The organism is Halarcobacter mediterraneus (assembly GCF_004116625.1).
GTDB classification, from domain to species: Bacteria; Campylobacterota; Campylobacteria; order Campylobacterales; family Arcobacteraceae; genus Halarcobacter; species Halarcobacter mediterraneus.
The window spans coordinates 403,700-450,394 of record NZ_NXIE01000003.1 but is presented as its reverse complement, the minus strand read 5'-3'; the positions used below and the strand labels follow the sequence as shown (position 1 = coordinate 450,394).

Sequence of the window (46,695 nt, the reverse complement as noted above, 5' to 3'; positions counted from 1 at the left end):
CCATCTCTTCACAACTTTATCAATCACTTTTGATGCCGTTCCTCTGAAATTGGATGGGAATTATAATAGATTTTTCTCCCCTTGTCAAGAGTTATTTATTAATCCTGGCTTAAATTTTGAAATTCTTTCTTTTTATCTCTTTTTCTGCTTTTTTAAGTTTATTCTTATTTTTAACATTAATATATAGAACTTTAGTTTATATAATTCCTTTTCTTAATAATAAGCTAAAACTAATATATAATCTTAAAGTAAATATTAAGACTAAGATAATAAAATATCAAAAAACAAGAAAGGATTAAAATGTATAACAGAGATTATCTTTCACAAGAAACCTCTCAATACAAGACACAGGATTCGTCTAAAGCTCAACTAATGAGCTTTTTAAAAGCTACATATCAATTATTTGCTGGTTCTTTATTAGCAGCAACTGCAGGAGCTTACATCGGTCTTGATATGGTGTCAACAATTGCAAGCTGGTATTGGGGATTAGTTATCTTAGAGTTTATTTTATTATTTGCATTATATGCAGTTAAAAATAAGCCAGGTATTAATTTAGCAGTATTATTTGGTTTTACTTTCTTAAGTGGTTTAACAATTACTCCACTATTAAGTACAATTTTAGCAATGCCTGCTGGTGCATCAATTGTTGCACAAGCATTCTTAATGACATCAGTTGCATTTGGTGGTATTTCTATGTTTGCTATGACAACAAAAAGAGATTTTTCTTCAATGGGTAAAATGTTATTCATTGCTTTAATAATTCTTATTGTTGGTTCAATTTCAAATATTTTCTTTCAATCACCTTTATTACAACTAGGTATTGCAGGGGTTGGTGCACTATTGTTTTCTGCTTTTATTCTTTATGATACGCAACAAATCATAAGAGGAGGATTTGAAACTCCAATTGAAGCAGCTATTGCACTTTACTTAGATTTCTTTAACTTATTTGTTTCATTATTACAAATACTTGGTATTTTAAATAGTGATGACTAATAACTAGCCTTCTGGCTAGTTATTTCAATCTTTTAATATAATGATAAACAATAATCAAACACTTAGACTTATAGATGCAAATTTAAATAGATTAAAAGAAGGTATTCGAGTTATTGAAGATATCTTTAGATATAGTTTCAATGATAAAAATACTGCATTAAAGCTTAAATCCCTTAGACATTTATGTAGAGTTGAAAACTATTTAGAAGTATTGGCTTCAAGAGATGTTAAAAATGATGTTCTTAGAGAATCAATAAAAAGTGAACAAAATAGAGATGATTTAAATTCTATTTTAATTGCAAATTTTAAAAGAGCACAAGAAAGTTCTCGAGTTCTTGAAGAACTTACAAAGCTAACATCTATAAAGACAAGTGAGAACTTTAAATATATAAGATATGAACTTTATAATTTAGAAATAGTTTTAACAAATATAACTTCAAACTCTAAATAGTTTAAAGTATATTCTTTATAAAGTTTTTTAGCATTCTGATATGGTAAAGAAGCATTTGGGCTTACTCCTGATTTTTTAATATAAGTAAATAACTCTTTTTTACTATCAAACTCTAATTTATATAAGATAGTCTCAAACTCACATTCAAAATAAGAAGAAAAAGCTTCTTTTATCGTATTTTCATCTAATATTGGGGATTTTGTATTAGTAATTTCATGTATTGTTTTAAAAGTATTTGAGGTAAATAAAACTGCATTAATCTCATTTGTAATAGTGCTTAGGACTTTTATAATTTTTTTTAAGTCTTTTGACCATTGTAATGCAGATGATGATAATACAATATCATACTTATCATTTTTAATTTCATTTATAAATTCTTCTGTATCAAAATCAAAGCATTTAACCTGAATATTATCTGCTTTTGGGTGTAATTTACACATTTCATAAGAAGAATCAATTGCTTTATAAAAATCTATATTCCAATTTATATATTTAAAAACTTGTCCTGAACCACATCCTAATTCAAGTATTCTTTTTGATTTTGTTTCTAACTCTCGTATTAACGATTTTGCTACTATTTGTTGAATAATATTATGATTTTTATATTCTTTTGCATATTTTGAGAATTGATTTTTATTAGTCATAAAGATTATTTTAACTTTTTCTTAATAAGTTTCAGGTAAAATATATACCATTTTTTAAAAAGGGAAATTAATATGACATCTACACTTTTAATAGTTCAGTTTGTATTAGCAATTATTCTAACAATAACTATTTTATTACAAAAAAGTTCAAGTATAGGTCTTGGAGCATACAGTGGAAGTAATGATTCACTTTTTGGAGCAAAAGGACCAGGAAACTTTTTAAGCAAAGCAACAATGTTTTTAGGACTTCTTTTTGTTATAAATACAGTTGCACTAGGATATATTTATAATCAACAAAAGATGAAAAGTGCTGTAGATAGTATAAAAACTGACACTTTAATTCCAACTACACCAAAATCAGATAGTACAGCACCTGCTGCACCAACAAATGCTGTACCAAGTGTTCCTACTATCCCAGAAAGTAAATAATAAATAAAATGAAGTATTTATTACTTCTTATCTTTCCTTTACAAGCTACTAAAGTTTTGTCTTTAGTAGCTAATATTTTAAACCCATTAAATAAAATAATAAAAGTATTTAATGGTATAATCTTTTTCAAAAACCAATGTAATCAAAATAAGGAGAAACAATGTTAAATGAAATATACGAAGAAACTAAAGACCATATGGAAAAATCAATAGAATCATTAAAAAGAGACTACAAAACTTTAAGAACAGGTAAAGTAAGTACTACGATTTTAGATGGTGTAAAAATTGATTATTATGGAACACCAACACCATTATCACAAGTAGGTTCAGTAACTGCTACTGATGCAACAACTATTGTTATTAACCCATGGGAAAAAAATCTTTTAAGTGATATAGAGCAAGCAATTAATGCTGCAAATATTGGAGTTAATCCAAACAATGATGGAGATTTAATTAAATTGTTTTTCCCCCCAATGACAATGGAACAAAGACAAGAAAGTGCAAAACAAGCAAAAGGTATGACTGATAATGCAAAAGTTGCAATTAGAAATGTAAGAAAACATTCAAATGATAAAATCAAAGCTTTACATAAAGAAAAAGAAATAACTGATGATGAAAATAAAAAAGCTTTAGAAGATATTCAAAAAATTACAGATACATATGTTTCAAAAGCAGATGAAACTTTAAAAGCAAAAGAACAAGAAATTTTAACGGTTTAATTATGAATGTAGAACAAATATACAAAGATGCAAATGCCTTACTAGAAGGACATTTTAAATTAAGTTCAGGAAACTATTCTAAATTTTACTTACAGTCAGCAAAAGTTTTAGAGGAACCTAAAACAGCAAAAATTCTTGCTGAAGCACTTGCAAAACAAATTAAAGAATCTGGAATAAAAGTTGATGCTGTATGTTCTCCTGCATTAGGTGGTTTAATTGCTGGATTTGCCTTAGCAACTGCTTTAGATGTAAGATTCATTTTTGCTGAAAGAGTTGAAGGAGAGATGACTATAAGAAGAGGCTTTGAAGTTCAAGAAGGTGAAAATTATATTATTTGTGAAGATATTATAACAACAGGTGGTTCTGCCCTTGAAGCTGCTAAACAAGTTGAAAATGGTGGTGGAAATATTGTTGCTTATGCTGCACTTGCTAATAGAGGATTTTGTTCAAGAGAAGGTAGTGATTTAACAAGACAGGAAAATTGTAAACTTCCTTTAGATAAACCACTTTTTGCACTAGAAGATTTTACCTTTAAAATGTATACTCCAGAAGAATGTAATTTTAAAGATATTGCTTATAAACCAGGTAGTAGAGGTAACTAATTTTTATGGCAAACAGATGGCGAGATATAAAACAGGGAAATATCAAAGAGAATCTTTCTTCAAATAAAGAAGAAATAAATGATAACCCTTTCGCCTCTGCTCCTATTGGACATAGAATCAAAGCATTTATTGTTGATATGTTTATGATTATGATGCCTATTATGTATATAACTACTTATTTAATTATGGATGGGAAAGATGATTTTCAAGGAAGTGATGAAGCAAGATGGATTACAGCCCTAGTTTTTGGATTAATTATTGTCCTTTTTTGGATAGCAAAAGGACAAACTCCTGGACTTAAAGCTTACTCACTAAAATTAATTGATGATAATACGAAAAATAAGATTTCTCTACCTAAAGCAATTATAAGGTATTTAGTTTTTTTAATTTCTGCAACAACAATAATTCTTGCTTTTTTACCTTTCTTTAGAAAAGACAAAAAAACATTTCAAGATCTTTTGACAAAATCAACCGTTATTCAAACTGAAAAATAATGCTTTTTTTTAAACTTTCAGCATTTTATTTTTTCTATTTTGCAGCGGTTGGAGTTTATGTAATATTTTTACCAAAAGTGTTACATGATATTGGTTATAGTGCATTTGAAATTGGTATTGTATTTGCAATTGCTCCACTTATGAAATTTATTACACCTTTTTTATTCCTAAAGCATATCACTTTAAATCAAAATGTTTTTAAAATAGCTCTTCTTTTATCTGTATTTTGTTCATTAATGTTATATGTAACTTTAGAAAATCTATATTTACTTATGATAAATAATGCTGTTCTTGCAGCTTGTTTATCTATGATTTTACCCTACTTAGAAGTTACAGCTGTAAAAGTCTTAGGAAAGTCTAGATATGGAAAATCTAGACTTTATGGTTCTATTGGTTTTATGGTTATTTCTTTACTTCTAGGGCAATTTTTAACAAATCCATATATTGCAATACATTATTATCTTGCTGTTAATATTTTAACAGTGACATTTGCATTATTACTTTTAAAATATGATGATGTAAATCATGATGAATCTAAATCAAATTCTAATTTTTCTTTTTTTAAATACTGGCCATTTTGGGTAAGTCTATTTTTTATGCAACTTAGTTTTGGAAGCTTTTATAATTTCTTTACAATATATGAGACAGAGCATGGCATTAGTCTAGAAATGACATCTTACCTTTGGTCTTTTGGTGTTATTTGTGAAATACTTATTTTATATTTTCAAGGACCTTTACTTAAAAGAAATCTTTTATCTTTGATAAAATTTTCTGTTGCAATTACTGCAATACGATGGTTTATTCTTTTTATGTATCCAGATAACTTAACACTCACTTTTATAAGTCAAGGTATTCATGCCTTTTCTTTTGGATTATTTCATAGTGCAGTTGTTATGTATTTATACTCTTTATACGAAAATAAAAAGCTTGCTCAACAATTTATGTTTGGTGTAGCTTATGGATTAGGTGGTTTTTTAGGGGCTTTAATTGCTGGTTGGTTATATGGAGAATTTTTATTTTTTTACTCTACTATTTTTGCAATTTTTGCATTAGTTTTTTTATATAGTAAAAAACTTCCAAAGGAAGTCTAAACTGTTGCTTTTAATTTAAGAAACTCTACAACTTTTTCATGATTAAGTAAAGAATGAAACTCCTCATCATTTTCTATTTCTTCCACATACTGTTCATTTAAGTTAATTGCTTTTTCTAAATCTAATATTGCATTCTCTTCTTGACCTAATACAGCATAGATTTTTGATCTTTGGTAATAAGCATTTGCATAGGTAGAATCTATTGCTAATGCTTGATTAGTAAGACTCAATGCCCAATTTGCTTCCCCCATATCTAAAACTGCATCAGCTTTATATGTTAAAGCTTCTACTTCATCTGGTCTAATATTTAAGATTTCATCATAAATCTCTACTTTACCAGTTGGTGTTGATTCTTGGCTTGATCTAATCCATAAGGAGTGAATTGTATTAGTAACTTCAATTTCATGTTGATTTTGTTTTACTTGTTTACTTCTTTTCTCTAAGTCTTTTTCAAAACTTAAAAGTCGTTCTTCATATTCTTGAATTATTTTTGAAGTCTTTTCATCAATCATGTTTTTAACTTTTTCATTGGTATCTTTAATTGAAGACCAACCAACTATTACTAATAAAGAAGTTGCAGCAGCAATAATATAAAACATGTTATTTATTGTTGATGTTGCATAATTTACAACATTGTTATTCATTTGAACTTCTTTTTTTGCTAATGTTTCATGAAGTTCTACTTTTAAATTTCTATTTTCATCTCTTAATTGTTTTATTTCATGTAAAATATAATTCTCAACAAAAGGATTATAAAGAGGTTTTTGTAAACTATCAACTTTTTGTTGAATCTTTTCTTCTGTATTTTTTACGGTTTGTGCAAAGCTTAAACTTATACTCAAAAAAAATATAACTACCAACCATCTCATTTCTAATCCTTTTTACTTTATTACTAAATATATACTATATAATAAATTTGATATAAGTTAAACTGCTATCATTTTCTTATATAAAGTTTCTAAAGCAATATCAGAAATATTTTGAGAGACTCCTATATGAAAGGAAATTTTTGAGGGACTCATATCAAACATTTCAAAAGAAATATTCTCTTCTTTTAAAGCAGCAATTGCATCAACTACAGCAAAAGCATTTTCTTTTAAGCCTATTCCAACTAGTGTAATAATAGATAAATTATATGTAACAAAAATATTATCTGTTTTTAACCTTCTTTCTATTGATCTTCTTAGATTATTTATATTTCCTTTCAAATCTTCTTGGTCAACTAAAATTGAAATATCATCTCTATCTGTTGGATAATGGTAAGTATTGATACCAAATTCACTAAAAACTTTTAAAAGTTCTGCTGTAAATCCTATTTCATCAGCAAGCATATCTTTTTGTAAATGAATTGCAGCCATATTATCAAGTTTTGCAATTCCTACTAAGTCTTCCATAGGAACTCTTTCACTTAAGATAATTGTTCCTTCATGCTCAGGATTATTAGTATTTCTAATATTTATTGGAATTTTACTTTTTTTACAATTTAACATTGCATTAAAATGGAAAACATTAAAACCTTTTGAGCTTAAAAGCCTTAACTCTTTAAAAGTAAGTCTTGGAATAACATTTGCGTCTTGGATAATTCTTGGATCAACTTCATAAACTCCATTTGTATCAGTCCAGTTTTCATATACATCTGCATCTAAAGAATAAGCTAACTCTCCCCCTGTTAAATCACTACCTCCTCGACTTAAAACAGCTATCTCATTATCTTGAGTAATTCCATAAAAACCAGGAACTAAATAGCAGTCATATTTATCAAACTTAAAGTGTTCACTTATATTTTTATGTGATTGCTTTAAAACCTTACCATCACAATAGTTTGAACTCAAAATAAAACCAAACTCTTCTGGAAGCATAAGTTTAATATTAAGACCTCTTTTTCTCATATATTCACTTATTATCTTAGCATTATAATGTTCTCCACGAGATAAAAAGAATGCATCTTTTTTTTCTGACTTTAATGTCTTATTATTTAAATCTTTTATTAAACTATCAATAATTGTTTTTTTATCAATTTCTAAATCCTTACAAAGTGATTCAAACTTTTCAACAATTGCATCAAAACTTTGTTTTGCAGAAACTTCTATTTTTTGCTCACTAAAATGATTTCCTTCTGTTGATACATTTAATAAATGATCTGTTATTTTCTCCTGAAATTTTTCATCTCTTCCAGGAGCTGAAACAACTATTACTTTCCGTTTAATATCGCTTTTAACGATACTAAAAACTTTTTTAATTTGGGAGGCATCTTTTACTGAACTTCCTCCAAACTTGCATACTTTTATATCCATTCTAAAATTCCTTGATTTTTTAATTATTCTCTTTGTAATGTAAAAAATTTTATGCTAAAAACTAGCTTTTATTTATATACTTACTTTATAACCCCTATGCCTAACTGTTTCAATAAAATTCTCATCAAACTCTTTTTTCAAACTATTTCTAATTGAATTTATATTTACCTCAATAACATTATCTGAAACCATTTCAGGTTCATCCCAGTTTGTCTGTAATAATTCATCTTTTGATATGGGAGCTCTATACCGATTTTTTATTAAATAGCTAAGAATAGAAAAAGACTTTCCTTTGAAAAAAATTTTTTTATCTTGATTATTCACTAAAGATTTCTCTTCTAAATTTGCTTTATACTGATTTTTATATATTAATTCTTTTTCAAAGTTTTCTCTATGTATTGCTTGCATTTTTGCTAAAATATAATTATTTGAAGTGGGTTTTTTTATAACTGACATTGCACCTTTTTTTAATAGGTTTATTTCTAAATCCTTAGTCCAATCATCAACTAAAAAAATTGTTGCTGTTATTCTATAGTTTATATTTTTTAAGATCTTCTTTGCATCAAAGTAATTACTACAATCTATTACTAACATATTATAATATCTAACTTCACTATGATAAATTGCATCACTAATATCTTCTGCTATATCAGTGATATAAAGTTGTTTTTCTTCAATATAGTCTAATAATTCACTATCTATATTATAAGCTAATAGCCTCATTTAATGTATACACTCCTAACAACTTTATTATCACGCATAACAAAAAGTTTATTCTCTTCTATTGCTAAAGAATCTACGAAAAAAGACTCAATATCTTCATAATCCTTGAAAAATGTATCTATTGACTTTTTTGCAATTTCAAATGAAGAGTTTGAATCTAGTTCCATAATCAAAGAATTGTCATTTAAAACAATTTTTTGATTAATTACTTTAAATTTATCAAAACAATATATATATTTTATAAATTCAAACTTTTTTTCTCTTGAAATATTCAAATAGTTTTTTATATAGATAAATCGCACACTTAATCCTCTAAAGGATAGACTCCATTTTCATCATGATTCTCAGTTCCTTTTATAGGAGGATTAAATACACAAATAAGTCTCATATCTTCACTCCCCCCATAAAGGTTATGATCATCATGATTATTTAAAGCATACATTACTCCATCATAAATATCATGAGTCTCACCAGTAGCTAAATCTTCAATTTTTCCATTTCCTGCAACACAATAAACTGCTTCTAAATGATTTTGATAATGTATATGTGTTTTTGTATTTGCTTTTATAATTGTTTCATGGAAAGAAAATCCCATATCATCATCTTTTAAAAGCATTCTTCTACTTGTCCATTGTCCTTCTTTTGCATGAACTTCTTTTTCAGTTCCAATAATGTCTTTATTTATATCTCTTACTATCATACTATTAAAATTCCTCTGTTAATTTTTCTTTTTTATCTGCAACTAATTTTTCAATTGCATTATCAAGACGATTAAGTCCTTCTTTTAATGTTTCTTCATCAATAATTAAAGGTGGTAAAAATTTTACAACTTGATCTTCACTACCACAAGTTTCTACAATTAGTTTTTCTTCAAATGCATATGAAGAAATTTCACCAGCAACAGAATTATCACCTTTGATTTCAAAACCATAAGCTAATCCTCTACCTCTTACTTCAATATCAAAAGTACCTTTATATTTATCAGCAATTTTTTCTAAAGTCTTTTTTAATAAATCCTCTTTATATTTAACTGCATTTGATAAATCATCATTTTGCCAATATTGTTCAATTGCTACTTTTGCTGCAACAAATGCTAAATTATTTCCTCTAAATGTACCCGTATGCTCACCTGGTTTCCATTGGTCTAAATCTGGTTTTAATAAAACAATTGCCATTGGTAATCCTGCACCAATAGATTTAGAAACAGTTACAATATCAGGATTAATTCCAGCAAACTCAAATGAGAAAAACTCACCAGTTCTACCATTACCAACTTGAATATCATCAATAATTAATAAAATATCATATTCTCTACAAATAGATTCTAACTCTTGTAACCACTCTTTTGAAGCTACATTAATTCCACCTTCACCTTGAATTGTCTCAACAATAACAGCTGCTGGAATATCAAGTCCACTACTACTATCCTCTAAAAATTTCCTAAAAATAGCCATTGTATTCATATCACCAAAATAACCATCAAATGGCATAAATGATACATTTGATCTACTAATATAACTTTCATCTCTGTAATCATCATTTCCTGTAACTGAAGAAGATCCTTGAGTTAAACCATGAAAACCATTTGTAAAAGAAACTACATTACTTCTTCCTTTTACTAATCTTGCAAGTTTAAGTGCTGTTTCAACTGCATTAGTTCCTGTAGGACCTGTAAATTGGATTTTATAATCTAAATTTCTTGGAACTAAAATTGTGTCATTAAATGCATGTAAAAACTCTTTTTTTGCACTAGTTGCCATATCCAAACCGTGAACAACACCATCATTTTGTAAATATTCAATTAAAGCTTTTGTCACATGCTCATTATTGTGTCCATAATTTAATGTTCCTGCTCCTGCAAAAAAATCTATATAGTCTTCACCTTGTTCATTAGTTAATATTGCTCCCTTTGACTTTTCAAAGATTGTTGGGAAACTTCTTATATAACCTCTTACCTCTGACTCTAAATTTTCAAAAATTCTCATTTTAATTTTCCTTTATTTAAATGGTCCTATTTTATATAGAACCTCTTCTTCATGTTGATTGTTGAAATCTTCTTTTGTAAAAAATTCACAACTAGTCATTTGCGTTTCATAATGTTTTGCAACTTTTTCAAAAACTCTAATTGAAGAATTGTTACTAGGAGAAACAGTTGTATGTAAAAACTTAATATTTAATTCCTTCCTTTGAACAATATCTAAAATCAATCTCCTTGCAAGATCATTTCCCCTAAAGTTTTCATCCACTGCAACTTGCCAGATAAAAAGAGTATTATTTTCATTTGGTATCATATATCCAGAAACAAAACCTATTACTTCTTCTTCACAAATTGCAACAGAACATAAATTAGAAAAATGTGTAGCTTGTAATAGATATAAATACTCAGAATTCACATCCAACACCTTAGTACTCTTTACTAATTCATGTATTTTTTTACCATCTTGTTTTCTTGGTTTTCTAATACTTATGTCATCTCTCATTAATTTTTATCCTTTTCACTTTATATATTTTACATATTAAATGTGTTTTTTTTACATAAAGTTTGTAAAAATATAACATATCAAACTTATAAATAACTTAGAGTAGTTTTAAATATTGCCATTTTTCTTGTAATCTTTTTGTAACTATTCTTTCTTTTTTATCTTTTTTTAATTTTATGCATTAAGACACAGTTAAGAAAAAATAAATATTATTATCTTTTGGGCTTTATTAAAGTTCATGAAATTAATCAAAAAGGGGAGAAGATGAAAAAGTTTATTATAGCTTTGTTCTGTTTATGTAGCTTTTCTTATGCTACAGAGTATGATCCAATAAGAGGGGAAATGCTATCTTTATCATGTGCTTCATGTCATGGAACAGATGGAAAATCTAAAACTATTACTCCATATATTGCAGGTATGAGTAAAACAGGAATGTATCAAATCCTATTAGACTATAAATATGGGAAAAGAGAAGGAACAATGATGCAAAAGCATGTAAAAGGTTTCTTAGATGAAGAATTAGAGCAAATTGCTTATTATTTCTCAAAAGTTCAAAGATAAAAGGATAAACAATGATAAATAGAAGACATTTCAATAAAATACTTGTAGGTTCAGTAGCTTTATCTTTTGCTGCTTGTAGTAGTATAACTTCGGTATCTCTTCCAACAGATAAAAAAAGAGTTGTAATTGTAGGTGGTGGCTTTGGTGGAGCAACAGCTGCAAAATATTTAAAAAAATTTAGTCCTGAAACAGAAGTTATCTTAATTGAGCAAAATAAAGAGTATTATACTTGTCCATTTGGAAATACTGTTATTGCAGGGTTAAATGATATAGAATATATAAAACACAATTATAAAACTCTTGAAAGTAAATATAAAATAAAAGTTATCCATGAAAAAGTAAAGAAAGTAGATGGAGAAACAAATACAGTAATTCTTGAAAATGGAGAAAAAATTGCTTACCATAGAGCAATTGTATCCCCAGGGATTGATTTTAAATATGAAAAAGGTTATGTAAAAGGTTCAGAACAGTATTCACCTCATGCATACAAAGCAGGAGCACAAACTTTACTATTAAGAAAACAATTAGAAGAGATGAAAGATGGAGGAACATATGTAATGGTTGCTCCAGCAAATCCTTTTAGATGCCCTCCTGGACCATATGAAAGAATCTCTTTAGTAGCTAATTATTTAAAGAAAAATAAACCAAACTCAAAAATCATTATTCTTGACCAAAAAAATAAATTTTCTAAACAAGGTTTATTTCAAGAAGGTTGGGAAAAACTTTATAAAGATATGATTGAATGGAGAAGTGCCGAATTTGGTGGAGAGGTTTTAGAAGTAGATCCCAAAAATAGAATCATAAAAACAGAAGATGAAGATGTTAAAGCTGATGTTCTAAACTATATACCAAACCAAAAAGCAGGGAAATTAGCTTTTGATTCAGGATTAACAGATGGAGACTGGTGTCCTGTTAATACAAAAACTTTTGAATCAAAACTTATAAAGAATATTCATGTTATAGGAGATGCATCAATTGCATCAAAAATGCCGAAATCAGGTTTTTCTGCAAATTCTCAAGCAAAGATTGCAGCCTTACAAATTGTAAGACTATTAAAAAATAAAGATATTGTAAATCCTCCAAAGCTAGCAAATACTTGTTATAGTTTAATTGCTCCAAACTATGGAATTACAGTAGCTGCTGTTTATGAAGCCCATGAAGATGGAATAATTGCTGTTCCAGGTGCAGGAGGACTAAGTCCTATGAATGCTGATGAATCTTATAGAATACAAGAAGCTGAATACGCTGTTGCTTGGTATGAGAATCAAATGGCAGATATTTTCTCTTAACTATCTCACCTACTGTAAGATAAGCTCATCAAGGGCTTATCTTACAGACTACAAGAAAATCAAAGTATCTTTTAAGTATAATCCCAAGAATTAACATCTACAATTAGGAACTTACTTAATGAATATAGATTTAATAATGCAAAATATTTTAAATCCACCTATTCTCTTTTTCTTTCTAGGAATGCTAGCTATTTTTTTTAAATCAGAATTGTCTATTCCTCAACCTTTACCAAAGTTTTTTTCACTTTTTTTATTAATTTCAATTGGACTTCATGGAGGGTATGAATTATCTAAAAGTGGTTTTGATTTATATGTTTTTAAAGCTCTATTATTAGCAGTATTTATGGCAATTCTTGTACCTATTTATAGTTTTTTTATTCTTAAAATAAAACTTGATAACTATAATGCTATTGCAGTGGCTGCAACTTATGGTTCAATTAGTGCTGTTACTTTTATTACAGGTATTACTTATTTACAAACTATTGGTGTTGAATATGGAGGTTATATGATTGCTGCAATGACTCTTATGGAGTCACCTGCAATTGTTATAGGACTTGTATTTGTAGCCTTATTTACAAAAAAAGATTCTGAAGAAAAAAAGAATACAAGTTGGCTTGAAATTTTTAAAGAAGCTTTTTTAAATCCATCAGTATTTCTTTTAATCGGAGCTTTAATAATAGGTATTGTCACAGGAGAAAAAGGTTGGAACTCAATGGAGCCACTTTTTGGTGCCTTATTCAAAGGAATTCTAGCTTTCTTTCTTCTTGATATGGGACTTGTTGCAGCAAAAAGAATTTATGAACTTAAAAAACTTGGTTTCTTTTTAATAGGTTTTGCAATTATAATGCCAATTATTAATGCATCTCTTGCAATGAGTTTTGCATATTTCTTTGATTTATCTAAAGGCGATGCATTTCTTCTATCACTATTAAGTGGTAGTGCCTCTTACATAGCTGTACCTGCAGCAATGAGATTATCTGTTCCTGAAGCTAGTCCTAGTATCTACCTTCCTTTAAGTTTAGCAGTAACATTTCCATTTAATATATCTTTGGGAATACCACTTTACTACTATTTTATAAATATTTTGTGGGGTTAATAATGGAAAATATGAAAAAAGTTGAAATCATAATTGAATCAGTTTATATAAATAGACTATTAGATTTATTTAAAAACTATGAAATAAATGGATATACAATTATTAGAGATATTGAAGGGTGTGGAGGTCATGGTCTTAGAACTGCAGATGAAGTAACTGATGTTTTTAGTAATAATTATATATTTACAGTATGTACAGATAGTAAATTTGAAGAAATAAAAGAAGAAATTAGGGCTTTTACTAAAAAATATGGTGGTAAGTGTATTGTTTCTGATTCAATGATGCTTTTATAAAAATTAATTTGGAGAAATAAATGGATAAGAACTTTAACTATTCTAGTTTAAAATTAGGAATTATTGGTGGGGGACAATTAGGAAAAATAATGTCTCAAAAAGCAAAAAAAATGGGATTTCATGTAACAATTTTAGACCCAACTTTTAATTGTCCTGCTGCACAAGTTTCAGATAACCATATTATGGGTGGATTTCATGATAAAAAGAAACTTGAACAATTAGTAAAAGAGACTGATGTTACTACTTTCGAACTAGAACATGTTGATACATCAATATTAAAAGAGCTTTTTGATCAAGGCTATAATATTCATCCTTCCCCATATGTAATGGAATTAATCCAAAATAAATATGAACAAAAAAAACTTCTTGATGAAAGAGGTATCCCTGTACCTGCTTATAAAGATGTAAAAACAAAAGAAGATTTAGCAGCATTTGGTTTTCCAGTAATTCAAAAAGCCAAACTTGGTGGTTATGATGGTAAAGGGGTTCAAATGCTAAAAACTCAAGAAGAAGCAAATACAATTGCCCTTGAAACAGAATCTTTTATAGAAGAGTTAGTTGATATTGATAAAGAACTTGCAATTATTGTTGCTAGAAATATTGAAGGTGAAATAAAATGTTATCCTGTAGTTGAAATGCTTTTTGATGAAAGAGTAAATATCTGTGATTCAGTTATGGCTCCAGCAAGAATTTCAAAAGAAATAGAAGAAAAAGCCATTAAGATATCAACTGAATCAATTAAAGCCTTAGATGGTGTTGGTATTTTTGGAGTTGAACTATTTTTAAATAAAAAAGGTGAAGTTTTAGTAAATGAAATTGCACCAAGACCACATAATTCAGGACACTATACAGTAGAAGCCTGTGCTACATCACAGTTTGAGCAAATTATCCGTGCAGTTACAAACTTGCCATTAGGTTCTACAAAACTAATATCTCCAGCAGTTATGGTAAACTTGCTTGGAGAAGAAGGTTATGAAGGAGAACCCTTTATAGAAGGTATTCATGAAGCACTTGAAATTCCTGAATTATCTTTTCATTTTTATGGAAAATCAATTACAAAACCATTTAGAAAAATGGGACATATTACAGTTTTAGACGATAATATAGATATTGCTTTAGAAAAAGCCAATAAAGCAAAAAACATTTTAAAAATAAAAGGGAGTAAGAAAATATGAATAAGCCACTAGTTGGAATTATTATGGGAAGTGATTCAGACCTTCCAGTTATGAAAGCAGCAGCACAAATGTGTGAAGAGTTTGGAATAGAGTATGAAGTATCAATTGTTTCAGCTCACAGAACTCCAGAAAGATTAGTTAAATACTCAAAAGGTGCAGAAAAAAGAGGACTTAAAGTTATTATTGCAGGTGCAGGAGGAGCAGCTCATCTTCCAGGAATGGTTGCCTCATTAACAGCTCTTCCTGTAATTGGAGTTCCTGTTAAAGGCTCTTCTTTAGAAGGAATGGATTCACTATTATCAATTGTTCAAATGCCAGGAGGAGTTCCTGTTGCAACTGTTGCAATTAATGGAGCTAAAAATGCTGGTATTTTAGCTGCTCAAATGATTGGTATAAAATCTAAAGAAATTAGAAAAAAAGTATCTAAATACAAAAATAAAATGCTTGATGAAGTTAATGCTAAAATAGAAAAACTAGAAGATATAAAATATGAAGAATATTTAAAAACAATGGGTAAATAACCCCATTGTTAATCTTCTATATTCATTATTAGAAGTTTTATATTCTTTTTCTCTTGTATTTCTTGAAGTTTTAATCCTGAAATTTGCATATCCATAAACTCACTATGGTTCTTTATATTATTTTTTGCAATTTCTTGTAAAAGTTTCCCCCTATAAAATTTTGCCCAATGAGAAACTACTTTTCCATCTTTTATAAACTTAAAAGTTAAAACATTTGCTTTTTTTACCTTATAAAACTTTTCATAAAATCCAGCTCTTAAATCAATTACTTCTTCTTGTACAAACTCATCTAATGCATCTGTAAAATTATCTAAATAAAATTTTTCTACATTTATATTGGGAAGTTTTGCACCTTGTTTGTATTTATAATCAGGAATCAAATCATTTGCTTTTATTGGTCCAAAAAGATTTGAGAATAATAATACATTTTCATCTATATATTTTTGTGCATTCTTATCCAAAGAATTATAAGCTAATGCATCAAAGGCTACTCCCTCATATCTAGTGATTGCTTTCATTGTAGGCTTTTCTTTTAAACTTTGTTTATACTTTTCTACTTCATCTAGTTTTTTTAAACCAAACCACTTTGATAACTCTTCTATTGTAGAGTTTAAAACAAAGTCTTCATAAATATTAAAAATTTCTTGTCTTTTTTCAAATAACTCTTCTAAAAAGAAGTTTTGTTTACAAAAAGGTTTATTTTCTCCTCCACTATTTTTAGTTTCGGCAGGTGCTAATAATATTTTCATATTCTCTCTTTATTTTTCTATATTTTTATACTATTAATGCTGATTATTCAATAAATTCACCACTACGGTATAACCAATTATCTCCAACTTTTACAAATTTACTTTTTTCAACAAAAGAAATATCAATTGCACCTTGAAAAATAGTTGCTTTAAAAGTAACATAAGCTTCCGTATCTCCATCAATAAACTCTAAGATATCAAGTTTTTTGAATTGGCTATGATCAAAAAAATCATGTATTGAATCTTCCCATGCTTTAATATTTGTAGTATACTCAGGATTTTCGTGATGAGTAGTTTTAATTATATAGTTTGCATCACAAGCTGCAAAAGCACTATATCGTGATTTCATTAATTCTAAAGGGTTAGGTAGTTTTTCTCCAAAATGAAATATTCTACAACATTTTTTAAACTTTTTTTGACTTCCACATGGGCAGAAAGAGTTTCCTGATATTTTCATTTCCTACTCCTTTTTTTATATTTTAGCAAATTTTATAAAGAGAAGGAAATAAAAGTTAGTGAAGTTTCACTAACTTTTATATTAATTACTTTTTGATTTCACTTCTAAATTGTTTTTTATGTTACTTATTAATACTTTTCCAAAACCTTTTAAAGTCATCAATTCCTCAGGCTTATTGATTTTTTGTTTTTTTCTATAATCAATTATCATTTGAGCTTTTTTTTCTCCCACTCCTTTTATGTTCATCAATTCAGCTTTTGTAGCCGTATTTAAATCAATTGCTGCAAATAAAAAAGCACAACTTAACATAAGACCTAATAAAATCTTCTTCATCTTAACTCCTTTTAATTATAATTTATAATGAAATTATATATTAATAATATTAAATTTTATTTAAGCCATTAGTAAACTATAATTTCAAATATACTAAAATCTTCTAAATAAAAAAAAGGGTTAAGACATGGAACAAATTCCACTGGAGTTAATTTCTAATTTTCTTTCATTAATTATTCTTATAATGATTTTTGTAAAATATTATCAATATAAGAAAAAACTTGAGGTGTTAAAAAAGTTAGATGAATTAAAAACATCAAAAAAACTTACAAGTGAAGATAAATCTTTTATAAAATTAAATTTGAAAGATTATCAAATACTTATTGTGAAAGATGAACAAAGATTAAAACTAGTATATCCCGTTTTTATTCTTATTGCAGGTATTTTATTAGCCTTTTTAGACTTTAAAGAAGCCTTGATTCATTTAAATGTAGTTATTGTTGCTTATATTTTACTACAAATCAATAAGATTCATAATAAAAACTTTGTTTCCTTTCTAACAGAGTTAAATAAGGACTTAGATTAAATTTTTTAATCTACTTCCTTTATCATTTAGGACTACTTCAAATTCACACTTATATAAACTATTTGACTTTAAAAACTCTATCAAAAAAGCAATTGTTCTCTCATAATCTTTACAATAAATATAAAATTCAAATAAACCTTCACTTATATTTACAGCAGATAAAAAGAAATAGTGTTCTTCTTCATATTTTAAAATATGATTTTGTTCAAAAGCAGTAAAGAAAGATAAACATGAAGGGTCAGGGAACATAATATCATCTGCAATATGGTAATGATGTTTTACAATCAATAAATCTTTTAATTCTTCATCTAAATAAGCCTTTCGAAATCTTAATAAACTATTTATATTAGAAGTATTTTTTAATTCCCACTCTTCATTATAATTTTCTACCATATTATCTCTTTTTTATTTTCTTTTTTTAGAATTTTATTTACTTCACTAAAATGTTTACATCCAAAAAAGCCTCTATATGCAGACAGAGGGCTTGGATGAGGAGCTGTTAATATATGATGTTTTGATTCATCAATTAATTTTCTTTTACTAATTGCAGGACTTCCCCAAAGTAAAAATATTACTCCTTCACAATTTGAAGAAATATATTTTATTATATTATCCGTGAAAATTTCCCATCCTAAATTATGATGAGATTTAGCTTTTGATTCTTCAACTGTTAGAATTGCATTTAAAAGTAAAACCCCTTGTTTTGCCCAAGGATTTAAATCACCATCTAAACAAATAGAATCTTTTTTTAAATCAGCTTTTATCTCTTTTAAAATATTCTGCATTGAAGGAGGGTTTTTTATATTACTTGGAGTAGAAAAAGCCAATCCTTGCGCCTGTCCTTGTCCATGATAAGGATCTTGTCCCAAAATAACTACTTTTAGATTTTCTATACTTGTTTTAGAAAATGCATTAAAAATCAACTCTTTGGGAGGGAAAACTGTTGTTGTTTCATATTTTAAATCAATTACTTTTTTTAAACTTATAAAATACTCTTTATTTTTCTCTTTTTCAATCACTTCTTTCCAACTATCCATATCTATCCTTCAAATAAAAAAGGTATTATTACAAATAAATATTAAAATATAAGAATTTATCTTTTTTATATATTCTATTGATAAAATTAAAAAATAAAAAGGAATTTAATGAAAAAGCAAGGTGTTATTTTTGATTTAGATGGAACGTTAATAGACTCTTTAATGGATATTGCTCTTTGTACAAACATAGTATTAAAAGAGTTTGACCTTCCTGAGCATCCCCTTGAAGAATATAAGTATTTTGTAGGAGGAGGAGCTGATATTTTAATAAAAAATGCCCTTCCAAAAAATAGTGAAAATGAACTTGCAAAAAAAGTCTTAAATAGATTCAAAAAAGTTTATGACCAAGAAATTCATCATAATACAAAACCTTATGAAGGTATTTATGAACTTTTAGAACTTTTAGATAAAAATAAATACCAAGTAGGTGTATTATCGAACAAACCCCATGAATTTACAATAAAATATGTAAAAGACTTTTTCTCAAAATATTCAAATATTATTGAAGTTCATGGTTCAAAAGAAAATGTTCCTAAGAAACCAAATCCACAAGCAGCAGTAGAAATTGCAGAAGCTTTTAATCTTAAATGCGAAGATATCTTTTTTGTAGGAGATAGTGATGTAGATATGAAAACAGCCAAAAACTCAAAAATGAAAGCTGTTGGTGTATCTTGGGGATTTAGAGGAACAGATGAGTTAATAGAAAATGGAGCTGATTATATTGTAAAAACCCCTTTAGATATTTATAATTTATTAAAGTAAGTTTTAAAACTTACTTTTTTTCTCTAAACCCTAACTTCTCTAAAATACTCATAGGGCTAGTATTATACTTTTCACTTAGTAACTTGAATTTATCATCTTTTTTCGCTTCAATTCCTAAATTTTCTAATTTAGAAATAAACTCTTGAGTAGAAATATTTAAAGATATAGCAACATCTTCAATACTTTTTTTCCCTAATCCTGATAATTGTACAATTTTACCTTCAACTCCAAAATTCTTTTTTAATAAGTTATAAATAAATTGAGGACTAAGTTTATTATTCTGAGCTATTTGCTGTAAACTTTGTGTTTCAATAAAGATAATATTATTAGAAGATAAAATTTCTTTACTTTTCTCTAAATCAAAATTTAATTTTCTACAGAAATCTTTAAATGATGATAGTTCTGCATGGGAATATGGAGCTAATCCATACTCTTTTTCCCAAGAATTTTTTATACTTTCTCCAAAATTTAGAAAACTAGAAAAAGGAGGCAAATAAGATAAAGTACCAAAAATAAATAAGATAATTAAAAAAATGGCTACGAACATCTCTTTTGTGAAAAAAACCATTTGCCTTGTTTTATTTTTCATATAACTTGTAAGAGGTTTCCAATTATAAAAAATATGAAAAAGAGTCATTGCTATAAATAAAACCATAAAAGTAGAATGGATTTGAGCTGAACTCTCTTTTGTTAAACCTAAAAAATACCAATTAGACCAGTTTGCAACTCTTCCTGGAGGTGCAATAAAAAGAACAATTCCAGTATAAGTCATAACAAGCATTATCCATAACATCGTTAATGAAGTGACTTTTTTAAAACTCATTTCCATTCCTTTATATTTAAATAAATTTACTATACATCTAGTTCAAAGAAAGTTTCATTTATCTTTTCATACTCTGCAACAGAGCATGTAATTTTAATTGCATTATCATAGTCTTCAAAGTATTCTTTAAATAACTTTTTTAATTCTGTGATATTTGCTGTTCTAAAAATAAAAAAACCCAAAATATCTTTATTTCTTTTTCCGGCTTTCTCAATTCCAAAACTATCAAACTTCCAATCAACACCTCTTGCATAAAAAAATACTTCTTCAAGTCTTTTTTCTAACTCATCTCTTACAGTGTTATTATACTCTTTTAAGTGAACATAAAAAGCTACATTTACATTATATTTTTCTTGTATTAATTTTTTTTCAAATTTTGTTTGGGCTTCTCTCATTAAATCTGTATTATCCATACTTTTTCCTATTATTATAAACTAACTGTATAATTATAATATATAAGCATAAAGAAAAAGTAAAAGTATCTATAGTTTTCTTGATTTATAACCTAAATTTATAATAATCATAATAGATATTAAGTAAATATTAAGTTGAATATAAATAACTATTAATTATAATCTAGAAGAAATAAAACATAAGGAAAACTAATGAAACTAAAAATGATTCTACTTTCAATTTTTGTTGCAGGTTCAACACTTTTTGCAACAGACTTTATAAGTTATGAAAAACTAAGTTCTCAACTAAAAGATGCAAATAAAAAAGCTGGAACTTATGCTACTACAGAAGATGTAAAAAAAGCTTTAAATTCAAAAGATTGGTTAGTTGCAGATGTTAGAACAATGGAAGAGTGGTCAGCAGCACATATCAAAGGTGCAGTTAGAATTGGTAGACAAGCACCAGAAAAGGGTTTAGCACTTCACGCACTTGATATGGATGATAAATTCATCAAGCCAAACTTAATTATTGTTTGTAACTCAGCAGCAAGAGCTTCAATTGAGGCAGAAACTATTAGAAAAATGGGATTTAAAACAGTAAAAATTTATGATTTATACTCTTGGATTGATGAGTGTAATCCTGTTGTTACTAAATATACTGTTAAACAAGATAAAGGTGGAACAGGACTTAAATTTGGTAACTTCTACGCAGAACATTGTAAAGATAAAAAATAAAAGATTTCTAAAGGTTTAAACCTTTGGAAATTATTCTTCTAAATTTTTTCTTGCTTCTTTCATTTTTATTTTTGCTAATTCTCGTAAATCTACATTACTATCAAGTTCATCTACAATTTCAGCTCCCAATAAAGACTCTAAAGCATCTTCCAAAGTAACTACTCCTTCAGTTTGTTCATAATTATCTGTAACGATAAAAAGATGCTCATTTTTAGTTAAAAACATATCTATTAATTTAGAAATTGCAATATTTTCATTTACTCTTGTCGCAGGTTTAATTAAGTCCTCTTTGTTTTCATATTTATTTTCCAATAATTCATGAAAATACTCTTTTGAAATAAGAACACCTACAATATCATCTATTCCTGAATCATACACAGGTACTCGTGAATACTCTTTAAATTTATTCAAATCACAATATTTTCTATTTTCAAAACTTTTAAAAAAATCTTCTTTTTGGACTGCAAAGACTACACTTCTTGGAGTAAAAATATCTTTAACTTTTATCTCATTTAATTTCAAAAGATTTTCAATCATTGCACTTTCTTTTACTCTAAGAATTCCTTTTCTCTCTGCAATATTTGCTGTAGCTATAATCTCATCTTTTGTTATTGTTTCTTTTCTTTTAGGTGTAATATAGGTTGTGATTTTATTCATTATCAGTAAAATTGGATAAGTTATTATTACTAAAAATCGAATAACTCTAGTGGAAAAACCAGCAAAAGTTTTCCAATAGTAAGCCCCTATAGTTTTAGGAATAATCTCAGAAAAAACTAAAATTAAGATTGTTAGAATAGCTGAAATATAAAACATATACTCTTCACCAAATACCTTTGCAGCTTCTGCTCCAACACCTGCAGCACCTAAGGTATGAGCAAAAGTATTTAAAGTTAAAATTGCAGCTATTGAAAAATCAATATTTTTCTTTTGATTTTCCATCAAAAGACCTAGTTTTCTTTTTTCTTTTTTTACTATTTCAATATGAGATACTGTTATTGATAATAATACAGCCTCTAAAATAGAGCATAAAAATGATACTCCAACAGCAATAAGAAAATAGATTAACATCAACATTATAAATTATCCTAAAATTTTTAATAATTATATATAAATAGAAGTAAATTTAGCATATATTTTATTGAAGAAAATTATATATTCTTCATATTTAAATAAAAACCTTAGAATAGACTCTAAGGTTTTATAAGAAGCTAAACAGCTTTTTTTATCTGTTTTTCATTTTCTAGGTAGTTTCTACAATCTATACAGTACATTGCATGAGGTTTAACTCTAAGTCTTTTCATTGTAATTTCAGAATCACACATTTCACATAAGCCAGTAAATTTCCCACTATATATTTTTCTTAACGCATGGTCTATTAATCTTAACTCTTCAAGTTGTTGTTTTTTGATATGAATATCTGTACTATAATCTCTACTTGCAGCAGCAAAGTCACCTTCATCATTTAAATCCATCTCACTTAAATTTACATGTTCATTTGAAAGATTATTTAAATTACCTTCAATGATTGCTTTATTTTTTAGTAAAAGTTCTTTTATCTCTTCTATTTGTTTTTTATTTAATTCTCTTCCCATTTTTATTTCCTATAAAAAATTTGTGTAATATACTATAGGGCAACTTAGTTGCAAATAAATAGCATTATTATATTTTTTCATTTAAATTTAACAAAATTTTGAAAGTATCATATCAAATAAAGTTATTTTCTTGTTTAGCCAACTGGTTAGAAATTATACATTCTCAATATATTTATCTTCTAAGTATCTTAATGTATAATACTTTTTATAAACAAAATAAAACCTTGGAAATATAATGAAAATATTATTTATTATACTTATGTTTTTTTCTTTTTTTACTCAAGTTCTTGCAAAACCAGTATTTTTGACAGAAGAAGAAAGAATATTTATAAAAAAGAATCCTTTAGTAAAAATTGGATTAATGCCTGATTTTGCACCTTTTTCATATTATACAAAAAATACTCCTGTTGGGTTTGAGCATGAATTATTAAATATTTTATCAGAAAGAACAGGATTAGTTTTTGAAAAAACAATAGCAAAATGGACTACTATATATACTGCCTTCAAAAATAAAGAGCTTGATGTAATTACAAGTATTTCCCATAAAAAGTATAGAGAACCCTTTACAAACTTTACAAGTTCTTACTATGATATTCCTATTATGGTTTTTGTTAGAGATGATTTTGGAGAATACCTAGGAATAGAAAGTTTAAAAGGAAAAAAAGTAGGTGTTTTAAAAGATGTTTTCTATATTGAAGAACTGAAAAAAGTGGGGAATATAGATTTAGTTTATTATGATACATATGAAGCTTTAACAAAAGATTTAGTTTTTGGTAAAATTGATGCCTTAATGCAAAATCTTACAAATATAAACTATTTCATCAAAAAAAACTTATACTCTAATATAAAACTTGCAAGTGAACTAATCTTACCAAATACAAAAAAAGAAGATTTAAGGCTAGGAGTAAACCCTCAAAAACCTCTCTTAAAATCAATATTACAAAAAGCTTTAGACTCTATTACAAAAAAAGAAAAAGAGACATTAGTAACAAAATGGATTGGTTCAATAAAAGAGTATAAAGGGGGACATGTTGAACTTGATAAAAATGAAAAAGCTTATTTAAATACAAAGACCATAAAATATTGTATAAATCCTGATGGTTTACCTTTTGAAGGATTGAATGAGAATAATGAACACTCAGGTATAAGTTCAGACTATTATACTTTATTTGAAAAAATTTTATCTGCTAAATTTCAACTTGTAAAAACAAATAATTGGAATGAATCAATAACTTACATAAAAGAAGGTAAATGTGATATGTTAGCGCTTAGTATGGAAACTTTTGAAAGAAAGAAGTTTCTAAACTTTACAAGTAGCTATTTAAATGTTCCTTTGGTTGTAGCTACAACAGTTGATGTACCATTTATAAACCATATTTTAGATTTAGAGGGAGAAAAAGTAGGAATTATCAAAGGTGATGCCTTTGTTAAAATTTTAAGACAAAAATATCCTTCACTTGATTTAATAGAAGTTGAAGACATAAAAGAAGGTCTAGATAAAGTAAAAAGTGGCGAGCTTTTTGGATTCATTGATACTCTTGCTAGTATAGGATATGAGTTTCAGCAAAAATATTTTGGAGAATTAAAAATAGCAGGTAAAATAAATGAAACTCTAGATTTATCAATGGCTGTAATAAAAAAAGATGAAACTCTCTTTAATATATTACAGAAAGCTATAAATAGTATGACAAACGAAGTTCATAGAGAAATATTCAATAAATGGCTACCCATAAAATATGAAAAAGGTATTAATTATAAATTAGTTTGGAAAGTTGGAATTGTTTCATTGATAATAATTCTTTTAATAGGATATTGGAATAGAAAGATTATAAAAACAAACAAACTTTTAGAAAAAGCTCAAAAAGATATTAAAGAAAAAAATAAAGAGTTAGAAAAACTTGCAACAACAGATAAATTAACAAAACTATACAATAGAAGAAAAATTGAAGAACTTTTAGAATTTGAACTATATAGAAGTGAAAGATTTAATCATTCTTTTGGCTTAGTAATAATTGATATTGATAACTTCAAAGAAGTTAATGATATTTATGGTCATCAAACAGGAGATAAAGTACTAGAAGAAGTTGCAACTATACTAAGCACAAATAGAAGAAAAACAGATTTTATAGGAAGATATGGAGGAGAAGAATTTATAATAATTTGTCCTGAATCAAATTTAGATGGAGTATTAAATCTAATGGAAAACCTCAGAAAAAAAATATCTGAATACTCTTTTTATAAAGTGCAAAATAGAACTGCCAGCTTTGGAGTAACAATATCACAAGAAAAAGACACTATTGAATCTCTTTTAAAAAGAGCGGATATAGCACTTTATAGTGCAAAAAATAGTGGTAGAAATAAAGTTGAGTATAAATAATTTTACTCTTCTTTATACTCTCTTAAAAAACTATGTATTGTATTATCTGTGATTTTATTTTCAAAGTAAATGATTTCTTTACTTTTTACATCAATTGCTGCACAGTTGTTTGTACCACAAGAAATTAATAAAATTTTACCTACTCCCTCTTTTGTTAATAACTCACTCTCTTTAATTTGATTACTCTCAATCTTAGTTAATAACCTATGAGCTTTTTTTTCACCCTTTTTCTCAAAATATATCATTGTGAAAACTACAACTAAAGTAATTACAAATACTTTTAATATAAAAATTATTACCCTATCTAAATAACTTCCAAAGCTAAGAGAGATTCTTCTTTTTTTTAATTTTTTATTAGCTTTATTTTTTTTATATTTCACAAATAACTTTTTAGTTTTATAAAACCTAAATATAATTATTAATGAAACTAAAACTACCCCTGTAAATATAATTAAAAGAGGGAAAAAGAAAACTCCAGAAATCAAAATTGTTTCTGCCAAAATAAAAATAGAATGATACAAGATTTGCTCAGTATTTCTTATAATAAAACTAGGTTCTACACCTAATGTAAGTAAATACTCATTAAAAAAAGCAATACTAACTGTGTACATAAAAGAAGCACAAAGAGTAATTACCATCGCCCAATCTAAAGCTCTATTCATTATTTTACTCCTTTATATATTTTAATTTTTTGCCAATGATTTTCCAGCTAAATATCCACTTGCCCAAGCAAATTGTAAATTATAACCACCCCTATTTCCGACTATGTCTAAAACTTCTCCTGCTAAAAATAGATTCTTACACTTCTTGCTTTCAAAGGTTTTTTCATCAACTTCATCAGTTCTAATTCCACCACCACTAGCCTCAGCATGTTTAAATCCTTGAGTATCAATAATTTTCATTCTTAAGTTTATAAGAGTATTTACTATGGCTCTAATATTTTTTGCATTTATATCTTTTGCCTTCGTTTCTTTATTTACTTTAATTACATCTAATATAACAGAAGCTAATTTATTAGAAACTATTCCACTTAATAAATTTTCTAAATTCTCATTAGGTAAAGATTTTATCAAAGACTCAAGCATTCCTAAAACTTCATTTCGACTCTGTTTAGGAAATAAATTTATTGATATTTGAATATCTTGATATAACTTCATTGGATAAACAGCATATTGAGAAATATCTAAAATTGCAAAACCAGAAACTCCATATTTAGTAAAAAGAACATCACCTTGAATCTCATTTTCTTTTTGTCCATCAACATATAAAGTTACTTGTGATTCTTTTTTTACACCTTGAAGTCTTGTTTTATACTCAAAATCTGTTTGTAGTCCTACTAAAGAGGGGTAAGTCATATTAAAAGTGTGCCCAAAAGTTTCTGCAAGATTAAGACCAATTTCTGTTGAGTTTAACTGTGGAGCTGCTGCAAGCCCTGAACTTATTAATACCTTGTCATAGTTTTCAAACTTTTTATCTTCCGAATTTAGAATAAATTTATCATTTATTTTTTTTATATCTAAAATCTTTGTACTAGCTATAAAATTTATTCCCAAACTTTGTATTTGAGACTGTAATAGTTTAATTACTGATTTAGCCTCATTTGATAAAGGATAAACTTTCCCATCTTCTTTTATATCAAGTAATAATCCAATAGATTTTGAGAATTTCTTAAAATGACTAAAATCAAATTGAGATAAACAAAAAGAAACAAAAGAAGAATTCTCTCCTATATAATTTTCTACCTGTGCATTTATATTCGAAATATTACATCTTCCATTTCCACTTGCAAGTATCTTTTTTCCTATTGCAGTATTTATATCAAAGATATCTAGTTCTACATTTTCATCTACTCTTTTTGCAGTAATTGCTGCTATAAGTCCAGCAGCTCCTGCCCCAATAATAGCTATTTTCAATATTGCCCCTCTTTATAAATCAAAAATAAGTATACTAAAACTCTGCTTTTTATTTGAAAAGTAAAGTTTTAAGATTCTCTATTTATAAGTTCTTATAATTAAATAAGCAATGATAGAAATACTAGTTATACTAATTCCTATTGGCAAAAATGAAGAAGAATGAAACATTAATGCAATTGAAGAAATAATTGCACCAAGTCCAAACTGTAAAACTCCAACTACTCCAGATGCCACACCAGCATTTTTTTGAAAATGTTCCAAAGCTAAAGCCATACAATTACCAAATACAAATGCCATCATACTCATATATCCAGCCATTAAAAGCATAGTTATAATAATATTTTGATCTTCATACGTTATTATCCAAAGTATTCCCATAAGAATTTGAACTAATACACTTGTTTTAATTATTCCTAAAGCACTATGTCTTTTCAAAAACCAAATATTAACCCTAATCATTGAAATTAAAATTACAAAATTAAAACCAAAGAAAAAAGGGAAATAGTCTGTTGTTACTCCATAGTGTTCAATAAAAATAAAAGAAGACTTTGCAATAAAAATGAAAAAACCAGAAAAGCCAAGAGCTAAAGTTAACATAGCTTTCATTGCTGTTTTATGAGTAAGTACTGTTTTATATGATTGATATATACTTTGCTTTACATAAGTATAGCTTTCATCTAAATCCTTATATACAAGAAAGGCTATAAAAAGTGCATAAAAAGTTAGAAAAATAAATACTGCTTCCCATGAAAAGAAATGTATTATGAATGAGCCAATTGCAGGAGCTACAAGTGGGGCTATACTTCTAATAGTTCCTATCAGAGAAAATACTTTTGCAGCTTCTTGTCCATGAAACTTGTCTCTTACTACTGCCATTGCATTTACTACGACAAGTCCACCAAAAAATGCTTCAAAAAATCTAAATATCCACAATTCATAAATATTAGTACTAAATACTATCACAAAACTAAAACATGCAAAACCTAAAAGTCCTATTATTGAGCTTTTTCTTCTTCCTATTCTATCTGACATAGGACCCCCAAAAACCTGCCCCACTGAAAAACCAATTAAAAATATAGATAAAGTTAACTCTATTTTTTCTATAGAAACATGAAAGGCATCTGCTATATCTGGTATTGAAGGTATATAAGTATCTGTTGCAATAGGTGCAACTGAAGATAGTATTGATAAAAGAATTATCAAATATATATGATTTATTGCTTTTTTCATAATAATTCTTGATTTATATTTATTTTATTCAATAATCTAAAGAATTATTTAAGTCTATTTCCATTTAAATTACCTTTTAATTGTATATACAACTATTACACATTCTATCTTATTATTTTATTAATTTTACTTTACTTTTATTGTTATGTAAAAAGCTCAAGAATAAATAAAAGAATTTCTAAAATTCTTTTTTAAAAATATTATTTAGAAACAAATCTCTATGATTTTTTATAAATGTCGATTATACGTATATTTTAAAGATTCTTTAAATACTATACTAATTTAATAGACTTTAAAAAAGAACCCTTATTTATACTATATTTGAGTAATCATAATTAAAACACTTGACATTAATTAAAAAATAGTATACAATTTCATCACATATAAAATATAGATATCAAAAAAAGGAAATAAAATGCAAAAAGAAACAATTGCAGTACATGGAGGTTACAACAACAAAGAAGGTTGGGGTACGATGTCTGTTCCAATTGCTCAAACTACAGCATATGCCTTTAGAGATGCAGAGCATGCAGCAAATTTATTTGCACTAAAAGAGTTAGGTTCTATTTATACAAGACTTACGAATCCAACTACTGATGTATTAGAACAAAGATTTGCACAACTTGAAGGGGGTGCTGCTGCAATTTGTACAGCAAGTGGACAAGCTGCAATTTTTTATTCAATTGCAAATGTTGCCGAAGCAGGAGATAATATTTTAATCTCTGATAAACTTTATGGTGGAGCAGTGACTTTGCTTACACATACAATTAAAAGATTTGGTATAGAAGCAAGAGTTTTTAGAAATTCTGATGCAAGTAATTTAGAAGAACAAATAGATGATAAAACAAAAGCTATTTTCTTTGAGTCTTTATCAAATCCACAAATTGCAATTGCAGATATTGAAAAAATTGTAGAAATAGCAAAAAGAAATGGTGTTTTAACTATTTGTGATAATACAGTTGCAAGTGCAGCATTATTTAATCCAATTTCTTGGGGAATAGATGTTGTTGTTCATTCAACTTCAAAATATACAAATGGTCAAGGAACAGCTGTAGGTGGAATAGTAGTAGAACGAGATGGTTTAAATGAATTCTTTAAAGAAAACTCAAAAAGATATTCACATTTTGTTGAACCAGATGAATCATATCATGGTTTAGTTTATGTGGATGTTCCACTTCCAAATTTTTGTTTAAGAATTAGACTAAACCTTTTAAGAGATATTGGAGCAACTCAGTCTCCACATAACTCATGGTTACTATTACAGGCTATTGAGACTTTAGATATTAGAATGGAAAAACACTCTAATAGTACTCTAGAAATTGCAAAATTCCTAGAAAAACATCCAAAAGTTAAGTCTGTAAATTATCCAGGGTTAGAATCAAATACAGATTATAAAAAAGCTCAAAAATATTTTAAAGATGGTAAAGCATCAGGTCTTATATCTTTTGAAGTAGCTTCATATGAAGAAGCAAAAAAAGTTATTGATGCTGCAAAACTATTCTCTGTAGTTGTAAATATTGGTGACTCAAAATCACTTATTGTTCACCCAGCTTCAACTACTCACTCACAATTAAGTGAAGAAGAGTTATTAAAAGCTGGTATAAATCCTACTACAGTTAGGTTATCAATTGGATTAGAAAATCCAAAAGATTTAATTGAAGATTTAGAACAAGCATTAGCTTAAAGGAAAAAGATGCCTTTAATTTCATCCAAAGGTGTATATGGGTTAACAGCCATGTATGAGTTAAGTAAACATGATGGAGAGTCTCCCATGCAAATCAAGGAGATTTCTTCAAATGCCAATATCCCACAAAACTACCTTGAACAGTTGCTAGGGAAGTTAAGACGTGCTGAACTAGTAAAGAGTATTAGGGGAGCAAAAGGTGGTTATATTTTGGCAAAAAAGGCTGAGGAAATTTTAGTTAAGGATATTTTAGTTGCTTTAGAAGATGATTTAAAAGTCATTGATAATAAAACAGATAATCCTATCTTAAATATTTTCTTTGATGAAGCAAAAAAAAGAACAAAAAAGATGTTTGATATTCCTCTAACAAAACTAGATGAATATGAAGATAAATATAATGGATTTTTACATTATAGTATATAAAAGTTATTAAATTAAAAAGGATATAAAATGAAATTTGCAAACAATGTTACAGAATTAATTGGAAACACGCCACTTGTAAAACTACAAGCTGCAAGTGAAAAGACTCAAGCTACTATCTTAGGAAAATGTGAGTTTATGAACCCTACTCACTCAGTAAAAGATAGAATTGGAACAAATATGATTAAATCTGCTTTAGAGCAAGGCTTAATCAATGAGAAAACTACAGTTATTGAACCAACAAGTGGAAATACTGGAATTGCTCTTGCTTCAGTTTGTGCAGGTTTAGGAATTAAACTAATTCTTACAATGCCTTCATCAATGAGTATAGAAAGAAGAAAACTATTAAAAGCCTTAGGTGCTGAACTTGTTTTAACAGAACCAGAAAAAGGGATGAAAGGTGCAGTTGAGAAAGCAAATGAATTAGCAGAAAAAACACCTGATTCTTTTGTTCCTCAACAATTTGCAAATGGTGCGAACCCTGATATTCATAGAAAAACAACGGCACAAGAAATATTAAATGATACTGATGGAAAAATTGATATTCTAGTAGCAGCTATTGGTACAGGTGGAACAATTACTGGTATTGGAGAAGTTTTAAAGCAACATAACTCTAATATCCAAGTAATTGCCGTAGAACCTGAAGCATCACCTGTATTAAGTGGTGGTAAACCAGGACCACATAGAATTCAAGGTATTGGAGCAGGATTTGTTCCTGATGTATTAAATACTACGGTTTATGATGAAGTTATTCAAGTAAGTAATGAAGATGCAATTGAAACTTCAAGAAAACTTGCAAAAGAAGAAGGGCTTTTAGTTGGTATCTCAGCCGGAGCAAATGCTTATGTAGCAGAACAAATTGCTTCTAAACCTGAAAACAAAGGAAAAACAATTGTTACTGTTCTTTGTGATACAGGAGAGAGATATCTAAGTGTAGGATTATATGACGATGAGTAAAAACTCATCCTCGTATATCCTTTAATATATGAGGTAAAAAATGGCAGAAAAAGCTTATAGATCAGTTGTAAAAACGGTCTCTTGGCGTACAGTTGGAACACTTGATACAATTATAATTTCTTACTTTATAACTGGTAATTTAACAATGGCAGCTTCAATTGGTTCAATTGAACTTGTTACTAAAATGGTTTTATATTATTTTCACGAAAGAGCATGGAATAAAATATCTTTTGGAAAAACTAAAGAACCTGATTATCAAATTTAAAAAAGAAGATATGCATGAGAATTAATAAATTAAATCAAGAACTTCAAAACTTAAGTGCTGAAGACATAATAAAATACTTTTTAAAAGAGTATAAACAAGATGCTGCTTTATCAAGCAGCTTAGGAGCAGAGGATCAAGTCTTAACAGATATGATTCTAAAAGTAGATAAAGATGCAAATATCTTTACACTAGATACAGGAAGATTACATCCTGAAACATATGATGTTATGGATGCAACAAATCTAAAATATGGTGTTAAGTTAAATGTTTTTTTTCCTTTAAATGAAAAAGTAGAAGAGCTTTATCAAAAACAAGGTATTAATGGACATTTTGAAAGTATTGATAATAGAAAAAACTGTTGTAATATCAGAAAAATGGAACCTCTTAAACGTGCGTTAAAACCTTTGAAAGTTTGGATTACAGGTCTTAGAGCAACACAAAGTGTTACTAGAACTTCAATGAGCGTAGTTGAATATGATGAGAACTTTGAAGTTATCAAAGTTAACCCTCTAATCAACTGGAGTGAAGAAGATGTATGGAACTACATTAAGCAAAACAATGTTCCATATAATAAACTTCATGACCAAGGATATCCAAGTATTGGATGTGCACCCTGTACTAGGCCAGTTAAAGCTGGCGAAGATATTAGAGCTGGAAGATGGTGGTGGGAAAATCCCGAGCATAAAGAGTGCGGATTACACGCAAAGTAGTAAATCATAGATGAACTCAAACTTTTAATTTGAAGGAATCTAAAACAAAGAATTAATGGGACGATATAAAATGAGTGAATTAAAGATAAGTAAGGAAAGACTTACACATTTAAAACAATTAGAAGCAGAATCTATGCATATTATGAGAGAAGTAATAGCTGAATTTTCTAATCCAGCAATGCTCTACTCAGTAGGAAAAGACTCTTCTGTAATGCTACATATTTTACAAAAGGCTTTCTACCCTGCACCTCCACCACTACCATTAGTACATGTTGATACTAAATGGAAATTTAAAGAGATGATTGAGTTTAGAGACAGACGAGCAAAAGAAGTGGGAATGGAACTTATTGTTTACTCTAATCCAAAAGGTTTAGAGATGAACATTTCACCTTTTGAACATGGTTCTGCTTTACATACAGATGTTATGAAAACTCAAGGTTTAAAGCAAATGCTAGATATCCAAAAGTTTGATGCAGTATTTGGTGGAGCAAGACGTGATGAAGAAAAATCAAGAGCTAAAGAAAGAATTTACTCATTTAGAGATGAAAACCATAGATGGGACCCAAAAAACCAAAGACCAGAGTTATGGAATATCTATAACGGTAGACATGTCAGAGGTGAGTCTATTAGAGTATTCCCATTATCAAACTGGACTGAGCTTGATATTTGGCAATATATCTATTTAGAAGAGATACCTATTCCTGATTTATACTTCTCAAAAGAAAGAGAAGTAGTAGAGTATATGGGTACAAAAATCATGGTAGATGATGAAAGAATGCCAGAAGAGTTAAGAAAGACTGCAAAAAAAGAGAAAGTGAGATTTAGAACACTTGGATGTTATCCATTAACAGGAGCAGTAAATAGTGAAGCAACAACTCTACCTGAGATTATTCAAGAGATGTTAGTTTGTACAACATCTGAAAGACAAGGTAGATTAATTGATAGTGATGGTGACGCATCAATGGAGAAGAAAAAACAAGAGGGGTATTTTTAATGGCACACCAATCAGATTTAATTGCTGAAAATATTGAACAATATTTAAAAGAGCATGAACACAAAGAGATATTAAGATTTATTACTTGTGGGTCTGTTGATGATGGAAAGTCAACTTTAATTGGAAGACTTCTTTATGATTCAAAAATGATTTTTGAAGATCAATTAGCATCTATTGAAAAAGACTCTAAAAAAAGTGGTACAACAGGGGATAAAATTGACCTTGCACTTTTAGTTGATGGTCTGGCAAGTGAGAGAGAACAAGGTATTACTATTGATGTTGCCTATAGATTCTTCTCAACTGATAAAAGAAAGTTTATTATTGCAGATACTCCAGGTCACGAACAATATACAAGAAACATGGCTACAGGAGCTTCTACAGCAGATTTAGCGATTATTCTTATTGATGCAAGACAAGGTGTTTTAACTCAAACTAAAAGACACTCTTATATAGCTTCTTTATTAGGAATAAAAAACCTAATTGTTGCTATTAATAAAATGGACTTAGTTGACTTTAGCCAAGAGAGATTTAAAGAGATTAAAAAAGATTATGAAGAGATTATTCCAAATCTTCCTCATAATGCAGATATCAACTTTAACTATATTCCAATCTCTGCATTAGATGGAGATAATATTGTTTCAAACTCTCCTAAATCACCTTGGTATGCAGGTAAACCTTTAATGGAATTACTTGATACTGTTGAAATTCACCATGATGAGAATGATGACTTTAGATTACCAGTTCAATATGTTTCTAGACCTCACTTAAACTTTAGAGGTTTCTCTGGAACTATTGCAAGTGGTACTATTAGTGTTGGTGATGAGATTACAGTTTTACCATCAAGAAAAACATCAGTTGTTAAATCAATTGTTTCAAATGATATAAAAGATTTAAGACCAATTGGAAAAGATGAAGCGTACGAGACTATTGAAACTGCATATGCACCAATGGCTACAACAATTACATTAAAAGATGAGATTGATATTAGTAGAGGAGATATGATTGTAAAATCAAACTCTATTCCTAAAGTTTCAAACAAACTAAATGTAATGGTAGTTTGGATGGATGAAAAACCAATGGAGTTAAATAATAGCTATATCATTAAAAGAGCTACTTCTGTTATAAATGGTTCATTTAAAGCAGTTGAGTTTAAAAAAGATATTAATAGCTTTAAAGAAATCTCTGCTGACACTCTTGAGTTAAATGATATTGCAAAATGTTCTTTGTCACTTGACAGACAAATTGCTGTTGATTCATACTATGAAAATAGACACACTGGAAGCTTTATTATCATCGATAGATATACAAACTCAACAGTTGGTGCTGGGATGATCGTAGATGCACAAGAAAGTCAAGATAATGAAGATCAAACAAGAGACTATACAGAAGCTGAAATAGCTTTAAATAAATATATTAGAGATAACTTCCCTGAGTGGGGATGTAAAGAGATTTTAGGATAAATTATGGCAAAAGAAAGCAAAGCACAAAGGGTAGAACGGATAAAAAAAGAAAAAGATGGTCTTGATGTACTTCAAGACATCTATCTTTATGCAGTAACAGGAGAAGCTGTTCATCCAGAAGATATCGATAGATTAAAATGGTATGGACTTTATACTCAAAATAGAAACCTACAAGCAGAAGATGATGAAACTTTATATTTTATGCTTAGAGTTAAACTCGAAGGTGGTCAATTAACTTTACCTCAATTAAAAATAGTTTCAGAGATATCTGAAAAATATGCAAGGGGAACTGCTGACTTTACAACAAGGCAAGATTTACAGTTTCACTATATTAGAGTTGTTGATTTACCTGAAATTTTTAGACTTCTTGATACAGTTGGATTATGTACAATATTTGCAGCAGGAGATGTTCCAAGGAATGTAGTTTCTTGTCCTATCAATGGAATAGACCATGAAGAAATTGCTGATGTTAGAGACATTGTAGATAAACTGAATGAAGCCTTTAAAGGAAATAGATTATTTTCCAACCTTCCAAGAAAATATAAAATTGGAGTAAATGGATGTTCTAAAAACTGTATGCACCATGAAATCCAAGATGTAAGTTTTAATGCGGCAAAAACAGATAATGGAAAAGTTCAATTTGCAGTTAGTGTTGGAGGAGGATTAGCTTCAAATAAAAGAATTGCAAATCATATCGGCTATGTTGCACCATCACAAGTAGTTCCATTAGCTAAAGCTATTACTAAAATCTATAGGGATCATGGATTAAGAGAAAAAAGAAATAAAGCTAGATTAGGACATCTAATTGAAAGTTGGGGCTTAGAAAAGTTTGTTGAAGTACTTCAATCTTCTTTAACATTTAGAATTAAAGAACCTGAAGATTTACAATATACTCACTCAAAATTTAGAGAACACTTTGGAATACATGAAAGTAAACAAAAAGGTAAAAGTTATATTGGTTGTTCATTAAACTCTGGACATATAGGAGTAGATGGATTAAATAACTTAATTAAATTATTTGAAAAATATGAAGCAACAGCTTTAAAATGTACAGTTACGCAAAATATTATTATTTTAGATGCACCAACAAACAAAGTAAAAGAGTTTGCAAAAGACTTGGAAGAAGTTCACATTTATCCAAACCCTTCTAACTTTAGGGCAAGAACTCAAGCATGTACAGGTATTGATTTTTGTAAATTTGCAATTTCAGAAACAAAAGGTGTTGCAAAAAAATTAGTTGAGCACTTGGAAAATAAATTCCCTGAATTTGGAGAAAGAATTACTATTTCAGTAAATGGTTGTCCTAACTCTTGTGCTCATCCGCATATTGTAGATATTGGATTAATGGGAACAAAAGTAAAGAAAGAAGGAAAACCTGTATCGGGATTTGAACTTTTAGTAGGAGGTTTTCTTGAAGGAGACAAGTCTCAATTTAATCAAAAAATAGGTATCAAATTTGCAGTTGAAGATGTAAATGAAAGTATAGAAGAGTTAATAAACGAGTATAATATATCTAACTTTTCATCATTTCACGACTACATTATAACAAAAGCTAAACAATAAAAAGAAGAGAAATTTTTCTCTTCTTTTTTAATTTTATATTAACCAAACATATAATAAAAATAAGATATGATTATCCTATGAAAAAAGATATTTATAGACCATTTTTTGATAAAAATACAAATACATTAGATTTTATTAGATATAACACAATAGGTAAAAATAAAAATGACTATTTTGACTATACTGCCTCAGGACTTGCTTTTAGACAAATAGAAAATAGAATAAGAGATGTTCTTGAAACCTATGCAAATACACACTCTAAAGAGTCTTTAAATGCAAATATAACACAGCAATACTACAATGAGGCTATTGAATCTTTAAAAAATAGTTTAGAACTAAATGAAGAATTTGCAATTATTCCAAGTGGCTGTGGTTCTACTGCTGCAATAAAAAAATTTCAAGAATTATTAGGATTATATATTCCACCTGCAACAATAAAGAGATTTGGAATTTCAGTTGCAAAGAAGAAATTACCACTTATTATTGTAGGACCTTATGAACATCACTCAAATGAAGTAAGCTATAGAGAAGCCCTTTGTGAAGTTGTAAGAATACAATTAACAGATGAAGGCTTAATTAATTTACGACAATTAAAAGAAATCTTGCAAGAAAATCGGCATAGAGAAATCATAGGTTGCTTTTGTATTGCTTCTAATGTTACAGGTATCATAACTCCTTATGAAGAAATATCAAGATTATTAAGACTTTATGGAGCTATTGTATGTTTTGATGCAGCAGCTAGCTCTTCATATATGAATATTCCATGTGAACTATATGATGCACTTGTAATGTCTCCCCACAAACTCCTGGGAGGTCCTGCAAGTTGTGGAATTCTTGCTATAAAAAAATCTTTAGTAGATGATACCCTTGCACCTACTTTTGCAGGAGGTGGAACAGTTGCTTATGTAAATTCTCAAATACAAGAATATGAAAAAGATATTAGTACAAGAGAAACAGCTGGAACACCCGGAATTTTACAACTTATTCGTTCTGCTCTTGCATATAAACTTAGAAATGAAATAGGCTTTGAATTTATTAAAAACCAAAAAAAAGACTTACTTACACATCTACTAAAAGGTTTAAACAAAATAGAAAATATTACTATTTATGGAAATAAAGAAGAAGATAATATAGGAATAGTATCTTTTAATATTGCAAATGTAAACCCTTATAAAATATGTGAAAAACTTTCTTCATCTAGTGGTATTCAAACAAGAGCTGGGTGTTCTTGTGCTGGTCCTTATGGACATGATTTATTAGGGAAAAAATCTAAAGAAGAACTAGAAGAAAAGCCTGGCTGGTTACGTATTTCAGTTCACTATTCTCAAAAAAAAGAAGATATAGATAAACTTCTAAATGCTATAAATGACTTTATAAAATAATATCCAAAAATGGATATTATTTTTAATTTACATAAAAAGATATAGTAGCTTTATCTCCTATATGTTCGCAATCTTTATTTCCACTATCTTTATCATAAGAAGTTTTTAGATACCAAAGTCCACTTTTTAATGCTTTAAAAGTAACTTCTCCTCTTAAATTTGTTTTTCCATAAAAAGCCATACTCATATCATCTTTAGAGTATGATTCTAAACTTCCATATACTTCATGTATTTTCAAAGGTTTCCCATCTCTTGTAACTTTAAACTTTATTGGCATTCCTTCTTTGAACTGTGAAGCTTTTACTAAAGGAGTAAATTCAAGTCCTTTACCTAAAGGTTTTGTAATTAAGTCACTATCAGCATTTCCTACATTCAAAATTGACTTTGCTGACATAGAATAGATACCACAATGTTTTACTTCTTTTTTAGTATCTTTTCTTGTTTTATTCATTTCCCATTTTCCATCTACTGTTTCAATCCAAGGTGTTGGTTTATAAGTAGCTTTTATAATATATGTACCATCTTTTAGTTTATCTTTACCTACATAACTATAAAGTTCTCCTTTTTGAGAAAGTGTAAGAGTTGTATCTTTACCAATAACTTTAATAGGTTCAAAAAGTACTTTTCTTTCTTCTTTTATTTTTTCAGGTTTTGGAAAATCATGTCCATATATCATATTTGCCTTTATTACATCTTCATTTGTAGCTGTAACCCACAAATCATGTGAAAATGCTGCTGTTCCTACAAAAAGACCAATTATTAATGCTGAGATTTTTTTCATTTTTTTATTCCTTTTTAAAATTTATAAGTCATACTCAATGTAAAACTTCTTGGTGAACCAGGTGTTACCCAAGAACGATCATAACTACTTGCGATATAATCTTCATCAAAAATATTATCAATATTCAATTTAAATTTTAAGTTCTCATTAGCTTGCCAATAAGAAGTTAAACCAACAGTAACATAATCAGGTAAAGTAAAACTATTTATATAATTTCCTTGTCTTTTACCAACATATAAAATATTACTTCCTATACCATAAGAACCATTATTAGCCAAAGTATCTTCCCACATAAGAAGAACTCCTGCACTATGCTTAGGTATATTTGATAACTCTTTCCCTTCAAGGTTTACAACTGTTCCTGTCCACCAGTCAACTGCACCACCCATATCTTTAGTAACTTCTGTATCAGTATAAGTATAGTTTGCATTTAACTTTAAATTAGAAGTAAGTCTTCCTCCAATATCAAACTCGATACCTTGGCTTCTCACTTCACCTGCTGCAACAGAATAAGTACCATCTGGGTCAGAACCAGTTAGAACATTTTCTTTATCAATTCTATATAAAGCTAAAGTTCCACCTATTTCTTTATCATAAGATTCAAACTTTAATCCTGTTTCTATAGATAAACCTTCTTCAGCATCAAAGGTTTCTCCATTTATATCAACTCCAGAGTTTGGTCTAAATGACTTTCCAGAAGTTGCATACCAAGACCAGCTTGAATTTATAAGATATGTTATTCCTATTCGAGGAGAAAGAGCATAATTATTTTGAGAAGTTGTTGTATTTCTTCTATAATCAATAGAATCCATATCTATTTCATCATATCTTAAACCTAAAAGTAATCTCCAAGAGTCTGAAAAAGCCAATTCATCTTGTGCAAAAAATGCCATTCCTTTTTGTTCTTCATATTTATTTGTAGATAAAGTACCTCTCCCTGTAGCTAAAGTAGTATAAATTGGATTGTTATATATATTATCAATTCTTACTGAATTATTTAAAGTATACATCAAAGAATCTAACTCATATCGATAAGACTCAACACCAAATAAAAGGGTATTTTGAAAATTTCCTATATTTGAAACATTTTTAATATCTGCTTGAAAAGAGATATCTTCTGAGTCATAATCTCTATATCGAGAACGAAGAGTCACACTATCTGTTGTTACATTTACAAAAGGTTTTACTTCTGAACCAGTTCCTTTAAAAGCTCCTGTTTTGTATGCCAATCCAATTTTAGCACTCCAATTATCTGAAAACTCATGCTCTAGTTTTAATTGATGAGTATAATTTTCAAGTATCATATTTCCATCATTTGGATTTCCAAAAAAAGTTTTAGAGTCAATTGCTTCAACATTTTCATTTATTGCTACAATTCCTCTATCAAGAGGTGCTTCTTGTCTAATAAATTCTCCATTATAAGTAAGATAAGTCTTATCATTTAATTCCCAAAGAAAAGATGGAGCTATGACATATCTTTCACTTTCAATATAGTCACGAAAACTTTTTTTCTTTTCTGCTGCAACATTTAATCTATAAGCAAAAGATTCACTTAAAGGTCCAGTTACATCTGCTGACACCCTATAAAAGTCTTCACTTCCTAGCATTGTTTCTATTGAGTTTTCAGTTATAAACTTTGGCTGCTTTGTAACTATATTTATAGTTCCACCTGGTTCTGTATTTCCATAAAGTGAACCAGAAGGTCCTTTTAGAAACTCTATACTTTCAATATTTGCTGTATCACGAGGTGCATTATATCCTCTATTATCTGCAAAACCATTTTTAAGTAAACTTATTCCTGAATTTTCATGTCCTGAAAAACCTCTAATTGAAAAGTTATCCCACATTCCACCAAAATTATTTTGTCTAGAGATCCCACTTACATAATCTAGGGTATTATCAAGAGTAACAAGATTTAAGTCATCTAATACTTGTCCTGTAAGTACCTGAACTGATTGTGCTGTTTCTAAAAGAGGCGTATCTGTACGAGTAACAGAAGTTGAGTTTGTTTTATAATAAGATTGTTCATTTTCTTCAGAACCATCACTTACAATGGTTACCTCAGCTAATGAAACAGTATCATTAGTTTTTGTCTGAGCTGAAAACACTATATTAGGGAATAATATAAATGAAGCAGCTACTATAGAAAAAACTTTTTTCTGCATTATTTTTCCTTGTATTTAATTACTGCAACATAGTTGCAAAATAGATATACTAGCAAAAATAACTTAGTGCCACCTTAGTTATGATAATAATTATTATTTAGTTTTAAAACTTTCAATTAATATATTTTATTATTCTAATATTATCCTTATCTATGTTTCTATATTCATCATAAAGTTTTTGATATTTTAGTTTTTCTTCAAAGGAAATAGGAGTTCTAATTGATTTAAATTCTATTAATTGTCCATTTTTATATACACCACTAATTGTTGCATGAACCCAATAAAAACCTCTGTCTTTTCTAAGGTTTTTTATCACACCTTGCCACTGTTCTTTTAAACCTATAGTTTCCCAAAGATTTTTAAATACTCTTTTAGGCATATCAGGATGTCTTAAAATACGATGAGACTCTCCAAGTAGCTCATCTATTTTATATCCTGAGATTTTTGCAAAAGTATCATTTGCATAAGTTATATTACCTTTTAAATCTGTTCTTGAAATAATTAATTCATCTTTTGGAACAAGGGTTTCAATTAAGAATTCACTTTCATTATATTCCATTTTATTTTACCTCATCAAATTGTTTTGCAAACCCTTCTAAATCTTTTTTCTTTAAGTCCCCATTGTAAACAATTTTAGAAGGATCAATATTTTCATCATTTAATACTTTTGGTACAGCATCACTATTATCTAAAACCTCAATATGTTTATCAAGCTCATCTTCACTATAAGCCATTTGCATATCAGCAGCTATTACATGAGGAATTGCTTCTATTACATGAAGTTTTTCTAACTCTTCTTTTACACTTTCCCCTTCTATTGTTATAATAATTCTACCCTTATCATCATGTAAATGATAATCACAAACTTCACACTCTTTTATATCCTTTAAAACCTCTTCTAAATACTCTGGTTTTGTTTGAACAACTATACTTGAAATATTCATGGTAACCTCCAAAAATTAATTTTATTACTTTCACTTGAAACAAATAATTCTTTATCATTTATAAAGACTATTCTTGTAATAACAGCTTTATTTCCTACTAAACTATACAATTTTTTATTGTTTTTTATATCAAGAATCAAAACATCATTACTTTCATCATAAGCAATTGCTCCTAATAAAGCATTAGGATTTAAGGCACAACTATATACTAAAAAATCAAAATTAAATTCTTCAATTTTATTTTCTTTATATAATGCACTCTTTCTATCTTGTCCTGCTGTAAGGACTGTTCCTTTTTTATAAGCTACTTGAAAAACTTTATCTAAATTTACTGCTTTTAATTGTTTTTGTTCTTCAAAAGTTTTAGAATCTAAGAATCTTACAATACCACTTTCATCTGTACTTATTATTCTTTGTTTATCTTCACTTAAAGTAAAATCTGAAAAAGCTGAATGAGTTATTTGTTTCACTTTCTCTATAGTATGTTTTTGTAAATCATATAAAACAAACTCATTACTTAAAAGGGCTAATATCACTCTATTTTCATCAAGAAATTTTGCTTTTCTTATATATAATTTTTTTGAAATATCTATTTCTTTATTTAGTTTATTTCCCGAATAAATCCATAAGTTTCTATAACCTTTAGATCCTTGTGAAACTATAAGTAATTTATTAGTAGTTTTATCAATACTATATATTTTTGCAGGTATTTCATCTCCTATAAAATCTTTTATTTTAGGTATTTCAATAATATTTGTCTTTTCTTTTTTTTCTATATTGAATATATCAACTTTTCCCATACTTGTTGCTACATATAAAGAGTTTTTTTCATAATATATGTCTTGAACATCTGCACTTGCTTCTAAAGAATAATTTGCAGTTAACTCTTTTATTGCAAAAGTGTTTGTAATTAGTAAAATAATTAAAAGAATATATTTCATATTAAACCTTTTTATAAGATATTGCGTCAGTTGGACAAACATTTATACAAAAACCACATGAAGTACATGAATCATTTATTGACGGTCTAAACATAGCCAAAAAATCAATTGCTTCATCCAAACAAGGGTCTTTACATGAAAAACACATTGTATTATTCCAACTTAAACATTTTAACATATCAATTTCAAATGCTAAATCAATCTTCTTTTTATATTCAAGTTCTAAAACTCCAAACTCACAAGCCTTTGCACATTCATCACAATAAGTACAACCATTTTTATCAAAGTTTATAGAAGGTGTTTTATCTTCTAACATAGTTATTATATTCTCCTCACAAACCTTGCTACACATACCTTCACATTCATAGCAAGCTTTGTCAAAAGAGCTTTTATCTTTATAATATGGTGGTCTTATAATAACTGTCTCTTCTTTCTCTTGTGAAGAAAAAAGAGAACTAAAAAGTTCCCTTCTTTTCATCGAACTACTCCATTAAAGTATCTAAACCTTCTGTAAGGCTAGAACCACTCCAGTGAGATTTTTTTGCTCCATCTTTTGTTGTGAATTCTGGTTGAAAAGTATTATCAACTAATTGTCCTTCACTTTGAGGAGCATGACATTGAGAACAGTTAAATCTCGAACCAGCTAAAGTACTAACTTTTTTTACTGAAATCTCATTTTTCATATTATCAATAGATTTTTTAAATTGTTTACCATCAAAATTATGTTTTGGTCTAAAATCTATCATATGAGATTCAGGATAAGGTAAAGCACCCATTGAACTTGCAACTTCTGGAGCATGACACTGAACACATTGATTATTACTTACAGTAATTGGTAACATCCCTGTTGTATCATGGGGAATCATTGGAGGAGCATCTTGAAAAGCTCTTTCGAATTTTTTCCCACTTCCTGCAAAGTTATTACTGTATTTTGTCTCCGCAGGGACTACTTCATTCTCTTTTAATAAATCTTCTTTTCTTAAACCAATTGTACTATCATCATACATTGGTTTTGCAACTTGTTTTTCCGCTACTTCTACATTATTACAGCCAATAAAAATAAAAGAACTTACCACTGCTAATCCTAAAACAGCTTTATTTATTAGTTTCATTTTCTTCTCCTAATTTAGTTCTAATAGAAAAATTTAAAGCATCATCGTCACATACTTCTATACATCGACCACAGTTTGTACATTCTCCACTTAATACTTGTGTACTCTTTTTTCCAACCATCCAAAGTACTTGAGACTCAGGACAAACTTCTTTACACTTCATACAAACTGTACATTTTTGCTCATCATGTTTTACTCGAATAAGACTAAAGCTTCCTATAATAGAGTAAAAACCTCCCAGTGGACACAAGTGACCACACCAACCATTTTTTAAAATAAATAAATCAAATAAAAATAAGACTAATATTGCTGCCCAAGCTAAACCCATGCCAAAAATTATACCCCTATGAATTATAGAAATAGGAGAGATAAATTCAAAGGCTGTAATCCCTAAAACATACGATAAAATCAAAGCCAAAACCAAGATATAATAACGTAATCTTCTACTTGCTGGTTGCTTTTTCTCAATCTGATTAAACTTTAATTTTCTTCTAATAAAGTTTGCTAAATCAGTTACCATATTTACGGGACAAACCCAAGAACAAAAAATACGCCCTCCTACTAAAGCATAAAATAGTGTAATAATTACAGCACCTATTACAATATTACTTGTTAGTAAAGCCCCTGCTGAGAACATTTGCAAAACAGCAAAAGGGTCAGCTAAAGGAATTTTGTCTAAAACCAAAGAAGAACTTAAATTACCTTTTAAAAAGTTCCATGCCCAAATATTTCCTGCAATATATAAAAACAATATTGAGATTTGAACAACTCTTCTAAAAAGAAGGAATCTATATTTTTTCCAAATATTATTCATCTAATAATCCTTCCATATCATTTAAAGAATCAATAGCTTTTTCTTTACTAATTTCAGTTTTATTAACTTTATTATGGGCATTTTTAAGACGACTATCATCTGCTTTATCCCAACCTTTTATATAGTGGTCACCTACTTCCCCTAAAGCAACTTGTCTGGGAAGAACTATAATTGCAGGTTTTTTTGTTACACAAGCATGTTCACATAGTCCACACCCTGTACAAATATCACTATCAACAATAGGTTTTAAAAAAGCATGTTTCCCTGTTCTTTCATTTTTAGAATATTCCAAATAAATTGCTTCATCTAATAAGGGACAGGCTCTATAACAGGCATCACATTGAATTCCCCAAAAAGCAATACAATTTTTTGCATCTACTACAGCAACACCCATTTGGGCACGATTAATATCAAGTTCATTATTTGTACTAACCGCTTTTTCACTTAAAGCTTGTGTAGGACACACAGGTACACATGGGATATCTGGGCACATATAACATGGAATATCACGTGGTTCAAAAAAAGGCGTTCCTAAAGGTTTATTATCTCCTGGTTTTGCCAATTTTAATGTATCAAAAGGACAGGCCTCAACACATAAACCACATTTAATACAGGTTTTTAAAAAATCTTCTTCTTGTAATGCTCCAGGTGGTCTTAATAATAGTTTTGAAGCAGTTACTTCATCTACATATGCACTCCATACTAAACCACCTAATGCAACTAAACCAATAGTTCTTGCACTACCTAAGATAAATTTTCTTCTACTGCTTACCATGTTCTTAACCTTATTATTTACGCTTGATAAATTTTAACTGCACATTTTTTGAAATCAGTTTGTTTTGACATTGGACAAGTTGCATCTAAACAAACTTTATTTATAAATACTTTTTCATCAAACCATGGTACAAAAACTAATCCTTTAGAAGGTCTATTTCTTCCTCTAGTTTCAACTCTTGCTTTTACTTTTCCTCTTCTACTTTCAACCCAACAAAGTCCACCTTGTTTTACACCATATTTTTTTGCATCATCTGGATGCATATAACATAAGGCCTCAGGAACTGCTCTATATAATTCAGGAACTCTCATAGTCATTGTTCCACTGTGCCAATGTTCTAAAACTCTTCCTGTACTTAACCAAACTGGATATTCTGAATCTGGCATTTCTGGAGGGTCCATATATGGTCTTGCAAAGATTTTTGCTTTATTTTTTAAAGACTTTTTAGTTTTATCTTTTATACCTGTTAAGTCTCCTTGAGCTAAAGCTTTTGCTAAAGTTCCATAAAAAGCAAACTCTGTATGTCCAGTTTCTTTTCCATATTTTTTTGCATAAGGGTCATATTTTGTATTAAATCTCCATTGAGTCTCTTTACCATCTACAACTGGCCATTTTAATCCTCTAACTTTATGATAAGTATCAAAGTCAGCTAAATCATGTGCATGTCCTCTACCAAAAGAAGCATACTCTTCAAATAAATATTTTTGAATAAAGAAACCATATCCTTTAAATACTTTTCCATCACTTCCTACAACATTTCTTTCATCTCCAAAACCTTCAGAGTTATCATAACCTTTTTGAATTGGGTCATTTTTATCAAGTTCATAAGATTTTGCTTTTTCATTTGCAAATAAAATCTCATACATCGTTGTATCTTCAGAATAGCCCATTTTTTTAGCTTCTTCAATTACATTTGGAAGTTTTTTCTTACCACCTGTACTTAAAAGT

At 28.3% G+C, this 46,695-nt stretch carries 56 protein-coding genes (1 of these 56 running past the window's edge); 26 read left to right on the top strand and 30 right to left on the bottom strand.

What is annotated here, in order from left to right; genetic code table 11:
• Positions 1-300: 300 nt before the first annotated feature.
• Together CP965_RS09725 and CP965_RS09720 are read left to right on the top strand one after the other, a co-directional pair.
• Positions 301-993, top strand: coding sequence for a Bax inhibitor-1/YccA family protein (locus CP965_RS09725; RefSeq protein ID WP_129061903.1), 693 nt, complete (start codon positions 301-303; stop codon positions 991-993).
• 40 nt (positions 994-1,033) lie between these two features.
• Entirely contained in the window at positions 1,034-1,444 is a 411-nt protein-coding gene (locus tag CP965_RS09720; protein WP_407646408.1) for a thiamine-phosphate pyrophosphorylase, read from the top strand.
• On the opposite strand, the gene CP965_RS09715 is transcribed toward CP965_RS09720, so the two are convergent.
• Positions 1,396-2,088, bottom strand: a complete 693-nt coding sequence (locus CP965_RS09715) for a methyltransferase (protein ID WP_129061902.1) — start codon at positions 2,086-2,088, stop codon at positions 1,396-1,398. The genes CP965_RS09720 and CP965_RS09715 overlap by 49 nt on opposite strands.
• 72 nt (positions 2,089-2,160) lie before the next feature.
• Between CP965_RS09715 and secG the strand changes: the two genes are divergently transcribed.
• The 5 genes from secG (at position 2,161) to CP965_RS09690 (ending at position 5,422) form a co-directional block, all read left to right on the top strand.
• Positions 2,161-2,517, top strand: coding sequence for a preprotein translocase subunit SecG (secG, locus tag CP965_RS09710; protein ID WP_129061900.1), 357 nt, complete (start codon positions 2,161-2,163; stop codon positions 2,515-2,517).
• Positions 2,518-2,677: 160 nt separating this feature from the next.
• Positions 2,678-3,235, top strand: a complete 558-nt coding sequence (gene frr, locus CP965_RS09705) for a ribosome recycling factor (protein ID WP_129061899.1) — start codon at positions 2,678-2,680, stop codon at positions 3,233-3,235.
• 2 nt (positions 3,236-3,237) lie between these two features.
• Positions 3,238-3,837 (top strand): orotate phosphoribosyltransferase, encoded by a 600-nt coding sequence (gene pyrE, locus CP965_RS09700; protein WP_129061897.1) that lies wholly within the window; start codon positions 3,238-3,240, stop codon positions 3,835-3,837.
• A gap of 5 nt (positions 3,838-3,842) precedes the next feature.
• Complete coding sequence (locus tag CP965_RS09695) at positions 3,843-4,331, top strand: RDD family protein (RefSeq protein ID WP_129061895.1); 489 nt, start codon at positions 3,843-3,845, stop codon at positions 4,329-4,331.
• Complete coding sequence (locus CP965_RS09690) at positions 4,331-5,422, top strand: MFS transporter (protein WP_129061894.1); 1,092 nt, start codon at positions 4,331-4,333, stop codon at positions 5,420-5,422. The genes CP965_RS09695 and CP965_RS09690 overlap by 1 nt, the downstream gene beginning before the upstream one ends.
• On the opposite strand, the gene CP965_RS09685 is transcribed toward CP965_RS09690, so the two are convergent.
• The 7 genes from CP965_RS09685 to ectA form a co-directional block, all read right to left on the bottom strand.
• Complete coding sequence (locus CP965_RS09685) at positions 5,419-6,291, bottom strand: TPR end-of-group domain-containing protein (RefSeq protein ID WP_129061892.1); 873 nt, start codon at positions 6,289-6,291, stop codon at positions 5,419-5,421. The genes CP965_RS09690 and CP965_RS09685 overlap by 4 nt on opposite strands.
• 57 nt (positions 6,292-6,348) lie before the next feature.
• Positions 6,349-7,716, bottom strand: a complete 1,368-nt coding sequence (locus tag CP965_RS09680) for an aspartate kinase (protein WP_129061891.1) — start codon at positions 7,714-7,716, stop codon at positions 6,349-6,351.
• 72 nt (positions 7,717-7,788) lie between these two features.
• Positions 7,789-8,439: a winged helix-turn-helix domain-containing protein gene (locus CP965_RS09675; protein ID WP_129061890.1), complete on the bottom strand. Its 651-nt coding sequence runs from the start codon at positions 8,437-8,439 to the stop codon at positions 7,789-7,791.
• Entirely contained in the window at positions 8,436-8,741 is a 306-nt protein-coding gene (locus tag CP965_RS09670; RefSeq protein ID WP_129061888.1) for a hypothetical protein, read from the bottom strand. Before CP965_RS09670 ends, CP965_RS09675 begins: the two co-directional genes overlap by 4 nt.
• Before the next feature lie 2 nt (positions 8,742-8,743).
• On the bottom strand, positions 8,744-9,139 hold the full coding sequence (locus CP965_RS09665) for an ectoine synthase (protein WP_129061887.1): 396 nt from the start codon (positions 9,137-9,139) through the stop codon (positions 8,744-8,746).
• Between the two features lie 4 nt (positions 9,140-9,143).
• A complete protein-coding gene (gene ectB, locus CP965_RS09660) occupies positions 9,144-10,424 on the bottom strand; it encodes a diaminobutyrate--2-oxoglutarate transaminase (protein WP_129061886.1) in 1,281 nt (426 codons plus the stop codon).
• Positions 10,425-10,436: 12 nt separating this feature from the next.
• Positions 10,437-10,919, bottom strand: a complete 483-nt coding sequence (ectA, locus tag CP965_RS09655; protein ID WP_129061885.1) for a diaminobutyrate acetyltransferase — start codon at positions 10,917-10,919, stop codon at positions 10,437-10,439.
• Positions 10,920-11,183: 264 nt separating this feature from the next.
• Between ectA and CP965_RS09650 the strand changes: the two genes are divergently transcribed.
• From CP965_RS09650 to purE, 6 genes are all read left to right on the top strand, one after another.
• Complete coding sequence (locus tag CP965_RS09650; RefSeq protein ID WP_129061883.1) at positions 11,184-11,480, top strand: c-type cytochrome; 297 nt, start codon at positions 11,184-11,186, stop codon at positions 11,478-11,480.
• An 11-nt stretch (positions 11,481-11,491) separates the two neighbouring features.
• Entirely contained in the window at positions 11,492-12,769 is a 1,278-nt protein-coding gene (locus tag CP965_RS09645; protein ID WP_129061882.1) for an NAD(P)/FAD-dependent oxidoreductase, read from the top strand.
• 118 nt (positions 12,770-12,887) lie between these two features.
• Positions 12,888-13,865 carry a sodium-dependent bicarbonate transport family permease gene (locus tag CP965_RS09640; protein WP_129061881.1) on the top strand — a complete coding sequence of 326 codons (978 nt, stop codon included), beginning with the start codon at positions 12,888-12,890 and terminating at the stop codon, positions 13,863-13,865.
• Positions 13,866-13,867: 2 nt separating this feature from the next.
• Entirely contained in the window at positions 13,868-14,158 is a 291-nt protein-coding gene (locus CP965_RS09635) for a P-II family nitrogen regulator (RefSeq protein ID WP_129061880.1), read from the top strand.
• 20 nt (positions 14,159-14,178) lie between these two features.
• Entirely contained in the window at positions 14,179-15,333 is a 1,155-nt protein-coding gene (locus CP965_RS09630; RefSeq protein WP_129061879.1) for a 5-(carboxyamino)imidazole ribonucleotide synthase, read from the top strand.
• A complete protein-coding gene (purE, locus tag CP965_RS09625) occupies positions 15,330-15,854 on the top strand; it encodes a 5-(carboxyamino)imidazole ribonucleotide mutase (protein WP_129061878.1) in 525 nt (174 codons plus the stop codon). Before CP965_RS09630 ends, purE begins: the two co-directional genes overlap by 4 nt.
• An 8-nt stretch (positions 15,855-15,862) precedes the next feature.
• Here purE and CP965_RS09620 read toward each other — a convergent pair whose 3' ends face one another.
• From CP965_RS09620 to CP965_RS09610, 3 genes are all read right to left on the bottom strand, one after another.
• A complete protein-coding gene (locus CP965_RS09620) occupies positions 15,863-16,603 on the bottom strand; it encodes a YaaA family protein (RefSeq protein WP_129061877.1) in 741 nt (246 codons plus the stop codon).
• A gap of 43 nt (positions 16,604-16,646) precedes the next feature.
• Positions 16,647-17,060, bottom strand: coding sequence for a YchJ family protein (locus CP965_RS09615; protein ID WP_129061876.1), 414 nt, complete (start codon positions 17,058-17,060; stop codon positions 16,647-16,649).
• Positions 17,061-17,141: 81 nt separating this feature from the next.
• The gene (locus CP965_RS09610) at positions 17,142-17,393 is read right to left on the bottom strand and encodes a ComEA family DNA-binding protein (RefSeq protein WP_129061875.1); all 252 of its coding nucleotides are present in this window, start codon (positions 17,391-17,393) and stop codon (positions 17,142-17,144) included.
• Between the two features lie 127 nt (positions 17,394-17,520).
• Here CP965_RS09610 and CP965_RS09605 point away from each other — a divergent pair, with 127 nt between their 5' ends.
• Positions 17,521-17,919 carry a hypothetical protein gene (locus CP965_RS09605; protein WP_129061874.1) on the top strand — a complete coding sequence of 133 codons (399 nt, stop codon included), beginning with the start codon at positions 17,521-17,523 and terminating at the stop codon, positions 17,917-17,919.
• On the opposite strand, the gene CP965_RS09600 is transcribed toward CP965_RS09605, so the two are convergent.
• Both CP965_RS09600 and ung read right to left on the bottom strand, forming a co-directional pair.
• Positions 17,911-18,312, bottom strand: a complete 402-nt coding sequence (locus tag CP965_RS09600) for a DUF695 domain-containing protein (protein ID WP_129061873.1) — start codon at positions 18,310-18,312, stop codon at positions 17,911-17,913. The genes CP965_RS09605 and CP965_RS09600 overlap by 9 nt on opposite strands.
• On the bottom strand, positions 18,306-18,956 hold the full coding sequence (gene ung, locus CP965_RS09595; protein WP_129061872.1) for a uracil-DNA glycosylase: 651 nt from the start codon (positions 18,954-18,956) through the stop codon (positions 18,306-18,308). The genes CP965_RS09600 and ung overlap by 7 nt, the downstream gene beginning before the upstream one ends.
• A 108-nt stretch (positions 18,957-19,064) precedes the next feature.
• Between ung and CP965_RS09590 the strand changes: the two genes are divergently transcribed.
• Complete coding sequence (locus tag CP965_RS09590; protein ID WP_129061871.1) at positions 19,065-19,718, top strand: HAD family hydrolase; 654 nt, start codon at positions 19,065-19,067, stop codon at positions 19,716-19,718.
• A 10-nt stretch (positions 19,719-19,728) separates the two neighbouring features.
• On the opposite strand, the gene CP965_RS09585 is transcribed toward CP965_RS09590, so the two are convergent.
• Together CP965_RS09585 and CP965_RS09580 are read right to left on the bottom strand one after the other, a co-directional pair.
• Positions 19,729-20,541: a DUF4405 domain-containing protein gene (locus tag CP965_RS09585; RefSeq protein ID WP_129061870.1), complete on the bottom strand. Its 813-nt coding sequence runs from the start codon at positions 20,539-20,541 to the stop codon at positions 19,729-19,731.
• 29 nt (positions 20,542-20,570) lie between these two features.
• Positions 20,571-20,954: a hypothetical protein gene (locus tag CP965_RS09580; protein ID WP_206732286.1), complete on the bottom strand. Its 384-nt coding sequence runs from the start codon at positions 20,952-20,954 to the stop codon at positions 20,571-20,573.
• A gap of 192 nt (positions 20,955-21,146) precedes the next feature.
• On the opposite strand from CP965_RS09580, the gene CP965_RS09575 reads away from it, so the two are divergent.
• Positions 21,147-21,668: a rhodanese-like domain-containing protein gene (locus tag CP965_RS09575; RefSeq protein ID WP_129061869.1), complete on the top strand. Its 522-nt coding sequence runs from the start codon at positions 21,147-21,149 to the stop codon at positions 21,666-21,668.
• 30 nt (positions 21,669-21,698) lie between these two features.
• Here CP965_RS09575 and CP965_RS09570 read toward each other — a convergent pair whose 3' ends face one another.
• Both CP965_RS09570 and dksA read right to left on the bottom strand, forming a co-directional pair.
• Positions 21,699-22,742: a CNNM domain-containing protein gene (locus CP965_RS09570; protein WP_129061868.1), complete on the bottom strand. Its 1,044-nt coding sequence runs from the start codon at positions 22,740-22,742 to the stop codon at positions 21,699-21,701.
• Between the two features lie 134 nt (positions 22,743-22,876).
• Entirely contained in the window at positions 22,877-23,260 is a 384-nt protein-coding gene (gene dksA, locus CP965_RS09565; RefSeq protein ID WP_129061867.1) for an RNA polymerase-binding protein DksA, read from the bottom strand.
• A gap of 235 nt (positions 23,261-23,495) precedes the next feature.
• Here dksA and CP965_RS09560 point away from each other — a divergent pair, with 235 nt between their 5' ends.
• Positions 23,496-25,637: a transporter substrate-binding domain-containing diguanylate cyclase gene (locus CP965_RS09560; RefSeq protein ID WP_206732285.1), complete on the top strand. Its 2,142-nt coding sequence runs from the start codon at positions 23,496-23,498 to the stop codon at positions 25,635-25,637.
• A 2-nt stretch (positions 25,638-25,639) separates the two neighbouring features.
• Here the strand turns inward: CP965_RS09560 and CP965_RS09555 are convergent, their stop codons facing one another.
• The 3 genes from CP965_RS09555 to CP965_RS09545 form a co-directional block, all read right to left on the bottom strand.
• A complete protein-coding gene (locus tag CP965_RS09555; RefSeq protein ID WP_129061866.1) occupies positions 25,640-26,299 on the bottom strand; it encodes a hypothetical protein in 660 nt (219 codons plus the stop codon).
• A 21-nt stretch (positions 26,300-26,320) separates the two neighbouring features.
• Entirely contained in the window at positions 26,321-27,550 is a 1,230-nt protein-coding gene (locus tag CP965_RS09550; protein WP_129061865.1) for a BaiN/RdsA family NAD(P)/FAD-dependent oxidoreductase, read from the bottom strand.
• A 78-nt stretch (positions 27,551-27,628) separates the two neighbouring features.
• A complete protein-coding gene (locus tag CP965_RS09545; RefSeq protein ID WP_129061864.1) occupies positions 27,629-28,780 on the bottom strand; it encodes a multidrug effflux MFS transporter in 1,152 nt (383 codons plus the stop codon).
• Positions 28,781-29,195: 415 nt separating this feature from the next.
• Here CP965_RS09545 and CP965_RS09540 point away from each other — a divergent pair, with 415 nt between their 5' ends.
• The 9 genes from CP965_RS09540 (at position 29,196) to CP965_RS09500 (ending at position 38,215) form a co-directional block, all read left to right on the top strand.
• On the top strand, positions 29,196-30,464 hold the full coding sequence (locus CP965_RS09540) for an O-acetylhomoserine aminocarboxypropyltransferase/cysteine synthase family protein (protein WP_129061863.1): 1,269 nt from the start codon (positions 29,196-29,198) through the stop codon (positions 30,462-30,464).
• A 9-nt stretch (positions 30,465-30,473) separates the two neighbouring features.
• A complete protein-coding gene (locus CP965_RS09535; RefSeq protein ID WP_129061862.1) occupies positions 30,474-30,887 on the top strand; it encodes an RrF2 family transcriptional regulator in 414 nt (137 codons plus the stop codon).
• Between the two features lie 27 nt (positions 30,888-30,914).
• A complete protein-coding gene (gene cysK, locus CP965_RS09530; RefSeq protein WP_129061861.1) occupies positions 30,915-31,841 on the top strand; it encodes a cysteine synthase A in 927 nt (308 codons plus the stop codon).
• 40 nt (positions 31,842-31,881) lie between these two features.
• Positions 31,882-32,106 (top strand): DUF2061 domain-containing protein, encoded by a 225-nt coding sequence (locus CP965_RS09525; protein ID WP_129061860.1) that lies wholly within the window; start codon positions 31,882-31,884, stop codon positions 32,104-32,106.
• A gap of 14 nt (positions 32,107-32,120) precedes the next feature.
• Complete coding sequence (locus tag CP965_RS09520; protein ID WP_129061859.1) at positions 32,121-32,816, top strand: phosphoadenylyl-sulfate reductase; 696 nt, start codon at positions 32,121-32,123, stop codon at positions 32,814-32,816.
• 70 nt (positions 32,817-32,886) lie between these two features.
• Positions 32,887-33,810 carry a sulfate adenylyltransferase subunit CysD gene (gene cysD, locus CP965_RS09515; protein WP_129061917.1) on the top strand — a complete coding sequence of 308 codons (924 nt, stop codon included), beginning with the start codon at positions 32,887-32,889 and terminating at the stop codon, positions 33,808-33,810.
• Positions 33,810-35,270, top strand: coding sequence for a sulfate adenylyltransferase subunit CysN (gene cysN / locus CP965_RS09510; protein ID WP_129061858.1), 1,461 nt, complete (start codon positions 33,810-33,812; stop codon positions 35,268-35,270). Before cysD ends, cysN begins: the two co-directional genes overlap by 1 nt.
• A 3-nt stretch (positions 35,271-35,273) precedes the next feature.
• Positions 35,274-36,833 (top strand): nitrite/sulfite reductase, encoded by a 1,560-nt coding sequence (locus CP965_RS09505; RefSeq protein WP_129061857.1) that lies wholly within the window; start codon positions 35,274-35,276, stop codon positions 36,831-36,833.
• 77 nt (positions 36,834-36,910) lie between these two features.
• Positions 36,911-38,215 carry an aminotransferase class V-fold PLP-dependent enzyme gene (locus CP965_RS09500; RefSeq protein WP_129061856.1) on the top strand — a complete coding sequence of 435 codons (1,305 nt, stop codon included), beginning with the start codon at positions 36,911-36,913 and terminating at the stop codon, positions 38,213-38,215.
• A 22-nt stretch (positions 38,216-38,237) separates the two neighbouring features.
• On the opposite strand, the gene CP965_RS09495 is transcribed toward CP965_RS09500, so the two are convergent.
• From CP965_RS09495 to napA, 10 genes are all read right to left on the bottom strand, one after another.
• The gene (locus CP965_RS09495) at positions 38,238-38,996 is read right to left on the bottom strand and encodes a DUF4198 domain-containing protein (RefSeq protein WP_129061855.1); all 759 of its coding nucleotides are present in this window, start codon (positions 38,994-38,996) and stop codon (positions 38,238-38,240) included.
• Between the two features lie 14 nt (positions 38,997-39,010).
• A complete protein-coding gene (locus CP965_RS09490) occupies positions 39,011-41,161 on the bottom strand; it encodes a TonB-dependent siderophore receptor (RefSeq protein WP_129061854.1) in 2,151 nt (716 codons plus the stop codon).
• Between the two features lie 112 nt (positions 41,162-41,273).
• Positions 41,274-41,720 carry a PAS domain-containing protein gene (locus CP965_RS09485; RefSeq protein ID WP_129061853.1) on the bottom strand — a complete coding sequence of 149 codons (447 nt, stop codon included), beginning with the start codon at positions 41,718-41,720 and terminating at the stop codon, positions 41,274-41,276.
• 1 nt (position 41,721) lies between these two features.
• Positions 41,722-42,105: a chaperone NapD gene (locus CP965_RS09480; protein WP_129061852.1), complete on the bottom strand. Its 384-nt coding sequence runs from the start codon at positions 42,103-42,105 to the stop codon at positions 41,722-41,724.
• The gene (locus CP965_RS09475; RefSeq protein WP_129061851.1) at positions 42,102-43,046 is read right to left on the bottom strand and encodes a WD40 repeat domain-containing protein; all 945 of its coding nucleotides are present in this window, start codon (positions 43,044-43,046) and stop codon (positions 42,102-42,104) included. Before CP965_RS09475 ends, CP965_RS09480 begins: the two co-directional genes overlap by 4 nt.
• A gap of 1 nt (position 43,047) precedes the next feature.
• Positions 43,048-43,524, bottom strand: a complete 477-nt coding sequence (locus CP965_RS09470; RefSeq protein ID WP_129061850.1) for a ferredoxin-type protein NapF — start codon at positions 43,522-43,524, stop codon at positions 43,048-43,050.
• Between the two features lie 4 nt (positions 43,525-43,528).
• The gene (locus tag CP965_RS09465; RefSeq protein WP_129061849.1) at positions 43,529-44,158 is read right to left on the bottom strand and encodes a nitrate reductase cytochrome c-type subunit; all 630 of its coding nucleotides are present in this window, start codon (positions 44,156-44,158) and stop codon (positions 43,529-43,531) included.
• Entirely contained in the window at positions 44,142-44,972 is an 831-nt protein-coding gene (napH, locus tag CP965_RS09460) for a quinol dehydrogenase ferredoxin subunit NapH (protein WP_206732284.1), read from the bottom strand. The genes CP965_RS09465 and napH overlap by 17 nt, the downstream gene beginning before the upstream one ends.
• The gene (napG, locus tag CP965_RS09455) at positions 44,965-45,747 is read right to left on the bottom strand and encodes a ferredoxin-type protein NapG (RefSeq protein ID WP_129061848.1); all 783 of its coding nucleotides are present in this window, start codon (positions 45,745-45,747) and stop codon (positions 44,965-44,967) included. Before napG ends, napH begins: the two co-directional genes overlap by 8 nt.
• Positions 45,748-45,764: 17 nt before the next feature.
• Positions 45,765-46,695, bottom strand: partial view of a nitrate reductase catalytic subunit NapA gene (gene napA / locus CP965_RS09450; protein WP_129061847.1) — the 3' end only. 1,889 nt of this gene lie beyond the right edge of the window; only the last 931 of its 2,820 coding nucleotides appear in the window; the start codon falls outside the window, past its right edge — the gene reads right to left on this strand; it ends in the stop codon at positions 45,765-45,767.

Bases quoted from the DNA above. Each gene is read 5' to 3' on its own strand.
- CP965_RS09725 (WP_129061903.1), top strand. From the start codon at position 301: ATGTATAACAGAGATTATCTTTCACAAGAAACCTCTCAATACAAGACA.
- CP965_RS09720 (WP_407646408.1), top strand. From the start codon at position 1,034: ATGATAAACAATAATCAAACACTTAGACTTATAGATGCAAATTTAAAT.
- CP965_RS09715 (WP_129061902.1), bottom strand. From the start codon at position 2,088: ATGACTAATAAAAATCAATTCTCAAAATATGCAAAAGAATATAAAAAT.
- secG (WP_129061900.1), top strand. From the start codon at position 2,161: ATGACATCTACACTTTTAATAGTTCAGTTTGTATTAGCAATTATTCTA.
- frr (WP_129061899.1), top strand. From the start codon at position 2,678: ATGTTAAATGAAATATACGAAGAAACTAAAGACCATATGGAAAAATCA.
- pyrE (WP_129061897.1), top strand. From the start codon at position 3,238: ATGAATGTAGAACAAATATACAAAGATGCAAATGCCTTACTAGAAGGA.
- CP965_RS09695 (WP_129061895.1), top strand. From the start codon at position 3,843: ATGGCAAACAGATGGCGAGATATAAAACAGGGAAATATCAAAGAGAAT.
- CP965_RS09690 (WP_129061894.1), top strand. From the start codon at position 4,331: ATGCTTTTTTTTAAACTTTCAGCATTTTATTTTTTCTATTTTGCAGCG.
- CP965_RS09685 (WP_129061892.1), bottom strand. From the start codon at position 6,291: ATGAGATGGTTGGTAGTTATATTTTTTTTGAGTATAAGTTTAAGCTTT.
- CP965_RS09680 (WP_129061891.1), bottom strand. From the start codon at position 7,716: ATGGATATAAAAGTATGCAAGTTTGGAGGAAGTTCAGTAAAAGATGCC.
- CP965_RS09675 (WP_129061890.1), bottom strand. From the start codon at position 8,439: ATGAGGCTATTAGCTTATAATATAGATAGTGAATTATTAGACTATATT.
- CP965_RS09665 (WP_129061887.1), bottom strand. From the start codon at position 9,139: ATGATAGTAAGAGATATAAATAAAGACATTATTGGAACTGAAAAAGAA.
- ectB (WP_129061886.1), bottom strand. From the start codon at position 10,424: ATGAGAATTTTTGAAAATTTAGAGTCAGAGGTAAGAGGTTATATAAGA.
- ectA (WP_129061885.1), bottom strand. From the start codon at position 10,919: ATGAGAGATGACATAAGTATTAGAAAACCAAGAAAACAAGATGGTAAA.
- CP965_RS09650 (WP_129061883.1), top strand. From the start codon at position 11,184: ATGAAAAAGTTTATTATAGCTTTGTTCTGTTTATGTAGCTTTTCTTAT.
- CP965_RS09645 (WP_129061882.1), top strand. From the start codon at position 11,492: ATGATAAATAGAAGACATTTCAATAAAATACTTGTAGGTTCAGTAGCT.
- CP965_RS09640 (WP_129061881.1), top strand. From the start codon at position 12,888: ATGAATATAGATTTAATAATGCAAAATATTTTAAATCCACCTATTCTC.
- CP965_RS09635 (WP_129061880.1), top strand. From the start codon at position 13,868: ATGGAAAATATGAAAAAAGTTGAAATCATAATTGAATCAGTTTATATA.
- CP965_RS09630 (WP_129061879.1), top strand. From the start codon at position 14,179: ATGGATAAGAACTTTAACTATTCTAGTTTAAAATTAGGAATTATTGGT.
- purE (WP_129061878.1), top strand. From the start codon at position 15,330: ATGAATAAGCCACTAGTTGGAATTATTATGGGAAGTGATTCAGACCTT.
- CP965_RS09620 (WP_129061877.1), bottom strand. From the start codon at position 16,603: ATGAAAATATTATTAGCACCTGCCGAAACTAAAAATAGTGGAGGAGAA.
- CP965_RS09615 (WP_129061876.1), bottom strand. From the start codon at position 17,060: ATGAAAATATCAGGAAACTCTTTCTGCCCATGTGGAAGTCAAAAAAAG.
- CP965_RS09610 (WP_129061875.1), bottom strand. From the start codon at position 17,393: ATGAAGAAGATTTTATTAGGTCTTATGTTAAGTTGTGCTTTTTTATTT.
- CP965_RS09605 (WP_129061874.1), top strand. From the start codon at position 17,521: ATGGAACAAATTCCACTGGAGTTAATTTCTAATTTTCTTTCATTAATT.
- CP965_RS09600 (WP_129061873.1), bottom strand. From the start codon at position 18,312: ATGGTAGAAAATTATAATGAAGAGTGGGAATTAAAAAATACTTCTAAT.
- ung (WP_129061872.1), bottom strand. From the start codon at position 18,956: ATGGATAGTTGGAAAGAAGTGATTGAAAAAGAGAAAAATAAAGAGTAT.
- CP965_RS09590 (WP_129061871.1), top strand. From the start codon at position 19,065: ATGAAAAAGCAAGGTGTTATTTTTGATTTAGATGGAACGTTAATAGAC.
- CP965_RS09585 (WP_129061870.1), bottom strand. From the start codon at position 20,541: ATGAGTTTTAAAAAAGTCACTTCATTAACGATGTTATGGATAATGCTT.
- CP965_RS09580 (WP_206732286.1), bottom strand. From the start codon at position 20,954: ATGGATAATACAGATTTAATGAGAGAAGCCCAAACAAAATTTGAAAAA.
- CP965_RS09575 (WP_129061869.1), top strand. From the start codon at position 21,147: ATGAAACTAAAAATGATTCTACTTTCAATTTTTGTTGCAGGTTCAACA.
- CP965_RS09570 (WP_129061868.1), bottom strand. From the start codon at position 22,742: ATGTTGATGTTAATCTATTTTCTTATTGCTGTTGGAGTATCATTTTTA.
- dksA (WP_129061867.1), bottom strand. From the start codon at position 23,260: ATGGGAAGAGAATTAAATAAAAAACAAATAGAAGAGATAAAAGAACTT.
- CP965_RS09560 (WP_206732285.1), top strand. From the start codon at position 23,496: ATGAAAATATTATTTATTATACTTATGTTTTTTTCTTTTTTTACTCAA.
- CP965_RS09555 (WP_129061866.1), bottom strand. From the start codon at position 26,299: ATGAATAGAGCTTTAGATTGGGCGATGGTAATTACTCTTTGTGCTTCT.
- CP965_RS09545 (WP_129061864.1), bottom strand. From the start codon at position 28,780: ATGAAAAAAGCAATAAATCATATATATTTGATAATTCTTTTATCAATA.
- CP965_RS09540 (WP_129061863.1), top strand. From the start codon at position 29,196: ATGCAAAAAGAAACAATTGCAGTACATGGAGGTTACAACAACAAAGAA.
- CP965_RS09535 (WP_129061862.1), top strand. From the start codon at position 30,474: ATGCCTTTAATTTCATCCAAAGGTGTATATGGGTTAACAGCCATGTAT.
- cysK (WP_129061861.1), top strand. From the start codon at position 30,915: ATGAAATTTGCAAACAATGTTACAGAATTAATTGGAAACACGCCACTT.
- CP965_RS09525 (WP_129061860.1), top strand. From the start codon at position 31,882: ATGGCAGAAAAAGCTTATAGATCAGTTGTAAAAACGGTCTCTTGGCGT.
- CP965_RS09520 (WP_129061859.1), top strand. From the start codon at position 32,121: ATGAGAATTAATAAATTAAATCAAGAACTTCAAAACTTAAGTGCTGAA.
- cysD (WP_129061917.1), top strand. From the start codon at position 32,887: ATGAGTGAATTAAAGATAAGTAAGGAAAGACTTACACATTTAAAACAA.
- cysN (WP_129061858.1), top strand. From the start codon at position 33,810: ATGGCACACCAATCAGATTTAATTGCTGAAAATATTGAACAATATTTA.
- CP965_RS09505 (WP_129061857.1), top strand. From the start codon at position 35,274: ATGGCAAAAGAAAGCAAAGCACAAAGGGTAGAACGGATAAAAAAAGAA.
- CP965_RS09500 (WP_129061856.1), top strand. From the start codon at position 36,911: ATGAAAAAAGATATTTATAGACCATTTTTTGATAAAAATACAAATACA.
- CP965_RS09495 (WP_129061855.1), bottom strand. From the start codon at position 38,996: ATGAAAAAAATCTCAGCATTAATAATTGGTCTTTTTGTAGGAACAGCA.
- CP965_RS09490 (WP_129061854.1), bottom strand. From the start codon at position 41,161: ATGCAGAAAAAAGTTTTTTCTATAGTAGCTGCTTCATTTATATTATTC.
- CP965_RS09485 (WP_129061853.1), bottom strand. From the start codon at position 41,720: ATGGAATATAATGAAAGTGAATTCTTAATTGAAACCCTTGTTCCAAAA.
- CP965_RS09480 (WP_129061852.1), bottom strand. From the start codon at position 42,105: ATGAATATTTCAAGTATAGTTGTTCAAACAAAACCAGAGTATTTAGAA.
- CP965_RS09475 (WP_129061851.1), bottom strand. From the start codon at position 43,046: ATGAAATATATTCTTTTAATTATTTTACTAATTACAAACACTTTTGCA.
- CP965_RS09470 (WP_129061850.1), bottom strand. From the start codon at position 43,524: ATGAAAAGAAGGGAACTTTTTAGTTCTCTTTTTTCTTCACAAGAGAAA.
- CP965_RS09465 (WP_129061849.1), bottom strand. From the start codon at position 44,158: ATGAAACTAATAAATAAAGCTGTTTTAGGATTAGCAGTGGTAAGTTCT.
- napH (WP_206732284.1), bottom strand. From the start codon at position 44,972: ATGAATAATATTTGGAAAAAATATAGATTCCTTCTTTTTAGAAGAGTT.
- napG (WP_129061848.1), bottom strand. From the start codon at position 45,747: ATGGTAAGCAGTAGAAGAAAATTTATCTTAGGTAGTGCAAGAACTATT.